The 56,222-nt window shown below is 60.0% G+C and carries 55 protein-coding genes and 1 pseudogene (2 of these 56 cut by a window edge); 27 read left to right on the forward strand and 29 right to left on the reverse strand.

Annotated elements, in window-relative coordinates; translation table 11 throughout:
• The 8 genes from ybgC to AB4Z35_RS11030 all read right to left on the reverse strand — a co-directional run.
• On the reverse strand, positions 1–52 hold the start of the coding sequence (gene ybgC, locus AB4Z35_RS10995) for a tol-pal system-associated acyl-CoA thioesterase (RefSeq protein WP_007990726.1). Its footprint begins 416 nt before the window's first position; the window shows 52 of its 468 coding nt (coding positions 1–52); its start codon is at positions 50–52; its stop codon lies off the left edge, out of view.
• A 127-nt stretch (positions 53–179) separates the two neighbouring features.
• Positions 180–1,241, reverse strand: a complete 1,062-nt coding sequence (ruvB, locus tag AB4Z35_RS11000) for a Holliday junction branch migration DNA helicase RuvB (RefSeq protein ID WP_442097031.1) — start codon at positions 1,239–1,241, stop codon at positions 180–182.
• A complete protein-coding gene (gene ruvA / locus AB4Z35_RS11005) occupies positions 1,242–1,850 on the reverse strand; it encodes a Holliday junction branch migration protein RuvA (protein ID WP_007995640.1) in 609 nt (202 codons plus the stop codon). It abuts the gene before it with no gap.
• 114 nt (positions 1,851–1,964) lie between these two features.
• Positions 1,965–2,489: a crossover junction endodeoxyribonuclease RuvC gene (gene ruvC / locus AB4Z35_RS11010; protein WP_007990733.1), complete on the reverse strand. Its 525-nt coding sequence runs from the start codon at positions 2,487–2,489 to the stop codon at positions 1,965–1,967.
• Between the two features lie 151 nt (positions 2,490–2,640).
• Positions 2,641–3,387, reverse strand: coding sequence for a YebC/PmpR family DNA-binding transcriptional regulator (locus AB4Z35_RS11015; RefSeq protein ID WP_007995641.1), 747 nt, complete (start codon positions 3,385–3,387; stop codon positions 2,641–2,643).
• 135 nt (positions 3,388–3,522) lie between these two features.
• Entirely contained in the window at positions 3,523–5,298 is a 1,776-nt protein-coding gene (aspS, locus tag AB4Z35_RS11020) for an aspartate--tRNA ligase (RefSeq protein ID WP_007995642.1), read from the reverse strand.
• 120 nt (positions 5,299–5,418) lie between these two features.
• The gene (locus AB4Z35_RS11025) at positions 5,419–5,640 is read right to left on the reverse strand and encodes an FmdB family zinc ribbon protein (RefSeq protein WP_032829812.1); all 222 of its coding nucleotides are present in this window, start codon (positions 5,638–5,640) and stop codon (positions 5,419–5,421) included.
• A 136-nt stretch (positions 5,641–5,776) separates the two neighbouring features.
• Positions 5,777–6,112: a ribbon-helix-helix domain-containing protein gene (locus AB4Z35_RS11030; protein ID WP_442097033.1), complete on the reverse strand. Its 336-nt coding sequence runs from the start codon at positions 6,110–6,112 to the stop codon at positions 5,777–5,779.
• Between the two features lie 588 nt (positions 6,113–6,700).
• Between AB4Z35_RS11030 and AB4Z35_RS11035 the strand changes: the two genes are divergently transcribed.
• A complete protein-coding gene (locus AB4Z35_RS11035; RefSeq protein WP_007995644.1) occupies positions 6,701–7,303 on the forward strand; it encodes a cold-shock protein in 603 nt (200 codons plus the stop codon).
• Positions 7,304–7,367: 64 nt separating this feature from the next.
• Here AB4Z35_RS11035 and AB4Z35_RS11040 read toward each other — a convergent pair whose 3' ends face one another.
• Complete coding sequence (locus AB4Z35_RS11040) at positions 7,368–7,574, reverse strand: SlyX family protein (RefSeq protein WP_007977339.1); 207 nt, start codon at positions 7,572–7,574, stop codon at positions 7,368–7,370.
• 3 nt (positions 7,575–7,577) lie between these two features.
• Positions 7,578–8,003 carry an HIT domain-containing protein gene (locus AB4Z35_RS11045; protein WP_007995645.1) on the reverse strand — a complete coding sequence of 142 codons (426 nt, stop codon included), beginning with the start codon at positions 8,001–8,003 and terminating at the stop codon, positions 7,578–7,580.
• A 909-nt stretch (positions 8,004–8,912) separates the two neighbouring features.
• On the opposite strand from AB4Z35_RS11045, the gene AB4Z35_RS11050 reads away from it, so the two are divergent.
• Positions 8,913–10,241, forward strand: coding sequence for an OprD family porin (locus AB4Z35_RS11050; protein WP_442097035.1), 1,329 nt, complete (start codon positions 8,913–8,915; stop codon positions 10,239–10,241).
• A gap of 144 nt (positions 10,242–10,385) precedes the next feature.
• Here AB4Z35_RS11050 and AB4Z35_RS11055 read toward each other — a convergent pair whose 3' ends face one another.
• Positions 10,386–11,228: a mechanosensitive ion channel family protein gene (locus AB4Z35_RS11055; protein ID WP_008000743.1), complete on the reverse strand. Its 843-nt coding sequence runs from the start codon at positions 11,226–11,228 to the stop codon at positions 10,386–10,388.
• A 137-nt stretch (positions 11,229–11,365) separates the two neighbouring features.
• Entirely contained in the window at positions 11,366–11,851 is a 486-nt protein-coding gene (locus tag AB4Z35_RS11060; RefSeq protein WP_007990750.1) for a YajQ family cyclic di-GMP-binding protein, read from the reverse strand.
• 135 nt (positions 11,852–11,986) lie between these two features.
• On the opposite strand from AB4Z35_RS11060, the gene AB4Z35_RS11065 reads away from it, so the two are divergent.
• The 3 genes from AB4Z35_RS11065 to AB4Z35_RS11075 are packed head-to-tail and all read left to right on the forward strand — an operon-like array spanning position 11,987 to position 15,570.
• A complete protein-coding gene (locus tag AB4Z35_RS11065; RefSeq protein WP_008000744.1) occupies positions 11,987–12,904 on the forward strand; it encodes a putative 2-dehydropantoate 2-reductase in 918 nt (305 codons plus the stop codon).
• 45 nt (positions 12,905–12,949) lie between these two features.
• Positions 12,950–14,986 (forward strand): sensor histidine kinase, encoded by a 2,037-nt coding sequence (locus tag AB4Z35_RS11070; RefSeq protein ID WP_442097037.1) that lies wholly within the window; start codon positions 12,950–12,952, stop codon positions 14,984–14,986.
• Between the two features lie 2 nt (positions 14,987–14,988).
• Positions 14,989–15,570, forward strand: a complete 582-nt coding sequence (locus AB4Z35_RS11075; protein ID WP_442097039.1) for a cob(I)yrinic acid a,c-diamide adenosyltransferase — start codon at positions 14,989–14,991, stop codon at positions 15,568–15,570.
• Positions 15,571–15,687: 117 nt separating this feature from the next.
• On the opposite strand, the gene AB4Z35_RS11080 is transcribed toward AB4Z35_RS11075, so the two are convergent.
• The 4 genes from AB4Z35_RS11080 to secA form a co-directional block, all read right to left on the reverse strand.
• Positions 15,688–16,632 carry a Nudix family hydrolase gene (locus AB4Z35_RS11080; protein ID WP_442097041.1) on the reverse strand — a complete coding sequence of 315 codons (945 nt, stop codon included), beginning with the start codon at positions 16,630–16,632 and terminating at the stop codon, positions 15,688–15,690.
• Positions 16,629–17,261: a glutathione S-transferase family protein gene (locus AB4Z35_RS11085; protein WP_442097042.1), complete on the reverse strand. Its 633-nt coding sequence runs from the start codon at positions 17,259–17,261 to the stop codon at positions 16,629–16,631. The genes AB4Z35_RS11080 and AB4Z35_RS11085 overlap by 4 nt, the downstream gene beginning before the upstream one ends.
• 162 nt (positions 17,262–17,423) lie before the next feature.
• The gene (gene argJ, locus AB4Z35_RS11090) at positions 17,424–18,641 is read right to left on the reverse strand and encodes a bifunctional glutamate N-acetyltransferase/amino-acid acetyltransferase ArgJ (protein ID WP_442097043.1); all 1,218 of its coding nucleotides are present in this window, start codon (positions 18,639–18,641) and stop codon (positions 17,424–17,426) included.
• A gap of 121 nt (positions 18,642–18,762) precedes the next feature.
• Positions 18,763–21,498 (reverse strand): preprotein translocase subunit SecA, encoded by a 2,736-nt coding sequence (secA, locus tag AB4Z35_RS11095; protein WP_442097044.1) that lies wholly within the window; start codon positions 21,496–21,498, stop codon positions 18,763–18,765.
• A 307-nt stretch (positions 21,499–21,805) separates the two neighbouring features.
• Here secA and AB4Z35_RS11100 point away from each other — a divergent pair, with 307 nt between their 5' ends.
• Complete coding sequence (locus AB4Z35_RS11100) at positions 21,806–22,261, forward strand: DUF721 domain-containing protein (protein ID WP_007993705.1); 456 nt, start codon at positions 21,806–21,808, stop codon at positions 22,259–22,261.
• Positions 22,262–22,381: 120 nt separating this feature from the next.
• Here AB4Z35_RS11100 and AB4Z35_RS11105 read toward each other — a convergent pair whose 3' ends face one another.
• A complete protein-coding gene (locus tag AB4Z35_RS11105; protein ID WP_442097045.1) occupies positions 22,382–23,860 on the reverse strand; it encodes a helicase HerA-like domain-containing protein in 1,479 nt (492 codons plus the stop codon).
• A gap of 188 nt (positions 23,861–24,048) precedes the next feature.
• Here AB4Z35_RS11105 and AB4Z35_RS11110 point away from each other — a divergent pair.
• The 5 genes and pseudogenes from AB4Z35_RS11110 to AB4Z35_RS11130 form a co-directional block, all read left to right on the forward strand.
• Positions 24,049–25,080: pseudogene (locus AB4Z35_RS11110) on the forward strand (HAMP domain-containing protein); the annotation flags it as partial.
• Between the two features lie 93 nt (positions 25,081–25,173).
• Positions 25,174–25,938 (forward strand): methyl-accepting chemotaxis protein, encoded by a 765-nt coding sequence (locus AB4Z35_RS11115; protein ID WP_442097089.1) that lies wholly within the window; start codon positions 25,174–25,176, stop codon positions 25,936–25,938.
• 211 nt (positions 25,939–26,149) lie between these two features.
• Positions 26,150–27,262 carry a glycosyltransferase family 4 protein gene (locus AB4Z35_RS11120; RefSeq protein WP_442097046.1) on the forward strand — a complete coding sequence of 371 codons (1,113 nt, stop codon included), beginning with the start codon at positions 26,150–26,152 and terminating at the stop codon, positions 27,260–27,262.
• Positions 27,255–28,031, forward strand: coding sequence for a DUF2334 domain-containing protein (locus AB4Z35_RS11125; RefSeq protein ID WP_442097047.1), 777 nt, complete (start codon positions 27,255–27,257; stop codon positions 28,029–28,031). The genes AB4Z35_RS11120 and AB4Z35_RS11125 overlap by 8 nt, the downstream gene beginning before the upstream one ends.
• Positions 28,028–29,023, forward strand: a complete 996-nt coding sequence (locus AB4Z35_RS11130; protein ID WP_442097048.1) for a lysylphosphatidylglycerol synthase transmembrane domain-containing protein — start codon at positions 28,028–28,030, stop codon at positions 29,021–29,023. Before AB4Z35_RS11125 ends, AB4Z35_RS11130 begins: the two co-directional genes overlap by 4 nt.
• Here AB4Z35_RS11130 and AB4Z35_RS11135 read toward each other — a convergent pair.
• Together AB4Z35_RS11135 and purU are read right to left on the reverse strand one after the other, a co-directional pair.
• Positions 29,010–29,186 carry a hypothetical protein gene (locus AB4Z35_RS11135; protein WP_007993693.1) on the reverse strand — a complete coding sequence of 59 codons (177 nt, stop codon included), beginning with the start codon at positions 29,184–29,186 and terminating at the stop codon, positions 29,010–29,012. The genes AB4Z35_RS11130 and AB4Z35_RS11135 overlap by 14 nt on opposite strands.
• A gap of 86 nt (positions 29,187–29,272) precedes the next feature.
• Positions 29,273–30,121 carry a formyltetrahydrofolate deformylase gene (purU, locus tag AB4Z35_RS11140; RefSeq protein WP_007993692.1) on the reverse strand — a complete coding sequence of 283 codons (849 nt, stop codon included), beginning with the start codon at positions 30,119–30,121 and terminating at the stop codon, positions 29,273–29,275.
• Positions 30,122–30,457: 336 nt separating this feature from the next.
• On the opposite strand from purU, the gene mvaT reads away from it, so the two are divergent.
• On the forward strand, positions 30,458–30,835 hold the full coding sequence (gene mvaT, locus AB4Z35_RS11145; RefSeq protein ID WP_007933316.1) for a histone-like nucleoid-structuring protein MvaT: 378 nt from the start codon (positions 30,458–30,460) through the stop codon (positions 30,833–30,835).
• 99 nt (positions 30,836–30,934) lie between these two features.
• Here the strand turns inward: mvaT and sbcB are convergent, their stop codons facing one another.
• Positions 30,935–32,365 carry an exodeoxyribonuclease I gene (gene sbcB / locus AB4Z35_RS11150; protein ID WP_442097050.1) on the reverse strand — a complete coding sequence of 477 codons (1,431 nt, stop codon included), beginning with the start codon at positions 32,363–32,365 and terminating at the stop codon, positions 30,935–30,937.
• 200 nt (positions 32,366–32,565) lie between these two features.
• On the opposite strand from sbcB, the gene AB4Z35_RS11155 reads away from it, so the two are divergent.
• Genes AB4Z35_RS11155 through AB4Z35_RS11180 form a run of 6 tightly spaced genes read left to right on the forward strand, consistent with a single transcriptional unit; the run spans position 32,566 to position 39,267 of the window.
• Positions 32,566–33,291 (forward strand): RDD family protein, encoded by a 726-nt coding sequence (locus tag AB4Z35_RS11155; RefSeq protein WP_442097052.1) that lies wholly within the window; start codon positions 32,566–32,568, stop codon positions 33,289–33,291.
• Positions 33,288–34,265: a stage II sporulation protein M gene (locus AB4Z35_RS11160; RefSeq protein ID WP_442097053.1), complete on the forward strand. Its 978-nt coding sequence runs from the start codon at positions 33,288–33,290 to the stop codon at positions 34,263–34,265. Before AB4Z35_RS11155 ends, AB4Z35_RS11160 begins: the two co-directional genes overlap by 4 nt.
• Positions 34,252–35,784, forward strand: a complete 1,533-nt coding sequence (locus AB4Z35_RS11165; RefSeq protein WP_442097055.1) for a DUF4129 domain-containing protein — start codon at positions 34,252–34,254, stop codon at positions 35,782–35,784. The genes AB4Z35_RS11160 and AB4Z35_RS11165 overlap by 14 nt, the downstream gene beginning before the upstream one ends.
• Positions 35,781–36,944 carry a DUF4350 domain-containing protein gene (locus AB4Z35_RS11170; RefSeq protein ID WP_442097056.1) on the forward strand — a complete coding sequence of 388 codons (1,164 nt, stop codon included), beginning with the start codon at positions 35,781–35,783 and terminating at the stop codon, positions 36,942–36,944. The genes AB4Z35_RS11165 and AB4Z35_RS11170 overlap by 4 nt, the downstream gene beginning before the upstream one ends.
• Entirely contained in the window at positions 36,941–37,942 is a 1,002-nt protein-coding gene (locus AB4Z35_RS11175; RefSeq protein ID WP_442097057.1) for an AAA family ATPase, read from the forward strand. The genes AB4Z35_RS11170 and AB4Z35_RS11175 overlap by 4 nt, the downstream gene beginning before the upstream one ends.
• On the forward strand, positions 37,939–39,267 hold the full coding sequence (locus AB4Z35_RS11180) for a DUF58 domain-containing protein (RefSeq protein ID WP_442097058.1): 1,329 nt from the start codon (positions 37,939–37,941) through the stop codon (positions 39,265–39,267). The genes AB4Z35_RS11175 and AB4Z35_RS11180 overlap by 4 nt, the downstream gene beginning before the upstream one ends.
• A gap of 37 nt (positions 39,268–39,304) precedes the next feature.
• On the opposite strand, the gene AB4Z35_RS11185 is transcribed toward AB4Z35_RS11180, so the two are convergent.
• Both AB4Z35_RS11185 and AB4Z35_RS11190 read right to left on the reverse strand, forming a co-directional pair.
• Positions 39,305–39,664 carry a PilZ domain-containing protein gene (locus AB4Z35_RS11185; RefSeq protein WP_442097059.1) on the reverse strand — a complete coding sequence of 120 codons (360 nt, stop codon included), beginning with the start codon at positions 39,662–39,664 and terminating at the stop codon, positions 39,305–39,307.
• Positions 39,665–39,897: 233 nt separating this feature from the next.
• Complete coding sequence (locus AB4Z35_RS11190; protein ID WP_116262011.1) at positions 39,898–40,281, reverse strand: tetratricopeptide repeat protein; 384 nt, start codon at positions 40,279–40,281, stop codon at positions 39,898–39,900.
• Positions 40,282–40,452: 171 nt separating this feature from the next.
• Between AB4Z35_RS11190 and pyk the strand changes: the two genes are divergently transcribed.
• On the forward strand, positions 40,453–41,904 hold the full coding sequence (gene pyk, locus AB4Z35_RS11195) for a pyruvate kinase (protein WP_442097062.1): 1,452 nt from the start codon (positions 40,453–40,455) through the stop codon (positions 41,902–41,904).
• Positions 41,905–42,093: 189 nt separating this feature from the next.
• On the opposite strand, the gene AB4Z35_RS11200 is transcribed toward pyk, so the two are convergent.
• Genes AB4Z35_RS11200 through AB4Z35_RS11210 form a run of 3 tightly spaced genes read right to left on the reverse strand, consistent with a single transcriptional unit; the run spans position 42,094 to position 44,907 of the window.
• Positions 42,094–42,843: an enoyl-CoA hydratase gene (locus tag AB4Z35_RS11200; RefSeq protein ID WP_442097064.1), complete on the reverse strand. Its 750-nt coding sequence runs from the start codon at positions 42,841–42,843 to the stop codon at positions 42,094–42,096.
• 29 nt (positions 42,844–42,872) lie between these two features.
• Positions 42,873–43,808 (reverse strand): iron-sulfur-binding ferredoxin reductase, encoded by a 936-nt coding sequence (locus AB4Z35_RS11205; RefSeq protein ID WP_442097066.1) that lies wholly within the window; start codon positions 43,806–43,808, stop codon positions 42,873–42,875.
• Positions 43,801–44,907 carry a GGDEF domain-containing protein gene (locus AB4Z35_RS11210; protein ID WP_442097068.1) on the reverse strand — a complete coding sequence of 369 codons (1,107 nt, stop codon included), beginning with the start codon at positions 44,905–44,907 and terminating at the stop codon, positions 43,801–43,803. The genes AB4Z35_RS11205 and AB4Z35_RS11210 overlap by 8 nt, the downstream gene beginning before the upstream one ends.
• A 426-nt stretch (positions 44,908–45,333) precedes the next feature.
• On the opposite strand from AB4Z35_RS11210, the gene AB4Z35_RS11215 reads away from it, so the two are divergent.
• The 6 genes from AB4Z35_RS11215 (at position 45,334) to AB4Z35_RS11240 (ending at position 52,982) form a co-directional block, all read left to right on the forward strand.
• Entirely contained in the window at positions 45,334–46,857 is a 1,524-nt protein-coding gene (locus tag AB4Z35_RS11215; protein ID WP_007986121.1) for a fumarate hydratase, read from the forward strand.
• Positions 46,858–47,021: 164 nt separating this feature from the next.
• Positions 47,022–47,240 (forward strand): hypothetical protein, encoded by a 219-nt coding sequence (locus tag AB4Z35_RS11220; RefSeq protein WP_007993670.1) that lies wholly within the window; start codon positions 47,022–47,024, stop codon positions 47,238–47,240.
• A 481-nt stretch (positions 47,241–47,721) separates the two neighbouring features.
• Positions 47,722–49,488 (forward strand): sensor histidine kinase, encoded by a 1,767-nt coding sequence (locus AB4Z35_RS11225; RefSeq protein WP_442097090.1) that lies wholly within the window; start codon positions 47,722–47,724, stop codon positions 49,486–49,488.
• Positions 49,482–50,816 (forward strand): sigma-54-dependent transcriptional regulator, encoded by a 1,335-nt coding sequence (locus tag AB4Z35_RS11230; RefSeq protein ID WP_007993665.1) that lies wholly within the window; start codon positions 49,482–49,484, stop codon positions 50,814–50,816. Before AB4Z35_RS11225 ends, AB4Z35_RS11230 begins: the two co-directional genes overlap by 7 nt.
• Positions 50,817–51,246: 430 nt before the next feature.
• A complete protein-coding gene (locus tag AB4Z35_RS11235) occupies positions 51,247–52,566 on the forward strand; it encodes an MFS transporter (protein ID WP_007986116.1) in 1,320 nt (439 codons plus the stop codon).
• Between the two features lie 224 nt (positions 52,567–52,790).
• Complete coding sequence (locus tag AB4Z35_RS11240; protein WP_057396279.1) at positions 52,791–52,982, forward strand: hypothetical protein; 192 nt, start codon at positions 52,791–52,793, stop codon at positions 52,980–52,982.
• A 14-nt stretch (positions 52,983–52,996) separates the two neighbouring features.
• On the opposite strand, the gene AB4Z35_RS11245 is transcribed toward AB4Z35_RS11240, so the two are convergent.
• Complete coding sequence (locus tag AB4Z35_RS11245) at positions 52,997–53,152, reverse strand: hypothetical protein (protein WP_442097071.1); 156 nt, start codon at positions 53,150–53,152, stop codon at positions 52,997–52,999.
• A gap of 32 nt (positions 53,153–53,184) precedes the next feature.
• Between AB4Z35_RS11245 and AB4Z35_RS11250 the strand changes: the two genes are divergently transcribed.
• Positions 53,185–53,808 (forward strand): flavin reductase family protein, encoded by a 624-nt coding sequence (locus tag AB4Z35_RS11250; RefSeq protein ID WP_442097072.1) that lies wholly within the window; start codon positions 53,185–53,187, stop codon positions 53,806–53,808.
• 5 nt (positions 53,809–53,813) lie between these two features.
• Here the strand turns inward: AB4Z35_RS11250 and AB4Z35_RS11255 are convergent, their stop codons facing one another.
• Entirely contained in the window at positions 53,814–54,044 is a 231-nt protein-coding gene (locus tag AB4Z35_RS11255) for a hypothetical protein (protein ID WP_007986112.1), read from the reverse strand.
• A gap of 41 nt (positions 54,045–54,085) precedes the next feature.
• Positions 54,086–54,439 (reverse strand): putative quinol monooxygenase, encoded by a 354-nt coding sequence (locus AB4Z35_RS11260; protein WP_007993660.1) that lies wholly within the window; start codon positions 54,437–54,439, stop codon positions 54,086–54,088.
• Positions 54,440–54,778: 339 nt separating this feature from the next.
• Here AB4Z35_RS11260 and AB4Z35_RS11265 point away from each other — a divergent pair, with 339 nt between their 5' ends.
• Positions 54,779–55,708 (forward strand): AraC family transcriptional regulator, encoded by a 930-nt coding sequence (locus tag AB4Z35_RS11265; protein ID WP_007986108.1) that lies wholly within the window; start codon positions 54,779–54,781, stop codon positions 55,706–55,708.
• Positions 55,709–55,861: 153 nt separating this feature from the next.
• Here the strand turns inward: AB4Z35_RS11265 and AB4Z35_RS11270 are convergent, their stop codons facing one another.
• Positions 55,862–56,222, reverse strand: the 3' end of a protein-coding gene (locus tag AB4Z35_RS11270; RefSeq protein ID WP_007993656.1) for an ABC transporter ATP-binding protein. It continues 695 nt past the right edge of the window; only the last 361 of its 1,056 coding nucleotides appear in the window; its start codon lies off the right edge, out of view; the stop codon is at positions 55,862–55,864.

Here is a 56,222-nt window from a genome sequence, read left to right on the forward strand (position 1 = left end):
AATAAACGCGACAACGATGTGCGAAAGGCTCAAGCCCGTTTTGCGCGCGCATACTCTAGTGCTTACTCCTCAGGTTGCCAATCCGGCCAGGCAACTGTTTTTCATTGTTCTGCGGCTTTCTTGCGAAAGTACGGTCCTGGGACCCTACATTGCCCGAAAAAATCAGCACGCAATGTTAATTAATCGTCACTGGCATCGAGGAACTCGTCTACCACGGGCATTTCGCCCAATCGTGACGGGATGTTTAAACCGAAATGCAGGTAGGCATGTCGCGTCACCACTCGCCCCCGTGGCGTGCGCATGATGTAGCCCTGCTGGATCAGATAAGGCTCCAGCACGTCTTCAATGGTGTGACGTTCTTCGCTGATGGCAGCGGCCAGGCTGTCGACCCCGACTGGCCCGCCGTCGAACTTCTCGATCATGGTCAGCAACAGGCGCCGGTCCTGATGATCGAAGCCACGCTCGTCGACGTCCAGCAGGTTCAGCGCCAGGTCGGCAATCGGCTTGGTGATATGCCCCTTGGCGCGAACTTCGGCGAAATCACGCACCCGGCGCAACAGTCGGTTGGCAATTCGTGGCGTGCCACGGGCACGGCGGGCGATTTCAAAGGCGCCTTCCGGATCCAGCGGTAAACCAAGGATGCTCGCCGAACGACCGACGATGGTCGCAAGGTCGGCGTTGTTATAGAACTCAAGACGCTGAACGATGCCGAAACGGTCACGTAACGGGTTGGTCAGCATCCCCGCCCGCGTCGTTGCGCCGACCAGGGTGAACGGCGGCAGATCCAGCTTGATCGAGCGCGCGGCCGGCCCCTCGCCGATCATGATGTCGAGCTGGAAGTCCTCCATGGCCGGGTACAGCACTTCTTCAACGATGGGCGACAGGCGATGGATTTCGTCGATAAACAGCACATCGTGAGGCTCAAGGTTGGTCAACAGCGCCGCGAGGTCACCGGGTCGCTCCAGCACCGGCCCCGAGGTACTTTTGATCGACACCCCCATTTCCTGGGCGATGATGTTGGCGAGGGTGGTCTTGCCCAGGCCGGGCGGCCCGAAGATCAGCGTGTGATCCAGGGACTCGTTACGACCACGGGCAGCCTGAATGAACAATTCCATCTGCTCGCGAACGGTCGGCTGGCCAATGTATTCGGCCAGGCTGACCGGGCGAATCGCCCGGTCCTGGACTTCTTCGCGCTCACGCGGGCTGTGCGTGGCAGCGATCAGACGATCAGCTTCAATCACTTAGATCATTCCCTTCAAGGCGCGGCGGATCATGTCTTCACTGCTCAAACCTTTCTCTTTGATTGCAGACACCGCCTTGCTGGCTTCCTGGGGTTTGTAGCCCAGGGAAATCAGGGCGCTGACGGCGTCATTCTCGGCAGTGTTCACCGGGGCGGGTCCATCCGGCTGGTTCGGCACCAGGGCGAACATGGCCGGTACGGTTTCCCAGGCCTTGAAGCGATCCTTGAGTTCCACCAGCAAGCGTTCGGCGGTTTTCTTGCCGACACCCGGGACCTTGGTCAGCGCCGAAGTATCCTGGGACTGCACGCAACGCACCAGTTCGTCGACTTCAAGGCTCGACATCAAGGCCAGCGCCAGTTTCGGACCGACGCCATTGAGGCGGATCAATTCACGAAAAAAGTCCCGCTCACGCTTGCCGACAAAACCATAGAGTAACTGCGCGTCTTCGCGCACCACCAAATGGGTGTGCAAGGTCAGCGGCTCACCGACCGACGGCAAGCGGTAAAGAGTCGTCATGGGCACTTCAAGTTCATAACCCAGACCGTTTACATCCAGAATCAGATGCGGTGGCTGCTTCTCAGCCAGGGTGCCGCGCAAACGTCCAATCACGTTACAAATCCTTGAGCGTTGGCCAGCTCTGGGCCAGCGACTGACAGAGCGAGGAAGTACCGCCGACGACCCAGGCGAAACGCCCCCACTCCATAAAAATGATTGCTGATGCTATCAGAGACGCAGGCGCCCGCCACGACTACGTGCCGCTCCCAGACCATGGGGCAGCAGGCTGGAACGGGTATGAGCATGGCAGATGGCAATGGCCAGGGCATCCGAAGCATCGATTTGCGGTTTGCTGGTCAGCTTTAACATATGCATGACCATCATCTGCACTTGCTCCTTGTTGGCCGCACCGGTGCCGACTACTGCCTGCTTGACCTGCGTCGCCGTGTACTCGGCGATTTCCAGACTCTCTTCCGCCCCCGCCACGATAGCGGCGCCACGGGCCTGCCCCAGTTTCAGGGCGGAGTCGGCGTTACGGGCCATGAACACTTTTTCGATGCCCATGGTGACCGGGCCATAGGTCTGAATGATCTCCCGCACACCGCGATAGACAATCTGCAGGCGCTCATGCAACTCGCCGGCACCGGTGCGAATACAACCGGAGGCGACGTACTCACAACCACGGCCGGTATCACGAACCACACCGTAACCGGTGATGCGTGAACCGGGGTCGATACCAAGGATTAAAGTCATAACGCCTGCGGATTAAGGATGTGCACTGTATTCAATGAAACAAATGTGGGAGCGGGCTTGCTCGCGAAGACGGTTTAGTATTCAGCAACGACGTTGCCTGCAAGTCCGCATTCGCGAGCAAGCCCGCTCCCACATTGGATCTTAGCCGCCTTTAACCGAGCTGCGCGGCCACCGACTCCGGAATTTCCGCGTTGGAATAGACGTTTTGCACGTCATCCAGGTCTTCGAGCATGTCGATCAGCTTGAGGACTTTCTCGGCGCCCTCCAGATCGAGCTCGGCGCTGGTGGTCGGCAACATGACGATTTCCGCGTCGTCACCTTTGAAACCCGCCGCTTCCAGTGCATTACGCACGGAATAGAAACCGGCAAACGAGGTGAACACATCAATGGAACCGTCTTCGTTGGTCACCACGTCATCGGCGTCGGCTTCCATGGCCGCTTCCATCAACGCGTCTTCATCCACGCCGGCAGCGAAGGAAATCTGCCCCTTGCGCTCGAACAGATAGGCCACCGAACCGTCAGTCCCGAGGTTGCCACCGCACTTGCTGAACGCGTGACGAACAGCGGCTGCAGTGCGATTACGGTTGTCGGTCATGCATTCGACCATCACTGCCACACCGCCTGGACCGTAACCTTCATAGGTCAGCTCGACTACGTCGTCCGTATCGGCAGCGCCGGTACCGCGGGCAACAGCACGATCGATGATGTCACGACTCATGTTCGCACCCAGGGCCTTGTCCAGCGCCAGACGCAGACGCGGGTTGGAGCCCGGATCACCGCCACCCTGACGGGCTGCGACGGTCAGCTCGCGAATCCACTTGGTGAAGATCTTGCCTCTCTTGGCATCCTGACGTTCTTTGCGGTGCTTGATGTTCGCCCACTTGGAATGACCTGCCATAACTCGCTCCGAATTCTCTTTGAAACATTGCCCGCCACGCCATGATGCGCCAGCCGGCAAATAAAAATCCCGACCCGTTTTCGATCTTTACAGATAGAAAAAAGGCGCATCCGAAGATGCGCCTTCAGGTCGACCTTACTCAGCCTTAGGCGTTTCGCGCAGACGAATGTGCAACTCGCGCAATGCCTTGGCATCCACCTGGCCCGGTGCCTGAGTCATGACGTCCGCCGCGCTCTGGGTTTTCGGGAAGGCGATCACTTCACGGATCGACTGGGCGCCGGTCATCAGCATCACCAGACGGTCCAGACCGAAGGCCAGACCACCGTGTGGCGGCGCGCCGTACTTCAGGGCGTCGAGCAGGAAGCCGAATTTCTCTTCCTGTTCAGCTTCATTGATACCCAGCAGACGGAACACCGACTGTTGCATCTCTTTGCGGTGGATACGGATCGAACCGCCACCCAGTTCGGTGCCGTTCAACACCATGTCGTAGGCACGGGACAGAGCGCCAGCCGGGTTGGCTTCCAGCTCTTGCGGGGTGCACTTCGGTGCGGTGAACGGGTGGTGCAATGCGGTGAAGCTGCCGTCGTCGTTTTCTTCGAACATCGGGAAGTCGACGACCCACATTGGCGCCCACTTGCAAGTCAGCAGGTCCAGGTCATGGCCCAGTTTGATTCGCAGCGCGCCCAGGGCCTCGCTGACGATCTTGGCTTTGTCGGCACCGAAGAACACGATATCGCCGTCGACCGCACCGACGCGATCGAGGATCACGTTGAGGTTGTCTTCAGGGATGTTCTTCACGATTGGCGACTGCAGGCCTTCAACACCCTTGGCGCGCTCGTTGACCTTGATGTACGCCAGGCCCTTGGCACCGTAGATGCCGACGAACTTGGTGTAGTCGTCGATCTGCTTGCGCGGCATGCTCGCCCCGCCAGGTACGCGCAAGGCAGCGATACGGCATTTCGGATCATTGGCCGGGCCGCTGAACACCTTGAAATCGACTTCCTTGAGCTGATCAGCCACGTCCACCAGTTCCAGCGGGTTACGCAGGTCTGGCTTGTCGGAACCGTAGCGGCGCATGGCTTCTTCGAAGGTCATGTGCGGGAACTCGCCGAATTCCAGGCCCAGCACTTCCTTGAACAGGTTGCGGATCATTTGCTCGGTCAGGCCCATGATCTCTTTTTCATCGAGGAAGCTGGTCTCGATGTCGATCTGGGTGAATTCCGGCTGACGGTCGGCCCGCAGGTCTTCGTCACGGAAGCACTTGGCGATCTGGTAGTAACGGTCGAAGCCGGCCACCATCAGCAGTTGCTTGAACAGCTGCGGCGATTGCGGCAAGGCGAAGAACGAACCGGCGTGAGTACGGCTCGGCACCAGGTAGTCGCGAGCACCTTCCGGGGTGGCACGGGTCAGGATCGGCGTCTCGACGTCGAGGAAGCCGTTCTCGTCCAGGAAGCGACGGATGCTGGTGGTCATGCGCGAGCGCAGACGCAGCTTCTCGGCCATTTCCGGGCGACGCAGGTCGAGGAAGCGATAGCGCAGGCGGGTTTCTTCGCCGACGTCGGAGAACTCGTTCAGCGGGAACGGCGGGGTTTCCGATTCGTTCAGCACTTCGAGTTCATAGCCGAGGACTTCGATCATGCCCGACGCCATGTTGGCGTTGGTCGCACCGGCCGGACGCAGGCGAACCTTGCCGGTGATCTTCACGACGTACTCGCTGCGCACGCGATCGGCAGCAGCGAAGGTTTCCGCGCGGTCCGGATCGAACACGACCTGGGCCAGACCGTCACGATCACGGATATCGAGGAAAATCACCCCACCGTGGTCACGGCGACGGTGGACCCATCCGCAAAGGGTAATTTCCTGGCCGTCCAGGCTTTCGTTCAGTTGGCCGCAATAATGGCTGCGCATCATGGTCGTGTTTTCACTTCTCGTAATTCGAAATTCGGTGGAGATCCTACAGCAGCCCCGTCTTTAAAAAGTCGTCGGGTGATGCAAGAGCTCACGCGTGTGGTTCAACCCGGGGTCCAGACCTTAGTCAGCTTTGTCGCCGCCGGCCAGGTTCTTCTTGGAACCGGTCTTGAAATCGGTTTCGTACCAACCGGTGCCGCTGAGGCGGAAGCCCGGCATGGACAGCAGTTTTTTAAGCTCTGGCGCCTGACAGGCAGGGCAGTCGACCAGCGGTGCATCGCTGATCTTTTGAATGGCTTCCAACTGATGACCACAGGAAGCACATTGATAATCGTACATCGGCATGGAGGTTGTCTCGGCGATCAGATTGCTACCGCACACGCAGGGTTTTGCGGCAAAGAGCGGGATTATATCCATTAAATGCGGCCTGTGCAGCCGTAAGACAGCACAGACCGACACTCTGCCGCTTTCGCTGTCCAGACTAGGTCGTGACGATGCAACCCCCTTCCCTGAGACTGTGCACGACACAGACAACCCGCACCAACCCACTGAAATTCCTTACCCCGCCGTGACGCAAGTGAACTTCGCGATCCACATGAGATAACAGGCTACTGACCGAGCAACAATTGACCCGGGCCATTTCCCCCAAAATTTCCCAATAAACCTGCTCAAGCCGCAAACAGGTGGCGAAGCCATTCAATCGTACGGAGCGGGACAAGGGCTGGGCCAACCCCATATCGAACTCACGAACGAATGGGTCAACCCTTACATCCCTGTGCGAACCGTATCGCCTCTCTTCTTGCCTTTCATAAACCATAACGCTGACACTCCTTTGCCATCCCGGTTTCCTTAAGAGCAACTGTCTGTCGACTTATAAAAACGCAGATACAAAGGTATATCCAGACGACTTTATGACCCTCGGCGTAGGATAAGCCAACAACTGTTGGCAGACCCTGGAGAACGTCCTACTCCGGACATTTTCCCACGCCGCGAAGTGCCCCCCCCTTCAGAGGCACAGTATTAAATGGCGTAGGAAAAAAGAGCGCGAACAACACTTCAAGGCGTCATCCGCGCACGCGAGCGTTACTGATCCAGCAGAGTGCGAAGCATCCACGCCGTTTTTTTCATGCACCTGCATACGCTGGGCAGTAAGTCAGCCGCCTTACCGCAGCTCCGGAACTTCGGGCAACCTGCGGCAAATCGCCCCAAAAGAGCCGCCGGACGCCCTGATTTGAGTAGCCCGCGGCTTTGCTGTTAAATAGACAGCGTGTCGCCAGTGCCTATTTTTCCGGGTACGGCGCATAGGCTGATACCGGGTACGTGTCCAACGCCTCTTTATTGTTTTGAAGCGAACCGTGCGCCATCAGCTCTTCCTTGTGAGCTGTCTTAACGTGAGTTAATCAAAATGTTGAAAATCGTCCATCTACTGATAGGCGCAGCGGCCTTGCTGCTGTCCTTCATCCCGAGCCTGCGGTCCGAGGCTTTACCTTACCTGCAACAACCCGATGCTCTGTACCTGGCCTTTTTCGGCCTGCTCAACCTCACACTTGCACCTGTCATCCCTTACTGGAACAAAGGCCCGCGCCATCAACTGCAAAACCTGGTCAGCGCCCTGCTGGTTCTGGCTGTGGTCCTGCAAACCCTGACGCTGATCGCACCGATGCCTGTCATCGCCGGTCAACCCGCCGTTCTGTTCAGCCTGATCGCCGCCGTGGTTGCTGTTTTTCTGCACCTGGCCATCAGCTTCTACAAGTCATCACCGGTCGCCGCCTCGCCAAGCTACGACATGAGCAACCGCGATACCGGCACCGTCAAGTGGTTCAACACGTCCAAAGGCTTCGGCTTTATTTCCCGCGACTCCGGCGACGATATTTTCGTGCACTTCCGGGCCATTCGTGGCGAAGGCCACCGCGTCCTGGTCGAAGGCCAGCGCGTGGAGTTCTCCGTCATGAATCGTGACAAGGGCCTGCAAGCCGAAGATGTGATCGCCGCACTGCCGCGCCGCTGATTCAAGGCTAAAAAAAACCGCGCACAGCCGAGCTGTTCGCGGTTTTTTTATGCCTGCGCCTTGCTTAATAGTGCGGTGGTGGCGCTTCCTCCTCGAATGACTCGAACTGGCCGACCATTTCCTCCTGCCGCTTGAGCAGTGCAGCCATTTGCAGCTGCAGACGCTCGACCACCCGCTGTTGCGCCACCAGCACATCATTCAATGCCTGGATGGTGTCATCCTGAAACGCCAGGCGACTTTCAAGATCGGTAACGCGCTCTTCCAGGCTCATGGTTCAGCCCTCCAGAAACGTAAAATCATCGGTCAAAATCAGACGCAAACGTTCGCGAATGGCGGCGATCTGCTCCGAACCGTAGGGTTTTGCCGGATGCTTACCCCAAACCGGCGCTGGCCAGGCTGCATCTTCGCGCTTGCGCACAATCACATGCATGTGCAACTGACTGACAACGTTGCCCAGCGCCGCAACATTCAATTTGTCCGCGTCGAACGAGTCCTTGAGCACTTGCGAAAGCGCCGTCGTCTCCAGCCAAAGCTGCTGCTGGTCTGCGACATCCAACTGAAATATCTCACTGATAGCCTCACGACGAGGTACCAGGATGAACCAGGGATAGTTCGAGTCGTTGGACAACAGCAACCGGCAGAGCGGAAAGTCCCCGATCGGTAACGTGTCTTGTTGAAGTCGTGGATCTAAAGCGAACACTGCGCGCACTCCCGCCGGGGCATCATTTTCAGCTTAGCGCCCATCCCGAGGGACAGCGCACCAAGCGACCGGACGGCAGCATACCTGCGAACGGCGCACGCTTCACGACGAACCTTGCACAGAGCCCACGAGCGCCAGCGAAAGGCTGACAGCCCGCCCCCGGATGAGACATTTTTCGTTGTGGCGCACCATTACAGAACCGACAGGCCAGCAAAAAACGCCGAAGTGACTGATTAACAACAAGGAGTTCGCTTCGAACAAGCGGTCGACCTGGATGAATTCAGTATCAGGCTAAAAATTTTTTGCACCAAAACCACACAGTGGGTCTACGCTGAACGCTTCGACATCCGCCATCTACTCACTGGCGGGGTGAACCGGTAACATTTTTGCTTGTCATTCAGTCGACCAGAACGGTACAACATGATGTCAGGCAAGGCGTCAAGCCCAAACTAAAGGTGCTTGAACCCCCGGTTTTATGAGGTTTTTACAGCGTCAGGCGGTTAATGAGAAAAAAACCGCAGCAAAACCCGGTTTTGTGCACGCTTGTTGCATTCATACCCAATATCGCCTGAGTGACACCCGCTGGAAGCGGAGGTCTTGAGGCAAAAAAAACAGTGGCAAGGTAGCCCGATGGAGATTCAAACGTTTCACCAGGACTCTTTTTACCGACGCCAAGGTTCAGAAAACAGCATTAAAGTTGTCAGCCCGGTTGCGTCGGAGCTGGAAATTTGCGACATCTAGCACGCTGTTTGCGACAGGGTCGTAAAGAAGGCGAAAGGTTAGATACGCAAGTATCGCCAACATTGTCGGCGTGATATAAGTTTGCGCCGACACAAAAAGAAAGAGCCGCCCAGATAATAAAACAGGTGGGACGGCAGTACTCTTCTAAAACCAAAGGAGCAAATCACGATGCGCGTGATGAAGTGGAGCATGATCGCACTGGCAGTTGCAGCAGCAGCCAGTACTCAATTGGCTACGGCCGCCCCTTTCGTAAGTGACCAGGCTGAAGCCAAAGGTTTCGTTGAAGACAGCAAACTCGACTTGCTGGTTCGCAACTACTACTACAACCGTAACAAGAAAAACGGCGCAGTCGATGACAAAGACTGGACCCAGGGCATCCAGGGCATGTACAGCTCGGGCTACACCCAAGGTCTGATCGGTGTTGGCGTTGAAGCTTGGGGCCAACTGGCCATTAAGCTGGACGGTTCCGACAAATATGCAGGTTCCGGCAACATGTCCGTGGACTCTGATGGCGAAGTCAACAACAGCCAGGGCAAAGCCGGTGCTGCCGCCAAGTTCCGCATCTCCAAGACCGAGCTGAAAATCGGCGACATGCAGCCAAGCACCTCTCCGGTGTTCGCTGTAGGTGGTTCCCGTATCCTCCACCAAACTGCCAGCGGTATCCAACTGCAGAGCAGCGAAGTTACTGACCTCGACCTCGAAGCCGGTCACTTCTACTCGGCAACCAGCCAGGACCGCAACGCTCGTGACGGCGAACTGTTCGCTACTTACGCTGGCGTGACAGCCAACTCCATCGACTACTTCGGTGGCAAGTACGGCATTACCCCGGACCTGAGCGTATCGCTTTACGGTGCCAAGCTCGAAGACGTCTGGAACCAGTACTACGCCAACGCGAACTACACCCTCGCACTGGGCGGCGATAACTCGATCAACTTCGACGGTAACATCTACAACACCAAGGACACCGGTAACGCTAAAGCAGGCGACATCAGCAACACCGCCTACTCCCTGGCTGCTGCTTACTCGTTCCTGAAAGCACACACCCTGACCCTGGCCTTCCAGAAGGTCAACGGCGATACCCCGTTCGACTACATCGGTGTGGGTGACAACAACCGTGGTGGCGACTCGATTTTCCTCGCCAACTCCATCCAGTACTCTGACTTCAACGCCCCTGGCGAGAAGTCGGTACAAGCCCGTTACGACCTGAAAATGGCCGAGTACGGCGTACCTGGCCTGAGCTTCATGGTTCGTTACGTAAATGGCTGGAACATCGACGGTACCAACACTCCATCGAACAGCACCTACACCGGTCTGTACGGTGCAGACGGCAAACACCACGAAACCAACGTGGAAGCCAAGTACGTCGTTCAATCCGGCCCGGCCAAAGACCTGTCGTTCCGCATCCGTCAAGCATGGCACACCGCCAATGCTGACGAAGGCGAAGGCGATATCTCTGAGTTCCGCCTGATCACCGACTACCCGCTCAACATTCTGTAATTGCAGAAAGTTAGTTCGCGGTAATCAAAAAAAGGCCCATCTTCGGATGGGCCTTTTTCGTTGGTGTGACAACAGTGTGTTTAAACGATCAGATCCATGCAGAACATGCCTGACCGAATAGTCAGGCATTGACCAGAAAACCAATCACTGCGCAGCAGATTCCTGAACCACGCGAATAACCCGCTGTGGAAATGGAATATCGATGCCTGCCTCTCTCAGACGATCACGTGACAGTTCGTTGAACATGAACATCACATCCCAATAATCCGCAGTATTCACCCAGACACGCAGGGAAACAGTGATAGAACTGTCACCCAATGTCGAAATGACTGCCTGAGGTGCCGGGTCAGTCAATACACGCGGATCCTTGGCCAGTTCCAGCAACACTTCACGGGCTTTCTGCAAGTCCGCTTCGTAATCAACGCCTACATCAAACACGACCTTGCGGGTCGGCTGACGATTGGTGTTGGTGATGATGCCGTTCGACAGATTGCCGTTGGGCAAGATGATGGTCTTGTTGTCACCGGTACGCAGTACGGTATGGAAAATCTGGATGCTGTCGACGGTGCCGGCGACACCCTGAGCCTCGATCCAGTCGCCGATACGAAATGGACGGAACAGCAAAATCAGCACACCGCCGGCGAAGTTCGCCAGGCTACCCTGCAAGGCCAGACCAATGGCCAGACCCGCCGCACCGATCGCCGCCACGAACGAGGTGGTTTCCACACCGATCATCGAAGCCACGCTGACGATCAGCAGGATCTTGAGGATGATGTTCGCCAGGCTGCTGATAAAGCCTTGCAGCGCCAGGTCGGCGTTACGCAATGCAATCAGGCCACCGAGCTTTTTCGTGACTTTGTTTATCAGCCACCAGCCGATGGCCAGGGTGATGACCGCCAGCAGTACACGACTGCCGTATTCCATGATCATCGGGATCCAGGTTTGGGAAACCTTGACCAGGTTGTCTACCTCAGCATTTAAGTCCATCTGCTTGCTCCTTTTTTCCGGCTATCCGGCACGCGTAAAAAAAGCGGCAGAAAGATCGAACCGCGACGGGCTCAATCGTTTCTGCCGATGCCTGGGCCTCCGACGTCGCAAATGCCAAGAGGTTCCCGCTTTCGAGGTCAGTCGCGGAAGTTGTTGAACTGCAGCGGCATACCGAATTCCTTGGCCCGCAGCACGGCAATGGCTTCCTGCAGGTCGTCACGCTTCTTGCCGGTGATGCGCACTTGCTCACCCTGGATGGCGGCCTGGACCTTGAGCTTGGCGTCTTTGACGTGAGCGACGATCTTCTTCGCCAGCTCCTTGTCGATACCTTCTTTGAGGACGGCGTCCTGCTTCATCAGCTTGCCCGACGCAAAAGCATCCTTGACCTCAAGGCACTGTACGTCGATTTTGCGCTTGACCAGCGCCAGCTTGAGGATCTCAATCATTGCTTCGAGCTGGAAATCCGCTTCCGCGGTCAGGTTGACGGTCAGGTCTTTTTCCTTGAACTCGAAGCTGCCTTTGCCTTTCAGGTCATAACGACGATCGAGTTCCTTGACGGCGTTCTCGACCGCGTTGGTGACTTCGTGTTTGTCCAGTTCGGATACCACGTCGAACGACGGCATGTAATCTCTCCAAATATAAAGGCGCACCGATGGAGCACGCCTGGCTTGCGGTTAAAATCCGCGCTGATTATAACGGGTCTTTCCCATCATTCACTGTGAGCTGCCGATGCACGCCTTAAACAGAGCAAAAAGCTGATGTCCACCACCTGGCATGTTCTGGGCGCCGGCAGCCTCGGCACTTTATGGGCGACACGTCTGGCACGGGCCGGAGTGCCAGTCAGGCTGATCCTGCGGGACACCGCGAGGCTGCAAGCCTATGAGGCGGCCGGTGGATTGACACTGGTGGAACACGGCGAGGCGCAACACTATGCCGTGCCCGCCGAGACCGCCGACAGCACGCAGCCGATCAACCGCCTGCTGGTGGCCTGCAAAGCCTACGATACCGAAAGTGCGGTGGCCCGGCTGGCGCCCCGCCTGGCCCCCGGCGCCGAACTGATCCTGCTGCAAAATGGCCTGGGCAGTCAGGACGCGGTGGCGGCACAGGTGCCTCAGGCACGCTGCATCTGTGCGTCGAGCACCGAAGGCGCCTTTCGCGATGGCGACTGGCGCGTGGTGTTTGCCGGGCATGGTTTCACCTGGCTGGGGGATGCCAGCCATCCGGTCGCGCCGATCTGGCTCGATGACTTGAGCGCTGCCGGCATCCCTCACGAGTGGAGCACGGAGATTCTGACCAGGCTGTGGCGCAAGCTCGCCCTCAACTGTGCGATCAATCCGCTGACGGTGTTGCACGATTGCCGCAACGGCGGTTTACAGCAACATCACTGCGAAGTCGCCACCCTGTGCGGTGAACTGGTGGAGTTGCTTGACCGTTGTGGTCAGCCGGCAGCGGCCGAAAACCTGCAACAGGAAGTCGAGCGGGTGATTCACGCCACCGCAGCCAACTACTCCTCGATGCATCAGGACGTCACTAGCCAGCGCCGCACAGAAATCAGCTACCTGCTGGGTTACGCCTGCAAAGTGGCCGGGCGTCATCAACTGAACCTGCCTCACCTCAATCAGCTTGAGTCGAGGTTGATTGCTCGCCTGCAAAGCCTTGGATTGCCCAGCGACTGAGCAGCGGCTACGCTGGCCACTTGTTCCTTTTCAGCGATGAACCCGATGCCATTGCGCCAGCGCCTTGAAAACCTGCCTGTCGGCCAGAAACTGCTGGCCGCCCTGCTGGTCCTGTTGATCACTGTCCTGCTGGTCGCCAACCTGACCTTCATCAGCGCCGCCTATTACATTTCCCAGGAAAGCATGGCGCCACAGGCCCTGCAGACCATCGGCCGACTGGTGTCGAACCCGAGCCTGGTGTCCGAAGCCCTGGAATCGCCGCAAAGCGCCGAGCGCCTGCTCAACGAACTCAACAGTTATTCACCGCTGCGCGCGGCAGTCCTGTATGACGGCAAGGGCGAGCAGTTGGCGCAGCTACAAAGCGGCGACAAACTGGAGCTGCCGAAACGGTTCCGGCATATCGAAGACTGGCAGGTGACCGAGTTTCGCAGCAACCAGGTCATCACCCTGCCCCGCCCCGGAACTTCACCGGGGCATTTGCTGCTGGTGGCCAGCAGTGAACTGCCGGTGGCGTTCTACACCGGGACCCTGACGGCCAGCCTGGGGATTCTGATATTCAGTGTACTGCTCTGGCTGGTCATTGCCCGTCAGATCAAGCGCCTGATTACCCGACCGATCCATCAGCTCGAAGAACTGTCCCGGCAGGTGACCCGCGAAGAGAACTATGCCCTGCGCGCCTCTCGCGGCAACCATGATGAAATCGGCAGCCTCGCCGAAGCGTTCAACACCATGCTTTCGCGGATCGAGGCCCGGGAGCAGCAACTCAAGCGGGCCAGGGACGACTCCCAGGCCGCCTACGACCAGGCCCAGGGGCTGGCCGAAGAAACCCGGCACACCAACCGCAAACTGGAACTCGAAGTCCAGGTGCGCAGCAAGATCGAGAAAAAGCTCACCGGTTTTCAGAACTACCTCAACAGCATCATTGACTCCATGCCGTCGGCGCTGATCGCCCTCGACGAACAGCTCTATGTGACGCAATGGAACCAGGAGGCCAGCGCCCTGTCCGGTACACGCCTCGACGAAGCCCTGAACCAGCCGATCTTCCTTGCCTTTGAACCGCTCAAGCCGTTCTTGCCGCAACTCAAGCAAACGGTCGAGCAACATACGGTGGCCAAAATCGAACGTGTCACCTGGCTCAAGGACGACGACCCTCGCCACTATGCCCTGACCTTCTATCCATTGATGGGCGGTGCCGGGCGTGGCGTGGTGATCCGGATCGACGACATCACCCAGCGCCTGTCCCTGGAAGAGATGATGGTGCAGTCGGAGAAAATGCTTTCGGTTGGTGGACTTGCCGCCGGCATGGCCCACGAGATCAACAACCCGCTGGGTGCGATCCTGCACAACGTGCAAAACATTCGACGACGCCTGTCCCCCGACCTGCCGAAGAACCTTGAACTGGCTGAACACGCCGGAATCGAGCTGACGACGGTCAACCAGTATCTACAAATCCGCGAGGTGCCACAGTTGCTTGACGGCATCCAGCAGGCCGGTGCCCGGGCCGCCAAAATTGTCACCCACATGCTCAGTTTCAGCCGCCGCAGCACCCGTCAGATGGCTCCGTGCGATTTGCCCGCCCTGATCGACCAGGCGGTGGAGATCGCCGGCAACGATTTCGACCTGGCGATCGGCTTCGATTTCAAGGGCCAGGCCATCATTCGTCAGTTCGATCCGGCGCTGGGACCGGTCCCCGGCACCGCCAACGAACTGGAGCAGGTGCTGCTCAACCTGTTGAAAAACGCCGCGCAAGCCATTCACCAGCGCGACGACGACAGCGAGCCGGGGCGGATCATTCTGCGCACCAGGCTCAATCCGCCGTGGGCGGAAATTCAGGTCGAGGACAACGGCATCGGCATGAGCGAAAGCGTGCGCAAACGGACTTTCGAGCCGTTCTTCACGACGAAGGAAATCGGCCAGGGCACCGGCCTTGGGCTATCGGTGTCGTACTTCATTATCACCAACAACCACAAGGGGCAGATGGAAGTGCAATCGACTCTGGGCCAAGGCACTTGCTTCACCTTGCGCCTGCCCCTGGCAAACACGCCACCTGTCTCGCAAGAACTCAATCTGCTATCGAGGTAACCATGGGCTTTCGTTTGTCGAAGATTTACACCCGCACTGGCGACAAAGGCGAGACCGGGCTGGGCGATGGCCGTCGCGTACCCAAGGATCACCCGCGGATCGAGGCCATTGGCGAAGTCGATACGCTGAACAGTCAGGTGGGCGTGTTGCTGGCCGGATTGGCGGCGCAAGCGGGCCAGTTTCCAGGCCTGAACGAAGTGATCGAGGTATTGGCTCCCTGCCAGCATCGGTTGTTTGATCTGGGTGGTGAGCTGGCAATGCCGGTCTATCAGGCGCTCAATGCAGCAGAAGTCGAGCGCCTGGAGGCGGCGATCGATGTGTGGAATGAAGAATTGGGACCACTGGAAAACTTCATCTTGCCCGGTGGCTCGGCGCTGATTGCCCAGGCTCATGTCTGCCGCAGCCTGGCGCGCAGTGCCGAGCGGCGGTGTCAGCAGCTAAATGCGATTGAACCGCTGGCCGGGGTTGGACTGGCGTATATCAATCGGTTGTCGGATTTGTTGTTTGTGGTGGCGCGACTGATTGCCAGGCGTCAGGGCGTGGCGGAGATACTTTGGCAGCCTGCGGCAAAACCTGAAAAATAGTCGGCGGCTGTCAGGCCGCCTTCGCGGGCAAGCCCGCTCCCACAGTGGATTTGTGGCGATCACAAAACCTGTGGGAGCGGGCTTGCTCGCGAAGAGGCCAGCAGGAACGCTACAAAATCAGACTTCAGGCCAAAACGCCCGAATCCCCGCCACCCCTTGCGCGCCCACAGCCCAAGCCTTCTCGACCTCTGCCGGGCCAACACCTCCGAGCAGGAACACCGGCTTGCTGAACCCTTCGATCAAGCTCGAGGCCTGCTCCCAACCCAACGGCTCGGCGCCTGGGTGAGTCAGGGTGGGTTGAACCGGCGACAGGGTCACGAAATCCACGCCCATCTGTTCGGCCAGCGCCAGCTCTTGCGCGTTATGGCACGACGCCGCCAGCCAGCGCGATGCCGGTAGCGGTCGGCCAGCCGCTGCGTACTTGCGCAGCTGCGCCGAAGTAATGTGCCAACCCGCGGACGGGAAGTCTCCGAGCCATTCGAACGGCCCCTTGATCATCAACTGCGCCTTGCCGGCACACAGCCCCACCGCATCGACAGCCAGGTCGCGGTATTTCGGGTCGTAGCCGTTCGGTGCACGCAACTGGATCAGCTTGATGCCTCCCGCGATGGCTTTCTGGATTCCCCGCAGCAAGGCCGGGGTTTCCAGGTCTTCCGGAGTGATCAAGTACTGCTCGGGCAACCGTGCGGCCGCGACGATCGGCTGATTGGCCGCCGGAAACTCGTAACCCGACAAGTCGCGGGGCGCCACCCAGGCCAGCGGTTGGCCTTCGGCGCCGTGAGGCTCGCCGGTAAACGACGATACTTCCCAGACATCCAGCAACACTTGCTTGTCCGGGTAATCGTGCCGGATCTTGATCAGCGGGCGCGCAGCGCCGACCACGATGCCTAGCTCTTCATGAAGTTCGCGGGCCAGTGCGGTTTCGACCGACTCGTCGGCCTCGACCTTACCGCCTGGAAACTCCCACAAGCCGCCCTGGTGCTGTGAGTCGGCACGACGGGCGATCAGGATTTGGCCACTGCCATCGCGGATGACGGCGGCGGCGACATGGACACGTTTCACTTTTCCAACTCCTCCAGTCCGGCCTTCTGCCAGGCCTTGAAAGCCGGCCATTGGTAGAGGGTTTCAACGTAGGCTTCGTCAGTTGCAGACAGCTTTACCTGATAGGTGCGCAAGCGCACGGCAATCGGTGCGAAAAACACGTCAGCCAGGGTTGCACGGCCAAACAGGTACGGCCCGGTTTCGGTCGCGGCAGCACGGCATTCGGCCCACAGCGCCGACATGCGTTCGATGTCGGCCTGAACGTCAGCCGGGACCGGCGACAACGGGGCGTCATGGCTCAGGTCAAACGGCATGTTGCCGCGCATGGCGAAGAATCCGCTGTGCATCTGCGCACACGCCGAGCGCGCCTGGGCACGGGCGGCGATGTCTTTCGGCCAGAGGCCGGCGGCCGGAAACTGTTCTGCCAGGTATTCGGCAATCGCCAGGGAGTCGGCGATGGTGCCGTGTTCGGTTTTCAACAGCGGGACCTTGCCGGTCGGCGAATGCTTGAGCAGACGCTCGCGGGTGTCAGGCTGGTTCAGTTTGATCAGTTCTTCGGTGTAGGCAGCGCCAGTCAGATCGAGAGCCAGGGCGCCGCGCAGGGACCAGGAAGAAAGCAGTTTGTCGCCGATGATCAGGTGCAGGCTCATAGTCGGGACCTTTTGATGGGGGGGACAGGCCAAAATCTCTAGCGTCTGGTCATCCGTCATCGCGGGCAAGCCCGCTCCCACAGTGACCGCGCTGAACACAATGTTTGTGTACGCCACTGAACCTGTGGGAGCGGGCTTGCCCGCGATCGGGTCGACCCGGTCTTAAGTACGGTACTCGGCGTTGATCTTCACGTATTCGTGGGACAGGTCGGTGGTCCAGATGGTTTCGCTGCAATCGCCACGACCCAACTCGATACGGATGGTGATTTCTTCCTGCTGCATCACCGCCGCGCCCTGGGCTTCGGTGTAGGTCGCGGCGCGCGCGCCACGGCTGGCAATGCACACTTCACCAAGGAACACGTCGATCTTGCTCACGTCCAGGTTCGACACACCGGCGCGACCAACAGCGGCCAGGATACGGCCCCAGTTCGGGTCGGAAGCAAACAATGCGGTCTTGATCAGCGGCGAGTGAGCCACGGTGTAACCAACGTCCAGGCATTCCTGGTGATTGCCGCCGCCGTTGACTTCAACGGTCACGAATTTGGTCGCGCCTTCGCCGTCGCGAACGATGGCCTGGGCCACGTCCATGCACACTTCAAACACCGCTTGCTTCAACTTGGCGAACAACTCGCCCTCGGCGCGGGTGATTTCCGGCAGCGCAGCCTGACCGGTGGCGATCAGCATGCAGCAGTCGTTGGTCGACGTGTCACCATCGATGGTGATGCGGTTGAACGACTTGTTGGCGCCATCGAGCATCAGATTTTGCAGAACGTCGCGGGAAACCTTGGCGTCGGTGGCAATGTAGCCGAGCATGGTCGCCATGTTCGGGCGAATCATGCCGGCGCCTTTGCTGATGCCGGTAACGGTGATGGTCACACCGTCGTGCTGGAACTGACGGCTGGCACCTTTTGGCAGGGTGTCGGTGGTCATGATGCCGGTGGCGGCAGCTTCCCAGTTGTGGATCGACAGATCATCGAGGGCAGCCTGCAGCGCGCCTTCGATTTTCTCGACCGGCAGTGGCTCGCCAATCACACCGGTGGAGTACGGCAACACCTGGCTGGCATCGACACCGGTCAGTTCCGCCAACCTGGCGCAGGTGCGCTCGGCGGCGGCCAGGCCAGGTTCGCCGGTGCCGGCGTTGGCATTGCCGGTGTTGGTCAGCAGGTAACGCACAGGGCCTTGCACGCGTTGCCTGGCCAGGATCACCGGAGCAGCGCAAAACGCGTTCAGGGTGAACACGCCGGCAACCGTGGAGCCTTCAACACAGCGCATGACCACAACATCCTTGCGCCCTGGGCGCTTGATGCCGGCCGAGGCGATACCGAGTTCAAAACCGGCAACCGGGTGCAACGTTGGCAAAGGACCAAGACCAACAGCCATGAATGCGCTCCTTTATAGATGATGTCAGCACCGCTTCAGGAAAAACGGTGGTTCGAATGGTAAAACGCCGCGACGGCAGAAGCCGGTCGCGGCGCGGGTATTTCAGCGTTTGAAACGGGGTTTACTGAATCTGCCCGTGGCAATGCTTGAACTTCTTGCCCGAACCGCAATAGCACAGCTCGTTACGACCCAGCTTCTGCTCGTTGCGAACCGGCGCAGCAGCGAGGGCAACATCGACCTCTTCACCCAACACTTCCGGATGCTCCAGGCCTGGGGCTTCTTCATGCAGGAACTGCATGCGAGCGGCCAATGCCTCGGCTTCCTGACGCAGGCGCTGCTCTTCTTCGATCGGGTCTTCGCGGCGAACCTGAACGTGGGACAGCACACGGATCGAGTCGCGCTTGATCGAATCCAGCAACTCGGAGAACAGGGTGAACGACTCGCGTTTGTACTCCTGCTTCGGGTTCTTCTGGGCATAACCACGCAAGTGGATGCCGTGGCGCAGGTGATCCATGGTCGACAGGTGGTCTTTCCACAGGTCGTCCAGTACGCGCAGAACGATTTGTTTCTCGAAGGTGCGCAGCGCTTCGGCGCCCGCCTGGTCTTCTTTCTCGTTGTACGCCGCGATCAGTTCCTGCATCAGTTTCTCGCGCAGGGTTTCTTCGTACAGGTGATCGTCTTCGTCGAGCCACTGCTGGATCGGCAGCGCCACACCGAAATCGCTCTGCAACGCAGCTTCCAGACCGGCCACGTCCCACTGCTCAGGCAGCGATTGCGGAGGAATGTGTGCGCTGACCGTGGCACTGAGCACGTCCTGACGGAAGTCGGCGATGGTCTCACCGATGTTGTCGGCGGCCAGCAACGTGTTACGCATGTGATAGATCACTTTACGCTGTTCGTTGTTGACGTCGTCGAACTCGAGCAGTTGTTTGCGAATGTCGAAGTTGCGGCCTTCAACCTTGCGCTGGGCCTTTTCGATGGCGTTGGTCACCATGCGGTGCTCGATCGCTTCGCCGGGCTGCATGCCCAGGGCCTTCATGAAGTTCTTCACCCGGTCAGAGGCGAAGATGCGCATCAGGCTGTCTTCCAGCGACAGATAGAAGCGGCTGGAACCGGCGTCGCCCTGACGACCGGCACGACCACGCAGCTGGTTGTCGATACGGCGCGATTCGTGACGCTCGGACGCAATCACCTGCAAACCGCCCGACTCGAGCACTTGCTGGTGACGCTTCTGCCAGTCGGCCTTGATCTGGGCAATCTGCTCAGGGGTCGGGTTTTCCAGCGAGGCCACTTCCACTTCCCAGTTACCGCCCAACAGGATGTCGGTACCACGACCGGCCATGTTGGTGGCGATGGTCAGTGCGCCCGGGCGACCGGCCTGGGCAATGATCTCGGCTTCCTTTTCGTGGAACTTGGCGTTCAGAACCTTGTGTTCGATGCCTTCCTTCACGAGCAGGCCGGACATGTGCTCGGAGGTTTCGATGGTGGCAGTACCGACCAGAACCGGACGGCCTGCGGCCATGCTTTCCTTGATGTCGGCCACGATTGCCGCGTATTTCTCGTCGGCGGTCAGGAACACCAGGTCGTTGTAGTCTTTACGGGCCAGCGGCTTGTTCGGTGGAATCACCATCACCTGCAGGCCATAGATCTGGTGGAACTCGAACGCTTCGGTGTCGGCCGTACCGGTCATGCCGGACAGCTTGTTGTACAGACGGAAGTAGTTCTGGAAGGTGGTCGACGCCAGGGTCTGGCTTTCGGCCTGGATGTTCAGGTTTTCCTTGGCTTCGATGGCCTGGTGCAGGCCTTCGGACAAGCGGCGGCCCGGCATGGTACGGCCGGTGTGCTCGTCGACCAGTACGACCTGACCGTCCTGCACGATGTATTCGACGTTGCGATTGAACAGCTTGTGCGCGCGCAGGCCGGCGTAAACGTGAGTCAGCAGGCTCAGGTTGTGGGCCGAGTACAGGCTCTCGCCTTCAGCCAGCAGGCCGAGGGAGGTTAGCGACTCTTCAACGAATTGATGACCTGCTTCGTTGAGCTCGACCTGACGGGTCTTCTCGTCGACGGTGTAATGGCCGGCCTTGGTGACTTCGCCTTCAACCTCTTCGATATGCAATTCAAGCCGCGGGATCAGTTTGTTGATCTCGATGTACAGCTTGGAGCTGTCCTCGGCCTGACCGGAAATGATCAGCGGCGTACGGGCTTCGTCGATGAGGATGGAGTCGACTTCGTCGATCACGGCAAAATTGAGTTCGCGCTGGAATTTTTCTTCCATGCTGAACGCCATGTTGTCGCGCAGGTAATCGAAACCGAATTCGTTGTTGGTGCCGTAGGTGATGTCGGCGGCGTAGGCAGCGCGCTTCTCTTCCGGCGGCTGGAACGGCGTGACAACGCCGACCGTCAGGCCGAGGAATTCATACAGCGGGCGCATCCAGTTGGCGTCACGGCGGGCCAGGTAGTCGTTCACCGTCACAACGTGCACGCCGTTGCCGGACAGCGCGTTGAGGTAAACGCCCAGTGTTGCCACCAGGGTCTTGCCTTCACCGGTACGCATTTCCGCGATCATGCCTTCATGCAAGGTCATGCCGCCGATCAGCTGGACATCGAAGTGGCGCATGCCCATGACACGCTTGCCGGCTTCGCGGGCGACCGCAAAGGCTTCTGGCAGCAGTTTGTCGAGGGATTCCCCTTTGGCGATGCGGGCCTTGAACTCGCTGGTCTTGGCACGCAATTGATCGTCCGAAAGGGCCACCATTTGCTCTTCGAAGGCATTGACGAGTTGCACCGTCTTGAGCATGCGTTTGACTTCACGCTCGTTCTTGCTTCCAAAAAGTTTCTTTAACAAAGGCGCAAACATATCGGCAGGATCTTCCACACTAAAGGGATGGAGGGCGGCCCCGTGAGTCGCCCGTGCAGCCCTCATGGCCGCATGCGAACGAGCATTCTACCCGGAAACGATGGAGAGGAAAGTGGCGATATTCCACGATGCTGGCACAGCGCTTTGACGGGGCTCACTTAAAATAAGGGCGTTTTGCTCAACTTCAAGCCGTTCAAGGCAGAAGTTAGTTGTTGATTTAATGGGTAAAGCGACCACAAAAGCAATGGGCGGGTGCATTCGGTGCTTTCTGCTACTATGGCGCCTCTGTTACTTCAGGTGTCTGATCATGGCATTTCGCCCACTTACGGCCAAAGTACCTGCCGTTCTACTACGCGAAGCCAAGCCGCTGAAAGCCATTCTCGGCCACGCACAACGCCTGGGTCATCTGCAACGATTGCTCGAAAGCCAATTGCAACCCGCCGCTCGCGAGCATTGCCACGTGGCTTCCTGGCGCGAAGGAAGTTTGTTGCTGATTGTCACCGACGGTCATTGGGCCACCCGCCTGCGCTACCAGCAGAAGCGCCTGCAACGGCAACTGCAACTGTTCGACGAGTTTGCCAGCCTGACGCGAATCCTGTTCAAGGTGCAGCCGCCTACCGTCCAGCGGGGCGCGGCCGGGCACACCATGGATCTGTCGGATGATGCGGCCGCGACCATCCAGGCCACGGCCGACGGAATCAGCGACCCGAATCTGCGGGCAGCGCTGGAGCGACTGGCGGCGCACGCCAAGACCAAATCCTGACACAGGACTAATGTGGGAGCGGGCTTGCTCGCGATGACGGTGTAACAGTCAGCATAAAAGTTGAATGTCAGACCGCTATCGCGAGCAGGCTCGCTCCTACACTGACTGTGTTCGCTCAAGCTAGCGGCGTTTGCTGCCACCCAGCAATGAGCCCATCAACCCGCGCACCAACTGTCGGCCAATCTGGTTCGCCGCCTGTTGCATCGCCGATTTCAGTGCCTTCCCTGCCGCTGTGCCGAGGAACTCTCCCGCCTGTTCGGTGAAACTCGGTTCCTCCTTGCCCTGCTCCGCCTCGGGCTCAGGTGCCAGTCCCTTGCGTCCCATCAGCACTTCATAGGCTGATTCACGGTCAATCGGCTTGTCATAACGCCCCTGCAACGGCGAACCGGCAATCAGCGCCGTGCGCTCGGCAGCGGTCAACGGCCCGATCCGCGATTGCGGCGGTGCTACCAGCACCCGCTGGACCATTTCCGGCGTGCCCTTTTCCTGCAGGGTGCCGACCAGCGCCTCGCCGATCCCGAGCTCGGTCAACACCGACAACGTATCGAACGCCGGATTCGGCCGGAAACCTTCGGCCACTGCGCGCAGGGACTTTTGCTCCTTGGCGGTGAACGCACGCAAGCCATGCTGGATGCGCAAGCCCAACTGCGCCAGTACATCATCCGGCAGGTCACCGGGCGACTGGGTGACGAAATACACGCCCACACCTTTCGAACGAATCAGCCTCACGACTTGTTCCAGACGGTCACGCAATGCCTGGGGCGTACCATTGAACAGCAAGTGGGCCTCGTCGAAGAACAGCGCCAGCAACGGTTTTTCGGCATCGCCACGCTCTGGCAACTGCTCGAACAGCTCGGCCAGCAGCCACAGCAGGAACGTCGCGTAGACTTTCGGCGCTTCATGCACAAGACGACTGGCATCCAGCAAATGAATGCGCCCGCGGCCATCGGCAGTGGGTTGGAGGATATCTTCGAGTTGCAGCGCCGGCTCGCCGAACAGGGCCTCGGCGCCCTGTTGCTCCAGGGTCGCCAGACGCCGCAGCAATGCCTGACTGGAACCGGTGGTCATCAATGCCGCATCGTCGCCCAGCAACAGGGGGTTGTCCCGCAGGTGATTGAGCAACGCTTTCAGATCCTTCAGATCCAGCAACAACAGGCCTTCGCGGTCCGCTACCTTGAACGCGGCGTACAACGCCGACTGCTGACTGTCGGTCAATTCCAGCAGACTGCCCAGCAGCAACGGCCCCATTTCACTCAAAGTCGTGCGCAACGGATGACCGGACTGACCCTGTACGTCCCACAACGTCACCGGATAAGCCTGAGGCTTGTGGTTGAGCCAGGGCATCCCGGCAATCCGCTCGGCGATCTTGCCCTGAGGGTTGCCCGCAGCGCCGAGGCCGCACAGGTCACCCTTGATGTCAGCGGCGAACACCGCCACGCCGGCATCGCTGAAGGCTTCGGCCATTCGTTGCAAAGTGACGGTCTTGCCGGTGCCGGTCGCGCCCGCGATCAAACCGTGGCGGTTCGCCAGGCGCATGGCCTGGGCAACCGGCAGCCCTTCGAGATCGGCGCCGATAACGAGTTGCAATGAGTCAGGCATTTTGTCACCCATGATTAATCTTTGGTCCTACACGGCCGATAGAGATAACGACAAAGCAGTCAGACACGATCTGGCCAGAAATTTCCCTAAGGAGAGTCGGAAAATTCACTTGCTTTCAACCTTGCCCGTTGTGCGCCCCTTTATAAAAGCACGCGCTGGACATTAAGACCTTAGCGGAACCCCAAGCCATGAACAAAAATCTGCGTTTCAGCCATAAAATCCTGCTTGCCGCCGCCCTCATTGTTATTGCCGCCTTCGCCTCATTCACGCTGTACAACGACTATTTGCAGCGCAACGCCATTCGCGAAGACCTGGAAAATTATCTTCAGGAAATGGGCGCAGTGACCGCCAACAATATCCAGACCTGGTTGAACGGGCGCAGCCTGCTGATTGAAAACCTGTCACAAACTGTCGCGCTCAATCCCGATGCTGACAACGTTTCCAGGCTGCTTGTACAAAAAGCCGTGACCTCGACCTTCATGGGCGCCTACCTCGGCAGCAAGGATGGCACTTTCATCATTCGCCCGGACAGCAAGATGCCCGATGGCTATGACCCGCGTGCACGCCCTTGGTACAAGAGCGCACAAGGCAGCAGCGGTTCGGCTTTAACCGAGCCTTATATCGATCTGGCCTCCGGCCAGCTGGTGATTTCCATTGTCGACAGCGTTATCAAGGACGGCCAGAACATCGGCGTGGTCGGTGGCGACCTGAGTTTGCAGGTGATCGCTGACAGCCTTGGCACACTGGATTTCGACGGCAAGGGTTATGCCTTCCTGGTCAGTTCCGACGGCAAGATCCTGGTACATCCCGACAAAGCGCTGGCGATGAAGACGCTCAAGGATGTCTACCCGCAAGACACGCCGGCCATCAGCAGCGCACTGAGCGAAATCCAGGTCGACGGCAAAACCCGCATCGTGACCTTCACCCCGATCAAAGGCTTGTCGTCGGTCAACTGGTACATAGGTCTGTCGGTCGACAAAGAAAAAGCCTACTCGATGCTCAGCGAATTCCGCACCTCCGCGGTAATTGCGACGATCATTGCCGTGGCCATCATCATCGCCCTGCTCGGCATGTTGATCCGCCTCCTGATCCAGCCTTTGCACGTCATGACCCGTGCCATGGCTGACATCGCCGACGGCGAAGGCGACCTGACCAAGCGCCTGACCATCCAGAACAACGACGAATTCGGATCCCTCGGCACCGCGTTCAACCGCTTCGTCGAGCGCATTCACGGCTCGATCCGCGAAGTATCCTCGGCGACCGGGCAAGTCAACGAAGTGGCGTTGCGCGTGGTGGCCGCTTCCAACTCGTCGATGTTCAACTCCGACCAGCAAGCCTCGCGCACCAGCAGCGTTGCGGCCGCGATCAATCAGCTCGGCGCCGCCGCCCAGGAAATCGCCCGCAATGCGGCGCAGGCTTCGAGCCAGGCCAGCGATGCCCGCAGCCTGGCCGAAGACGGCCAGCAAGTGGTGGATCGCAGCATCGTGGCGATGAATCAACTGTCGAGCATGCTGAGCGCATCGAGTTCCAATATCGAATCGCTGAACAGCAAAACCGTGAACATCGGGCAGATTCTCGAAGTGATCACCAGCATTTCCCAGCAAACCAACCTGCTGGCGCTCAACGCCGCGATTGAAGCCGCCCGCGCCGGTGAGGCCGGTCGCGGTTTTGCCGTGGTGGCGGACGAGGTGCGCAACCTGGCACACCGCACGCAGGAGTCGGCGCAACAGGTGCAAACCATGATCGAGGAGCTGCAAATCGGTGCCCGGGAATCGGTCAGCACCATGAGCGACAGCCAGCGCCACAGCCAGGACAGCGTGGAAATCGCCAACCTCGCGGGCGAACGCCTGAACAGCGTGACGCTGCGTATCGGTGAAATCGACGGCATGAACCAGTCGGTGGCCACTGCGACCGAGGAACAGACTGCGGTGGTGGAGTCGATCAACGTCGACATCACCGAGATCAATACGCTGAACCAGGAAGGTGTGGAAAACCTGCAATCCACGTTGCGCGCGTGCTCGGACCTTGAGCAGCAGGCGGCGCGGTTGAAGCAGTTGGTGGGTAGTTTCAGGATCTGAGGCAACCTCACCAGCCTCATCGCGAGCAAGCTCGCTCCCACAGTAGATCTCCAGTGCGACAAAGATTCCTGTGGGAGCGAGCTTGCTCGCGATAGCGGCCTGTCAAACGCAATAAAACCCCGCTGACACCCCCACCCGCACAACCCCGACCGAACATCTATCCTTCATATAGGTCAACCAAGGGAGTACCGGGACCGGAGGATTGTTCATCGTGCATATCGCTGATATCACCATGTTCTACGCCCCTGCCAGCGGTGGCGTGCGCACTTACCTGGATGCCAAACACCGCCGTTTGGGGATCAAACCGGGCATTCGCCACAGTTTGTTGATTCCCGGATCATCTTTTAGCGAGCAGGATGGCATCTACACGGTTCCGGCACCCGCCCTGCCCTTCGGCAAGGGCTATCGCTTTCCTCTGCGCCTCGCGCCCTGGCGCAATGTCCTGCAAGACTTGCAACCCGATCTGATCGAAGTCGGCGACCCCTATCTCACCGCATGGGCAGCGCTGGATGCACGGCGCCAACTCGATGTACCGGTCATCGGCTTCTATCACTCGGACCTGCCGCTGCTGGTCCGCAACCGCATGGGCAATTGGGTGACCAACAATGTCGAGGCTTATGTCAGCAAGCTCTACGGCAACTTCGACCGGGTCCTGGCGCCCAGTCGGGTCATGGCTGACAAGCTCACCGGGCTTGGGGTCAGGAATGTGTTTGTGCAACCGCTCGGCGTCGACCTGCAAACCTTCAATCCCGATGCCAGAGATCCCGGGCTGCGAGCCGAGCTGGGCCTGGATGAAAACACCCACCTATTGATCTTCGCCGGGCGCGGTTCCAAGGAAAAGAACCTGCCGGTGCTGCTCGACTGCATGAATCGCCTGGGCCGACGCTATCACCTGTTGCTGGTTGGCTCGTCGATGCCCACGGCCGTGCCGTCCAACGTGACGGTGATCGACGAGTTCTGCCCGGCTGCACAAGTTGCCCGCCTGATGGCCAGTGCCGATGCACTGTTGCACGCCGGCGATCAGGAAACCTTCGGCCTGGTGTTACTCGAAGCCATGGCCAGCGGCATTCCGGTGGTGGCTGTGGCCGCCGGGGCCTTCGAGGAAATCGTCACCGATGACTGCGGTGTGCTCTGCGCACCGAACAACCCCGCCGCAATGGCCACCGCCGTTCGAGAACTGTTCGGGTCGGGCAGCGCAGCGTTGGGCCAACAAGCGCGATTGCATGTCGAACGGCATTACGCCTGGGATACGGTGGTCAACAGCTTGTTGCGCCACTACCACGCCGTGCTCGGCAGCCAATGGCCGCTGACAGCCAATGGTTGAGCCCATGAACAGCCCCGCTTTACTGCTGGTACTGCACGACGTGGCACCGCCAACCTGGGCCGATTACCAGCCGTTCGTCAAAGCCGTCGACGCCTTGGGTGGCGTACCGATCACCTGGCTGGTGGTACCGGATTTCCACAAACACAACAACCTGGACGCCCATCCGCAATTTCGCCGCCAGCTCAGTACCAGGCTCGCCCGGGGCGACGAACTGGCGCTGCATGGTTACTTCCACTGCGATGACGGGCCGATGACCGGCAATCCCCGAGACTGGTTCATGCGTCGGGTCTATACCCACGAAGGCGAGTTTTACCGTTTGTCGCGAGAAGACGCCCTCGCCCGCCTGCGTTCGGGCATCGAGATGTTCCAGCGTCATGACTGGCCGCTGGAAGGGTTCGTCGCCCCGGCCTGGCTGATGAGCCCGGGCACTCGCCAGGCATTGCGCCAATTGCCGCTGAGTTACACCAGCGACTCGCAGCATTTATACCGTTTGCCGGATTTCACCGCGATCGAGGCGCCGGGACTGGTATGGAGCGCGCGCAGTGCCTGGCGCCGGGGCGTATCGAAGCTCGTCAGCGACCGCCGTGAGCAACGCTGGCAGCACGCCCCGGTGATTCGCCTGGGCCTGCACCCGGAGGACATGCGCCATGAGTTCTCGCGTCGATACTGGCTACAAACCCTCGAGCGCCTGCTCGACAACGGCCGCGTTCCGATGACCAAGGCCCACTGGCTGGTGCTGCAAAACGACCTTGTGGGTCGTGCGGCATGAGTCGCGGACTGCTGTTGCTCGTCGGCCTGCTCGCGGCGGTGCTGATTCCATCACTGTTGGGCGGCAGCGAAACCTGGTCTCGGCTGACCGGTTTTCCGCTGCCGTGGTTGCTGATCATGTTCGGTATGATCCTGCTGTGCTGGGCAGTGAACACCCTGCGTTTGCGCCTGCTGCTGGGGGATCAATGCGACAAGGTCAACCGGCTCAGGAGCCTCGGCGTGGTGATGGCCGCCGAATTTGCCTACTGCGCCACGCCCGGCGGCAGCGGCGGGCCGCTGACGATCATGGCGTTGTTGGCGCGTCACGGCGTGCGTCCGGCCAGGGGTAGTGCAGTGTTTGCCATGGACCAACTGAGCGATTTGCTGTTTTTCCTCTGCGCCCTGAGCGGGATTCTGATTTACGCACTGTTCCAGCACCTCAGCCAGCGCATGGAATGGATGCTGATGCTCAGCGCCGTCTCGCTGCTCGCCGGCCTGATCGTTTGCGTCATGGTGGCCCGGTATCACCGTTTATTGATTCGCCTGAGCGGCCGATGGCTCGCCCGAGTCAATGTCAAAGCGGCCACTCGAATGCGCTGGGCGCGCAAGCTCCTGCAGTTTCTGGCGGCGTTTACCGACACGTTGAAGTTGCCCGTGCAGACCTTGATCAAGGTATTCGCCCTGACCTGTGTGCATTGGGTCCTGCGCTACAGCGTGCTGTACCTGGCGTTGCACGGGCTTGGCGCGGATTTGCAGTGGGCCTGGTGTTTTCTAGTCCAGATGCTGGCGCTGAGCGCCGGACAATTCAGCCTTCTGCCCGGTGGAGCCGGAGCGGCTGAACTGACGTCCGCTGCGCTGCTGGCGCCCATGGTCGGAAAATCCACGGCGGCAGCGGCAATTCTGATTTGGCGGGCAGTGACGTATTACTTCTACTTGCTGGTCGGTGGCCCGGTGTTCCTGCTGATGCTGGGTCGATCGCTGCTGATGAAGCTGATGAAACTCAGACAGGCTTAGGTTTGTCGTCGGGCGCCTGCTGCAACTGCTCCCACAATTGCGCGGCATCCGGAAACTCCGTACCCGTTTCAGGCCCCATGTCATCCGGGTCGTAGCGGCTCAGGCAGCCCTCGCCCAGCGTAGCGGGAGCCTTGGAAGTGGCTTTGTCCAGTGGATCGGCCATGGTCATGTCCTCAGTGCAGAAACGGCGAAGGGCCTGAAACGATTGAACGCCCAGGCCCTTCGAATTTCAACTGCGCCGTACGTCTGTCAGAAAACGACGGTTTTGTTGCCGTGGACCAGCACCCGGTCTTCCAGGTGATAACGCAGGCCACGGGCCAGCACCATCTTCTCGACATCACGGCCGAAACGCACCATGTCTTCGATGCTGTCGCTGTGGCTGACACGCACCACGTCCTGCTCGATGATCGGGCCGGCATCCAGCTCTTCGGTCACATAGTGACAGGTCGCGCCGATCAGCTTCACGCCACGCAGGGACGCCTGGTGATACGGCTTGGCACCGACGAACGACGGCAGGAAGCTGTGGTGAATGTTGATGACCTTGTGCGCGTATTCACTGCACAACTCGGGCGGCAGGATTTGCATGTAACGGGCAAGCACCACCACTTCGGCATCGTGCTGTTTGACCAGGCGCGAAACCTCGGCGAAGGCTGGTTGCTTGTCCTGCGGATTGACCGGGACGTGGTAGTACGGAATACCGTGCCACTCCACCATGCTGCGCAAGTCATCATGGTTGGAAATCACACAGGAAATTTCGCAGTCCAGTTCATCGCTGTGCCAGCGGTGCAGCAAGTCGGCCAGGCAGTGCGACTCACGACTGGCCATCAGGACCACGCGTTTCTTTTGTTCGGTATCGGTGATGCGCCAGTCCATCGAGAACTCTTCGGCGATCGGGGCAAAGGCTTCGCGAAACGCTTCGATACCAAATGGCAGGGAGTCGGCACGGATTTCGTGACGCATGAAGAACCAGCCACTGAGATTGTCCGAGTGATGGCTCGCTTCAGTGATCCAGCCGTTGTGTGATGCCAGAAAGTTACTGACTTTGGCAACGATGCCAACACGGTCCGGGCAAGAAATCACCAGACGAAAAGTGCGCATGAGGGGGAAACTCCAGAACTTCGCAAAGGCCACCATTCTAGCGATTACGCAGCAAAACTGCAGTATTGTTGACGTTTCGCCCTGCCGGAAGGTTGGTGCGGCAGGGCGGACAGCACCGGTGCCAGTTCGCCCGGATGCTCTAGCGGTGTCAGTCATTTGTTAAAATATGTATATCTGACAGACCCGGACCACACTAATAAATTCATTACCAATGTGCGCCAAAGACCCCGCATCTAAATTAAATAAACTTGGCTTAAATGTTTACTTGATGAAACACCGTGACTATTATTGCCGCATTGTCACCTGCCATCCAGCGCACAACATAAGGTAGTCCACATGTCCTTGATCAACGAATACCGCGCCACCGAAGAAGCTATCAAAGAGCTGCAAGCCCGTTTGAAGAACCTGTCCCAAGACGACAAACTGCAAACCGAGCTGGAATTCGAAGGCAAACTGCGCACCCTGATGGGTGAATACTCCAAGTCCCTGCGTGACATCATCGCGCTGCTGGATCCAGAATCCAAAACCAAGGCACCACGCGGCGGCGCAGTGAAAACTACCGGCACCAAGCGTGCTCGCAAAGTTAAACAATACAAAAACCCGCACAACGGTGAAGTCATCGAAACCAAAGGTGGCAACCACAAGACTCTGAAAGAGTGGAAAGCCAAGTGGGGCGGTGACGTGGTGGAAGGCTGGGCTACCCTGCTGGGCTAAGCCTCAGAGCTTGTCGCAGACGGAACCGTGACAAAAAATAACGCCAGCAAATGCTGGCGTTATTTTTTACGGGGTATTTAAGCCCTGGCATGTTCGATTTCAAAGACACAAACGCTGACGCAGTCCCTGGACATAATCCTGCCACTCACTGAGTACCCCCTGCTGAAACGGAGTAGCACTAACGCTCAACTGGGCCGCGGCTTCTACAAAACTTTCAAGGGTATTTGGCGCCCCCCACCCGGGTTCTGACAAACGTTTCTGACAGAATATTCGCCAGCGTTCCTGCTCTTCGGGATTCAACGTCTCGGGAAAGTTGCGTGCGCGATATCGAAACAGCAATTCAGGCAAACGTTCATCATCGAAAGGCCACTGCTCTTGTGCCAATTGCATCGGGTCAACGGTTCTGACTTGTTCACACAATCGCCGATCCCGATCACCGATAAATCCATCATATAACTGCTGCTCCGGGTCCTGGCTCGGGGAAAAATCTTCGCGGGCATAAATCGCCAGGATTTTATCCAGCCAAACTTTCTGCGCGTCATTTAGCCGCAACACCCGCTGCTGATACAGCGCCATATCCAGCCCCAGACGCTGCTGATCTTCTTGACGAAGTACGGACAACGGTGCCACTACCGGACACTTGTTGATGTGAATCAGCTTCAACGGCACCGGCAACTCCCCCTCGGCCATTTCGTCGCGGCGGGTATACAAGCGCTGACGCAAGCTTTCGGCATCCAGGTCGAGCAGGCCCTGGGGATCGAGGTGCAGGTCACAGACAATCAGGGCGTTCTTGTTGCGCGGGTGCCAGGCCAGCGGCAACACCACACCCACATAGCTGCGCGCGGCCGAAAAACGCCCGGATACATGCACCAGCGGTTGCAGCAGGCGTATCTGGTCCATGACTTTTTGCTTGCTGCGCAACTGAAACAGCCAATCGTACAGCTTTGGCTGTTTTTCCCGTATCAGGCGTGCCAGGGCGATCGTCGCGCGAACGTCCGACAGCGCTTCGTGGGCATTGCCATGATCGATGCCATTGGCAGCGGTCAGGCGTTCGAGCTTGAGCGTGACCCGCCCCTCGTCATCGGTCGGCCAGACCATGCCATCGGGGCGCAAGGCATACGCGGCGCGCACCACATCGATCAAGTCCCAACGGCTGTTGCCGCCCTGCCACTCCCGCGCATAAGGGTCGAAAAAATTGCGGTACAGGCTGTAGCGGGTCATCTCGTCGTCGAAACGCAAGGTGTTATACCCCGCGCCACAGGTGCCCGGCGCCGCGAGCTGGGCATGCACCCGGGTCATGAAATCGGCTTCGCTCAAACCTTGCGCTTGCAGTTGCCCGGGGGTGATTCCCGTGATCGCGCAGGCGGCCGGATGCGGCAGGATGTCGTCACTGGGTTGGCAATAAAGATTGACCGGCTCGTCGATTTCATTGAGATCGAAGTCGGTGCGCAGGCCGGCCATTTGCAACGGACGGTCGCAACGGGGATTGATGCCAGTGGTTTCGTAGTCGTACCAGAAGATGGAGGTCACGGGCGATTCCTGAACTGAAGATCGGCAAAGTCTAGGCGTTCAGCTCCCGCCCCGGCCAGTAGTCTTGTCATTCAAGCACCTTGCGCGACTCACCAGGCAATACATAGTTATGTCGTTTCCCCCCGCCCCCGCCCCTCGAATAGGCTGCTAGCATCGAATGGACACACAATCCCGATCCAGGCCACATCATCAGGTTGCCCATGCTCGAGACCACAGCACAGCCAGGGAATGCGCCGCTGTCACCGCCACTGGATACGCGGTATCACGTCGAAACGCCGGAGGGCGTCGACCTGCCGCTGCGCCCGGCCGGGTTGATGGTCCGTGCGCTGGCGTTCGCCATCGATCTTGGTTTGCGCGGCCTGGTCCTCGGTGTGCTGTTCATTGCGCTGGCGATGCTCGGCAAATTGGGTGCCGGGCTCGGGTCGATCCTGCTGTTCGGGGTGAGCTGGTGGTACATGGTGCTGTTCGAGGTGCTCTACCAAGGTCGTTCGCCGGGCAAGCTATGGATGGGGCTACGAGTGGTGCACGACGATGGCACCCCGGTCGGCTGGTCCGCTTCGCTGCTACGCAACCTGCTGCGCGTTGTCGACCTGCTGCCCTTCGGTTACTGCCTCGGAGCCATCAGTTGCCTGCAACACCCTCAATTCAAGCGCCTTGGCGATATCGCCGCCGGGACCCTGGTGATCTACCGCGAACGCTCGCACACCCGCCCCGAACTCCCCGAAGCCCAGCCCCGCCGCCCGGTCTTTGCCCTGACACTCACCGAGCAGCGGGCCATTCTCGGGTTTGCCGAGCGCCAGGGCGAACTCTCCCAGGCGCGGGTCGATGAACTCGCTGCGATCCTCGCCCAACCGTTGCAAGTCACGGCCCCTCAGGCGGTGACCGAGCTCAACGGCATCGCTCGCGGCTTGTTGGGGCCGCCATGAAACAAAGCCTTTTTGAAACCCGGCACAAGGCCGAATGGGAACAGTTCGCTCGCCTGCTCGAGCAATTGGAGCACGACAGGAAAGCCACCGGGGCCGGCAATTTCCCGAGGGACTACCGCCGTCTCTGCCAACACCTGGCACTGGCCAGGGAGCGTGGCTACAGCAGTTTTCTGATCGACTCCCTGCAGCAACAGGTGCTGCGCGGGCACCAACAGCTTTACCGTCATCGCAGCCGTCTGGGGGCCAATGTGCTGGCATTCATCCTGGCCGACTTCCCGCGGCTGGTGCGCGAACAGTGGCGTTTCGTACTCGTCGCCAGCCTGATGTTTTTTGGCAGCCTGGCCGGCTTCGCGTTGCTGGTGTACCTGTACCCGGACCTGGTCTACAACCTGATCCCCGCCAAGCAGGTCAGTGAAATGCAAAGCATGTACGACCCCGTTGCCGGTCACCTCGGGCGCACGGCGGAAAGAGCCGCCAGCGAGGACTGGGCGATGTTCGGCTACTACATCATGCACAACATCGGCATCGCCTTTCAGACCTTTGCCAGCGGTTTGCTGCTTGGTTTGGGCAGTGTGTTTTTCCTGATCTTCAACGGTCTGATGATCGGTGCAGTGGCCGGCCACCTGACTTACATCGGCTACGGGCAAACCTTTTGGTCATTCGTGATCGGCCACGGCGCTTTCGAACTCAGCGCCATCGCCCTGGCCGGTGCCGCCGGCCTGAAGCTGGGCTGGGCGTTGATCGCCCCGGGCCGCCTGCCACGCGCCGAGGCCTTGCGCCTGGCAGCGCGCAAGAGTGTGCTACTGATCTGCGGAGTCATGCTGTTTCTGTTGATCGCGGCGTTTATCGAAGCCTACTGGTCGTCAATGACTCACCCGTCGCACCAGACCAAGTACCTGGTCGGCGCAGCGCTCTGGTTGCTGGTGGGGGTTTATCTCGTGTTTGCCGGACGTCACCGCCATGCGCCTGAGTGACGCCACGGTGGTGATTCGCCCACGCCCGACCTGGGAAGCCATGGACCTCGGGGTGCTCCTGAGCCAGCGCCACCGACGCCTGTTGATGACCAGTTGGGCCATGGTCACCTTGCCGGTTTTCGCGCTGCTCAGTTGGGGATTCCGGGATTCGCCCTCTCTCGCCGTGTTCATTTTCTGGTGGCTGAAGCCGGCGTTCGAACGCCTGCCCTTGTACATCCTGTCCAAAACCATGTTCGGTGAAACGCCGACGCTCAAGCAGGCCCTCTATCAATGGCCACGGTTGCTCAAGCCACAACTGCTGGCCAGCCTGACCTGGCGCCGCCTGAGCCTGCACCGCAGCTTCCTGATGCCGGTGATGCAACTGGAAGGCCTGGACGGGCGCGCGCGACAGCAGCGTTTGCACGTATTGCTGCAGCGAAACGCTGGCGCGGCGCGATGGCTGACGATCATCGGTGCGCATCTCGAAGGTGCGTTGTGGATCGGCTTGATGGTGCTGTTCTATCTGCTCCTGCCACAACAGGTCGCGCTCGACTGGAGGTGGCAGTCGCTGATTTCTGCGGCCACCCAGGACTGGCGCTGGCTGGAACACCTGACCAACGCGTTTTATGCCTTGGTACTGGTGGTCTGGGAACCGGTCTATGTCGCCTGCGGTTTCAGCCTTTACCTGAACCGGCGCACCGTTCTGGAGGCCTGGGATATTGAACTGGTGTTCCGCCGGATGCGCCAGCGTCTCGTCAGTGCAGGTGCTGCCCTGTTGATCGCCATGATTGTGCTGATGCCGGCCACACACAGCACGTGGGCCGCCGAACCCGCCATTTCGCCCGACAGCCAGCGCCTGCTGGGCCAGCCCCTGAACAGCCAGGCCTCCAGGGACAACATCAAGGCAATCCTCGAACAGCCGCCCTTCAAGAACCGGGAAACGGTGACACGCTACCGTTTGGGCGAAGACAAACCGGGCGCCGGAGCCCCGACACCGCAATGGCTGAAGGCCCTGTTGAAGCTGTTTGAGGGGCAACACTTCGGGGCCTTGGCGACACTGATTGAAATCGTACTGTGGGGCACGGTCGTCGCAGCCATCGGCCTGTTGATCTGGCGCTATCGCGACTGGTTGCAGGCGTTCGTCAGCCGACGACCGGCACTCAATGTCAAAACCACGCGGCCGTTACCGCAGCAGGCATTCGGCCTGGACCTCAAACCCGAGTCCCTGCCTGCGGACATTGCCTCCAACGCAGAAAGCCTCTGGCAGACCCACCCGCGCGAAGCGCTCGGCTTGCTCTATCGCGCCCTGCTCAGCCGCCTGGTGCACGACTTCAACATCGCGCTCAAAGCCGCCGACACCGAAGGTCAGGTTCTTCGGCGTGTCGAACTGTTACAGCAACCGGCCTTGCTGGCCTACAGCACAAACCTGACCGGGCACTGGCAAAACATGGCTTACGGTCATCGCCTGCCGCCCGATCATGTGCAACAGCAATTGTGTAACGGCTGGCGTGTATTGTTCGGTCCCGGGGCCGCCCGTTGAGTCGGCGCTGGGGGACGATAGCCGTGGCGTTGATCGCCGTATCGGTGGTTACGCTGAGCGTTTATCTGTACCTCAAGGTTATCCCTTACCAGACCATAATCGACCACGGTCCCTCCCCCGAAGCCAGGGGCAACCCTTATCTGGCGGCGGAGCTCTTTCTGCGCAAGCAAGGCCTGAGCGTCGAGCACGCCAATAACCTCGACATCCTGCCCAGTCTCGACCCGCGTCGACGCAGCCTGCTGTTGCTCGGGGACCACAACGACATGACCCCACGACAGATCGACCAGGTAATGAACTGGTCCCGGGCCGGTGGGCGGCTTCTGTTCGTCGCCGAGTCGCTGTGGGATGAAAAACTCGGTCATAGCAATGACCTGCTGCTCGATCGGGTGCAACTGCACCAGTCCCTGAGCAAAGACCTCAAGGAACCGCCGCCCAATGTCGGCGACGATCCTTTCCCGCTACTGACCAAGCTCTATCTGGAAAACGAAGACGCCCCGGCCTATGCCGGTTTCAATACCGCGTTCCATCTCGAAGACCCGAAAAACCTCGCCCAGGCCTGGGCCAACAGCGCCAAGGCCACGCACATGATGCAGCTCAGCCACGGGCGCGGCTCGATCACCGTGGTCACCGATGCCGACTTGTGGAAAACCCCGGCCATTGGCCAGTTCGACAATGCCTGGCTGCTCTGGTACCTGACTGCCGATACCCGCGTGACGCTGATTTTCAATGCCGATCACGACAACCTGCCGACCTTGCTGCTGCGCAATTTTCCCCAGGCGCTGGTCGCGTTGCTCGCTTTGATCGGCCTTGGTTTCTGGCACGTTGGCGTGCGTCAGGGGCCGTTGCTGGAGCCGGCACCGAAAGCACGCCGGCAATTGCAGGAGCACCTGCGCGCCAGTGCCGACTTCCTGTTGCGCCGCAACGGTCAGGCCGGTCTGCTGCAAGCCTTGCAGCAAGACATCCTTCGGCGGGTGCGGCGTCGCCATCCCGGTTTTGAACAACTCGGCGTTGCCGAACAATGGCTGGTACTCGCGCGCCTGACCGGCCAACCCACACGCGCCATCAGCCAGGCCATGAGCCCGCGACCGAAGCAACGGCTTTCCAGCGTTGAATTCAGCCGTCAGGTCGCCCACCTGCAATCCTTGAGGAACGCCCTATGAGTCAACCCATCGAGCCCGACGCAGCAAGCCATGCCGCTCAACAACGTCAGCGTGCCAGCCACCTGGCCCAGGCCGTACGCCTTGAATTGCAAAAAGCATTGATCGGTCAGGACAGTGTGATCGATGACGTCCTGACGGCGCTGATCGCGGGCGGCCATGTATTGCTGGAAGGGGTACCGGGCCTGGGCAAGACCCTGCTGGTACGCGCCCTCGCCCGCTGTTTCGGCGGCGAATTCGCGCGCATCCAGTTCACCCCGGACCTGATGCCCAGCGACGTTACCGGGCATGCGGTGTATGACTTGCAGACCGAGCAATTCAAACTGCGCAAAGGCCCGTTGTTCACCAATCTGTTGCTGGCCGACGAGATCAACCGTGCCCCGGCGAAAACCCAGGCGGCGCTGCTCGAAGCCATGCAGGAGCGGCAAGTCACCCTCGAAGGCCGCCCATTGCCCATTGCGCAACCGTTCATGGTGCTCGCCACGCAAAACCCGATCGAACAGGAAGGCACTTACCCGCTGCCGGAAGCCGAGCTGGATCGCTTCATGCTCAAGGTGCGCATGGATTATCCCGACGCCGGGCAAGAGCTGAACATGGTGCGTCAGGTCAGCCGCTCGACCCGGGCCGACATGCTTGATGTACAACCGCTGCGTGCGCTGTTGCAGGCCAAGGACGTGCTGGCCTTGCAACGCATCGCCAGCGACTTGCCACTGGACGATCAAGTGCTCGATTACGCCGTGCGCCTGGCCCGCACAACACGCAGCTGGCCGGGCCTGACCCTCGGTGCCGGACCGCGTGCCTCCATCGCGCTGGTGCGTTGCGGCCGGGCCCGGGCGCTGCTGCGCGGTGGCGGGTTCGTGATTCCGGATGACATCAAGGGTTGCGCCCTGGCCGTGCTGCGCCATCGTGTACGCATCGCACCGGAGCTGGACATCGAGGGCCTGGATGTCGATCAGGTGCTCCAGCAGTTGCTCGACCAAGTGCCGGCGCCGCGCCTGTGAAACCCTCGCGCCTGATGCTCGCCTGGCTGTTGATCCTGCTGGCCTGCGGCATTGTATCGGGCACTTTGCGGGCATTGGAGTTCGCGGTTCCGGCGAATCTCCTGGCGATCAACTGGGGGTTGCTCCTGGCGCTGCTGGCCCTGGCCCTGCTGGACGCTGCTCGCGTGAAGCGCCTGCCTTCGCCCCGGCTGAAACGCCAAGTGCCCAGCAGCCTGGCGCTGGGTCGATGGAGCGAAGTGCAACTGACTGTCGAACACGATTTTACACAAGCGCTGAACATACAAGTCTTCGACCACGTACCGCCGGGCCTGAGCTTCGAAAACCTGCCGCTGACGGTCGAACTGCAACCCGGTCAGCACAGCCGGATCGACTATCGGCTACGCCCGCTCAAACGCGGTCACTTGCGCTTCGAACACTGCGAAATCAGCCTGCCCAGCCCCATGGGGTTGTGGTCCGACAAGCGCTTGCTCGACCTTCCCGACACCACCCGCGTCTACCCCGATTTCGCCCGCCTCTATGAAGGGCAGTTGCTGGCTGTGGACAACTGGCTCAGCCAGCTCGGTGTACGCCAGAAGCAACGACGGGGCCTGGGCCTGGAATTCCATCAATTGCGCGAATTTCGTGAGGGCGACAGCCTGCGCCAGATCGACTGGAAAGCCACCGCCCGTCAACGCACGCCGATTGCCCGGGAGTATCAGGACGAGCGCGACCAGCAGATCATCTTCATGCTTGATTGCGGCCGACACATGCGCAGCCAGGACGATGAGCTGTCGCACTTCGACCATGCGCTCAATGCCTGTTTGCTGCTCAGCTACGTCGCCTTACGTCAGGGCGACGCGGTGGGCCTGAGTACCTTCGCCAACGAACAGCCGCGCTATCTTGCGCCGGTAAAAGGCACCAGCCATCTCAACACCTTGCTCAACAGCGTTTATGACTTGAACAGCAGCCAACGCAGCGCCGACTATCAGGCCGCCGCAACGCAACTGCTGGCACGGCAAAAACGCCGGGCACTGGTGGTGCTGGTGACCAACCTGCGCGAAGAGGACGACGATGAGCTGCTCTCGGCGGTCAAGCGCCTGAGCCAGCAGCACCAAGTGCTGGTCGCAAGCCTGCGCGAAGACGTGCTCGACACTTTACGCCAGACACCGGTACAGACCTTGCCCGAGGCACTGGCCTATTGCGGGACCGTGGATTACCTGAATGCACGCGCTGAACTCCATGAACGCTTGAACGCCCATGGAGTGCCGGTGATGGATGCGCGGCCCGGTGAGCTGGGGGCCAGGTTGGTGACTCGGTACCTGGACTGGAAAAGAACTGGACTCTGAGCCTGAGCAATCACTCACAGCCGGTTTTGCAGTGATCTCATGCCGAAGCCGGCAACGTCTGAAAACTGAAATACTGCTTCAGCGCCCCCACCAACTGCTTATATTCCGGAGGAGCCCGTTGCAGGCTGAAGCCGGCGTCATAGTGATGAGGGGTTGCGTCTTCGTGACACCACAGGCAACAGGCCTGCAGGTCGATGATCCGCTGGCCACCTTCGCTGGCGGGAATTTTCAGGCGCAGGTTGAAGTCCGCGCCGATCATCATCGGCAGCTGGCTGATCAGCATCAGCCCGTCTTCGGAGACATTGCCCAGATAGCCTATGGGTTTGCCGGTGATGCTGTTGAACACTTTCAGGAAGGACGGCAGTTGATGCCGCTCGATTCGGCGGTCGGTAAACATGTGCAATTTCGCTATGCAAGGCTCTTAAGCAGAGCCGCACTACTGCTTCGGAACGGGTACGCATCAAGTCTTTGCCCGCTCTCCCCGCTCCCGGTGCGCCAGTCCTGACAGCGCTGAGTCCTGCTTGTGCCGGTCACAGGTGTTGCCCCGGTTCAGAGGCAAGGCTCTAAAACCGGTTCCCTGGACTATAGCTCACCACCGCCGGTGATCCAGCGATCAGAAGGTTACTGCCATCAGAACTGCGTCGGTTTAACGGCCGCTGCACTGCGCGTCGGATAGTGGCCCAGGCTCTGCAGGGTTTCAATGCGGGCATGGGCGCGGTAGGCGTACTCGCTCTGTGGATAGGACGCCATGATGAACTGATAGGTCTGGGCCGCGTCGATAAACATCTTCTGTCGCTCCAGGCACAGGCCGCGCATCATCGACACTTCCGGCCACACGTAAGGCCGCGCGCGGCTGTCGCGTTCGACCTTGGACAGTTCAAGCATCACCTGCTCGCAATTGCCCCGGTCATAGGCGCTGTAGGCATTGTTCAAATGATGGTTCATCGACCAACGGGTGCAGCCCGTGACGCTGAGGGCGCTGATGGCTAGGGCGGCAATGAGCACGAATCGCATGGGGGGATCTCCTGTCTTGAACCCTGTATCGACCCGTGGTCGGAAATCTTCAGGCTGCGGATGCAAAGTTGTGAGGTTCAATAAAGAAAGCGATAAGTAGTGCATTCGAACAATGACTACAACTTCGGAGCATAGTAGCCTCACTCAGCGCTTGAACTCAGGAGTCTTTGCATGTCCGTCCGTCGTACCAAAATCGTCGCCACCCTTGGCCCGGCCAGTAACTCGCCGGAAGTTCTCGAACAGCTGATTCTGGCTGGCCTGGACGTCGCCCGCCTGAACTTCTCCCACGGCACCCCCGACGAGCACAAGGCTCGCGCGAAGCTGGTGCGTGACCTTGCCGCCAAGCACGGCCGCTTCGTCGCCCTGCTGGGTGACCTGCAAGGCCCGAAAATCCGTATCGCCAAATTCACCAACAAGAAGATCGAGCTGAAGATCGGTGATCAATTCACCTTCTCCACCAGCCATCCTCTGACCGAAGGCAACCAGCAAGTGGTCGGCATCGACTACCCGGACCTGGTCAAGGACTGCGGCGTGGGCGACGAGCTGCTGCTCGACGACGGTCGCGTAGTGATGCGCGTCGATACCGCCACTGCCACCGAACTGAACTGCACCGTGACCATCGGCGGCCCGCTGTCCGACCATAAAGGCATCAACCGTCGCGGTGGCGGCCTGACTGCTCCGGCCCTGACTGAAAAAGACAAGGCTGACATCAAGCTCGCTGCGGAAATGGAAGTCGACTACCTCGCGGTATCCTTCCCGCGTGACGCCGCCGACATGGAATACGCCCGTCAACTGCGCGACGAAGCCGGCGGCACTGCCTGGCTGGTGGCGAAGATCGAACGCGCCGAAGCCGTGGCCGATGACGAAACCCTCGACGGCCTGATCAAGGCGTCCGACGCTGTGATGGTTGCCCGTGGTGACCTGGGTGTGGAAATCGGCGACGCCGAACTGGTGGGCATCCAGAAGAAGATCATTCTTCACGCACGCCGCCACAACAAGGCGGTGATCGTCGCGACCCAGATGATGGAGTCGATGATCCAGAACCCGATGCCAACCCGCGCCGAAGTGTCCGACGTAGCCAACGCCGTGCTCGACTACACCGACGCCGTGATGCTCTCGGCCGAAAGTGCTGCCGGCCTGTACCCGCTGGAAGCCGTTCAGGCCATGGCGCGTATCTGCGTCGGTGCCGAAAAGCACCCGACCAGCAAGACCTCCAGCCACCGCATTGGCAAAGAGTTCGAGCGCTGCGACGAAAGCATCGCACTGGCGACCATGTACACCGCCAACCACTTCCCGGGCGTGAAGGCGATCATCGCCCTGACCGAAAGTGGCTACACCCCGCTGATCATGTCGCGTATCCGTTCCTCGGTGCCGATCTACGCGTTCACCCCACACCGCGAAGCCCAGGCACGCGCGGCGATGTTCCGTGGCGTGTACACCATCCCGTTCGATCCAGCCTCGCTGGCGCCGAACGAAGTCAGCCAGAAGGCGATCGACGAGCTGGTCAAGCGCGGCGTAGTCGAGAAAGGCGACTGGGTCATCCTGACCAAGGGCGACAGCTACCACACCACCGGCGGCACCAACGGCATGAAGATCCTGCACGTTGGCGATCCGATGGTCTGAGTGACCGCTCGCTGAAAAACAAAAGCCCCGCCATGTGAATGGCGGGGCTTTTTGCATTCTGATCCATTTTTTGTTTTGCCTGATCCGGCCCCTTCGCGAGCAAGCTCGCTCCCACAGTTTTTGCGGTGAATCCCAATCCCTGTGGGAGCGAGCTTGCTCGCGAAGGGGCCGGCCCAGTCAGCGAAAGATTCAATGCCGCTTGATGAACCCGGTCAACGCCGCCAACGCTTCCGGTGACCGCAACCGCTGTGTGAACAACGCCCCCTCCTCTTCTATTACCTTGCGCAACAGCTCCCGGTCCGGCGCTTTCATCAATTGCTTGCTGATCCGCACCGCTTCCGGTGGCAACGACTCAAAACGCAGCGCCATCTCCCGCCCCTTGGCCAGGGCCTCTTCGCCACTGCCCAAGGCTTCATTGGCAATGCCCCACGCAGCCGCCTGTTCACCGCTGAAACTTTCACCCAGCAGCAACAACTCCGCCGCTTTGGCCTGCCCGAGCAAGCGCGGCAGGATCAGGCTGGAACCGAACTCAGGGCACAAACCAAGGTTGACGAACGGCATGCGCAAGCGCGCATCACGGCTGACATAGACCAGATCGCAATGCAGCAACATCGTCGTGCCAATGCCCACCGCCGCCCCGGCCACGGTGGCGATCACCGGTTTGCGACATTCGAGCAGGCCCCGCATGAACTGGAACACCGGGCTGTCGAGGCTGGTCGGTGGTTGCTGGATGAAGTCGGCGATGTCGTTGCCGGCGGTGAAGCACTCGGCAGAGCCGCTGATCAGTACGGCATTGATCTCGGGGTCGCTGTCGGCCTGTTTCAGCGCCTCGGCCAAGCGGCTGTACATGGCGCGGGTCAGGGCATTTTTCTTGTCCGGGCGATTCAGGCGCAGGGTCAACAGGCCGCGTTCGCGTTCAACTTGGATGGCATCGGTCATGGCAGGTCTCGCGTCTGAAAAGTCAGCGCTCAACCACGGGGCAGGAACACATCGGCCAGCAGTTGATTGCGCGGCAATCCCATCAGGTACAGGCGGCGGGCGAAGGCGTCGACACTGTCGGGGGCTCCGCAGAGTAAGGCCAGGGTTTGCCGGGAAACAAGCCGCAGTTGCGCCAAATCCGCTGGCAACCCGGCCGGGGTCCACAGCTCGACACTCAGGTTCGGACGGCTGGCGGCCATGGCCTGCAGTGGTTTGGCCAGGTAGTGTTCATCGGCATCATGGGCCAGGTGAATGACGCGAATGGCACCCTGGTGATCCTGACGCAGCGCTTCGCGCAGCACACCAAACAATGGCCCCAGCCCGGTACCGGCCGCCATCAGCCACAACGGCCGGGCGTGCCAGTCCGGATCGTAATGCAAGGCACCGCCGCGCAGTTCACCGAGACGGATCGGATCGCCGATGCGCAATTGCCTGGCCGCATCGCTGAATTCCCCGGGCTTGCGGCAATCGAGATGGAACTCCAAAAAACGGTCTTCCTGCGGCAGGCTGGCGAGGGAATACGGCCGCGCCACTTTGCCTGCCCACAACACCAGGTGCTGGCCAGCGCTATAGCGCAATGAGCGCTGCGGGACCACCCGCAAGCGCAGCACCGTGGTGCTCAGCCAATCGACGGCAGCCACTTCGGCCGGTCGGCCATCGGTTTGCGGGTCGAAGGCGTGCACCTGCAAGTCCTCGACCACCTGGCACTGGCACGCCAGGCGCCAGCCCTGTTCACGCTGCTGTGCGCTCAGGGCATCGGGGCGGCTGTCGCTCGGCAGGCCCCGCACACATTGCACCAGGCACGCATGGCAACTGCCGGCGCGGCAACTGTATGGCACCGCAACGCCGTTCTGATTCAACGCGTCGAGCAGATTGCTGCCCGTCGCCACCGACCAGTGCCGCTCGCCAACCCGCAGCTCAGGCATCGATGTTCTCCCACGCCGCCGCGCATCGGTTGCGACCGTCACGCTTGGCGCGATAGAGCGCCTGATCGGCCTGTTGCAGGGCGTCATCGAGGTCGTCGCCCAGTTCCAGCAGGGTCATGCCGGCGGACAGGCTGAGGTTGCGCACATTCAGACCGATCAACTCGACATCGGTGAACGCGATGCGCAGCCGCTCGCAGCACGAAGTCAAACTGTCGGCATCGCAATCGGGCAGCAGCACCACGAACTCTTCGCCGCCGTAGCGGGCCAGAACATCACCGTCGCGCAGGCACGCGTTGGCAACGCCGGCAAAGGCTTGCAGGACCTGATCACCTGCGGCATGACCGTGCAGGTCGTTGATACGCTTGAAATGGTCGAGGTCGATCAGCGCCAGGCCATGCACGACACCAGCCTCCATGGCCTTCAGCTCGCGGGAAGCCAGGCGCAGAAAATGCCGGCGATTGAACAGGCCTGTGAGCTCGTCGGTGGCCACCAGGCCTTCAAGCTGGCGCATCATTCCCCGCAGAGTGTCCTGGTGCGCCTGCAATGCAAAACGCCGCTGGCGCATACGCTTTCGCGAGGCCTGGACATGGCGGGCATACAGCACCAGCCACACCAGCACGATGAACAGCACGCAGACCTGCAACACCGCCATGGCCGGGTCGGGCAGCTGGAAGTGATAGCCCTCCCACAGCGTGATCGCACTGAAACTGAGAAACACCAGCAACGCGCAACGCACAAAGGATCGGCGCGACAGATGGAACAGGCCAAACAGCAGGATCAGGACGTAAAACACCAGAAACGCACCCCGGGCTTCGTCCAGATGGGCGATCAGCCAGGTTTGCCAGCCCAGCCCCAGCAACACTTGTGCCTCGGTCAGGCTGGGGTCGGCGAAACGCAGGTTGCAGCCGCTGTAAAACACCGCGAACAGGGTGGCCTGGCTGATCACCACCAGCGCACTGCCGATGGCGACACTGGAAAGCGGCGCGTCGTAGTGACCAGTGAAAAATGCCAGCCAAAGCAACAGCAAGGCCAGGGCATAGGTGCCGGCCGCAAGGGCGAAACGTTTGAGCAACAGGCGCTGGATGGCGTTTTGGGTCAATCGTTGACTCACCAAATGAAAGGAGACTGACAGAGCGTCCTACTCTACAGACCGTATGTCACTTTAGTGGCGTGGCCGATAAATGACCATTCAATTTTCGGGGGTGGATAAGTGACCTCAATCGCATGAATCATCCCCCCTGCAGGAGCTGGCTTGCCAGCGATGGCGTACTCGCAGGCGGTGCGGTCGTTGCCTGATCCACCGCTTTCGCTGGCAGGCCAGCTCCTACAGGGTTTTATGCATCTTATAAGACCAACGATTGACTACCGGCGCGTGTGCCCTTGGGCGAGGCGCGCTATACTGCCGCGCCTTTTTAGCGTCGCGCCAGCATGCCCGGCGTGCCTTGAAAGGTGCTTGCAACCGACCGATGCACCCAAGCTGCAAGCACCTTATTGAATGTTCCCGTCTTTTAGAGGAGCGCGACTCATGACCGTGATCAAGCAAGACGACCTGATTCAGAGCGTTGCCGACGCCCTGCAATTCATTTCCTACTACCACCCCGTGGATTTCATCCAGGCGATGCACGAGGCCTACCTGCGCGAAGAATCGCCAGCGGCCCGTGACTCCATGGCGCAAATCCTGATCAACTCGCGCATGTGCGCCACCGGCCACCGTCCGATCTGCCAGGACACCGGCATCGTCACCGTGTTTGTCCGCGTGGGCATGGACGTGCGCTGGGATGGCGCCACCATGGGCCTGGACGACATGATCAACGAGGGCGTACGTCGCGCCTACAACCTGCCGGAAAACGTCCTGCGTGCTTCGATCCTCGCCGACCCGGCGGGCGCTCGCAAGAACACCAAGGACAACACCCCGGCCGTTATCCACTACTCCATCGTTCCGGGTAACACCGTGGAAGTGGACGTGGCAGCCAAGGGCGGCGGCTCCGAGAACAAGTCGAAGATGGCCATGCTCAACCCGTCCGACTCGATCGTCGACTGGGTTCTGAAGACCGTGCCAACCATGGGCGCCGGCTGGTGCCCACCGGGCATGCTCGGCATCGGCATCGGCGGCACTGCCGAGAAAGCCGCTGTCATGGCCAAGGAAGTGTTGATGGAATCCATCGACATTCACGAGCTCAAAGCGCGTGGTCCGCAGAACCGCATTGAAGAAATGCGCCTGGAGCTGTTCGAGAAGGTCAACCAACTGGGCATCGGCGCCCAGGGCCTCGGTGGCCTGACCACCGTGCTCGACGTGAAGATCATGGACTACCCGACCCACGCCGCCTCCCTGCCGGTGTGCATGATCCCGAACTGCGCCGCCACCCGTCACGCGCACTTCGTGCTCGACGGTTCCGGCCCGGCCTCGCTGGAAGCGCCACCGCTGGACGCCTACCCGGAAATCGTCTGGGAAGCCGGCCCGTCGGCCCGTCGCGTCAACCTCGACACCCTGACCCCGGAAGACGTGCAGAGCTGGAAGCCAGGCGAAACCGTCCTGCTCAACGGCAAGATGCTCACCGGTCGCGACGCGGCGCACAAGCGCATGGTCGAGATGCTGAACAAGGGCGAAACCCTGCCGGTGGACCTCAAGGGTCGCTTCATCTACTACGTCGGCCCGGTCGATCCGGTCGGTGACGAAGTGGTTGGCCCGGCTGGCCCTACCACCGCGACGCGGATGGACAAGTTCACCCGCCAGATCCTCGAGCAGACTGGCTTGCTGGGCATGATCGGCAAGTCCGAGCGCGGCCCGACCGCGATCGAAGCGATCAAGGACAGCAAGGCCGTGTACCTGATGGCCGTCGGCGGCGCCGCATACCTGGTCGCCCAGGCGATCAAGAAGTCCAAGGTGCTGGCGTTCGCCGAACTGGGCATGGAAGCGATCTACGAGTTCGAGGTCAAGGACATGCCGGTGACCGTTGCGGTCGACAGCAAGGGCGAGTCCGTACACATCACCGGTCCTGCCATCTGGCAGAAAAAGATCAGTGAAAGTCTGGCGGTGGAAGTGCAATAAGCGCTTAACCGCTTATTAAAAAAGAGCCGCGCTGTTTGTACGACAGCGCGGCTTTTTTGTACCTGCTGGTCAACAACCCCCGGGGACTGACCTACCATCACTTTTAGTGAGCGGTTTTACGCACACGCAGCCCCTGTCATACCTCGCCAAAGGCCTAGTTTTGAATGTCCGTGACCTACCTGCCGCTGGAAGCCTGGAATAAACACTGGACACTCGACGGCTCGCTGGTGCGCTGTCGGCTGTGTGGGAGCGTTCAGGACCTCACGGACGCCGGCGCTTTTCGGCATGCACTCGGCTGTAAAGCCTGGGGACTGCAGGCCCAATACCCCAGCGGGGAACTAGCTGCGCTGCTGCAGCAGAAAATCCAAGCGGGGTTGTTTTGATGAGCGCCATGCTCGAGGACGGCGCCGTGCGTGAGGTGCTGGTCATTCGAAGCGTTTCACAGTGAAACGCTTGGGAATGTTCTCGGGGGTAACGCCGCACAAGGCGACTCATCAGCGTCCATTTACTCGTCGAGTTTCCCCCTGAGCATGGGAAACGTTTCTCCGTGAAACACTCATGCGTTTTCACCAGTTCGCCCTCTACCGAACCCGTGGAGCCCATCAGGATCCCGACGACAGCCCGTCTGAACAGACCGGGTTAGCCAACAGAATGCATGAAGCACACTTGAACAATGATGATCTGAGTAACTCCGGGAGCTCGGTAGTTTCGTTGGGGAAACTGACAGATGAACTGGAACAGATGAGACGAAACATGAGTCGTTGAAAGCTCAAGGTATCCACTCGGGCGCAGTGAGATGAGATCTGGCGCAAGATAGTCCGCATGCTATCTTGCGCCTCCTATCTTTTGTCCGATTTCCGTTCGATGCTCCCGACCTCCAGATCCCTGCGCCTGGCGCTCTACACCTTGTTGATCATCGCCGGTGCCGCCATCGCCGCCGCCCTGGCCATGCGCCACGCCGTGCGCCAGTCAATGGTCGAAGATGCCGCCCGCGCCAATCAGCAACTGGCGCTGTATGCCACGTCCCTGCATACCCTGATCGAACGATACCGTGCCCTGCCCGCCGTGCTGGCGCTGGATCCGGAGCTGCGCTTGGCGCTCAAGGGGACGGTGAATCCCGAGCAGCAGGATGCGTTGAACCGCAAACTGGAAAAGATCAACGGCGCCGCCAACTCCTCGACCCTGGAATTGCTCGATCGCACCGGCCTCGCCGTGGCGGCGAGCAACTGGCGTTTGCCCAGCAGTTATGTCGGCCACAACTACGGTTTCCGGCCCTATTTCAACCAGACCCGCACCCAGGGCACCGGGCGCTTCTACGCCGTGGGGGTGACCAGCGGAATTCCCGGTTACTTCCTCTCCAGCGCGGTCAGCGATGACGACGGCCAATTCCTCGGCGCCATGGTGGTGAAACTGGAGTTTCCCGAACTGGAACGCGAGTGGCGTCAGGGCAGCGACACGCTGCTGGTCAGCGATGCACGCGGGATCATCTTCATCGCCAACCAGCCGGGCTGGCGCTATCGCCTGCTCAAGCCGCTGAGCGACAGCGATCACACTGAACTCAAGGCCACCCGCCAGTACGACAAGCAGCCGCTGACGCCGCTTGAGTTTCAATCGTTGCGGCGTTTCGACGACAACAGCGACCTGGCCCGGGTCGATGGCCCGGACGGCAAGGCGGATTACCTGTGGGAATCCCTGCCGCTGAGCACCGAGGGCTGGACCCTGCACCTGCTGCGTCGCCCGCAGGTCGCCTTCGAAGACAGCCGCAACGCCGCGCTTGCCGCGGCCGGTTTGTGGCTGACCCTGGTGTTCCTGTTGCTGTTTCTCAACCAGCGCTGGCGCTTGGCCAAACTGCGTCAGCGCAGTCGCGAAGAACTCGAACGACTGGTAGAAGAACGCACCCGCGACCTGCGCACCGCCCAGGAAGGCCTGGTGCAATCGGCCAAACTCGCGGCGCTGGGGCAGATGTCCGCCGCCCTGGCCCATGAGATCAACCAGCCGCTCACCGCCCAGCGCATGCAGTTGGCGACCTTGCGCCTGCTGCTCGACCACGGGCGGGTCGATGACGCCTACAAGGCGCTCAAACCGGTGGATGAAATGCTCACGCGCATGGCCGCCCTCACCGGCCACCTGAAAACCTTCGCCCGCAAAAGCCCCAGCGGCTTGCGCGAACGCCTGGACCTGGCGGCGGTGGTCGACCAGTCGCTGCAACTGCTCGACACCCGGCTGCGCGACGAACAGGTCAGCACGGTGCTGCACCTGACGCGCCCTGCCTGGGTGCGTGGCGATGCGATTCGTCTGGAACAGGTGCTGATCAACCTGCTGCGCAACGCCCTCGATGCGATGCAGGATAAACCCTGCAAACGCCTGGAAATCCGCCTCGAGGCCGACGAACAATTGTGGCGCCTGAGCGTCATCGACAACGGTGCTGGCATTGCCGAGGAAAATCTGTCCAAAGTCTTCGATCCGTTCTTCACCACCAAACCGGTGGGCGAAGGACTGGGGATCGGGCTGGCCGTGTCCTTTGCCATCGTTCACGAATCCGGCGGGCGCCTGAGTGCCGGCAATCATGACAAAGGTGCCGTATTTACCCTGACCTTGCCCATCGACCAGGAGGTGCATGAACCATGCTGAACTCAGTGATGGTGGTCGACGACGAAAGCAGCATCCGCAGTGCCGTCGAGCAATGGTTGAGCCTGTCGGGGTTCGAGGTGCAGCTGTTCAGCCGCGCCGACGAGTGCCTGGCGCAGTTGCCGAAGCATTTTGCCGGGGTGATTCTCAGCGATGTGCGCATGCCCGGCATGACCGGGCTGGAACTGCTGGCCGAGGTGCAACGACGGGATGCCGATTTGCCGGTGATCCTGCTGACCGGACACGGCGATGTACCTATGGCCGTCGAGGCCATGCGCGACGGGGCCTACGATTTCCTCGAAAAACCCTTCAGCCCGGAAACCCTGCTCGGCAGCCTGCGCCGCGCCCTCGACAAGCGCCGGCTGGTCCTGGAAAACCGCGCGCTGCACGAGCAGGCGGACAACCGCGCAAAACTGGATGCCACGCTGCTCGGCGTGTCCCGTGGCCTGCAGACCCTGCGTCGGCAGGTGCTGGACCTGGCAGCCCTGCCGGTCAACGTGTTGATTCGCGGGGAAACCGGTAGTGGCAAGGAGCTGGTTGCGCGTTGCCTGCACGACTTCGGGCCACGGGCCGACCAACCCTTTGTCGCGCTCAATTGCGCGGCCATCCCCGAGCAACTGTTCGAGGCCGAGCTGTTCGGCCACGAAAGCGGCGCGTTCACCGGGGCGTCCGGCAAGCGCATTGGCAAACTGGAATACGCCGACGGCGGCACGCTGTTTCTCGATGAAATCGAAAGCATGCCCTTGGCCCAGCAGGTGAAATTGCTACGGGTGTTGCAAGAGCAAAAGCTTGAACGACTGGGTTCGAACCAGAGCATCCGCGTGGATTTGCGCATCATCGCCGCGACCAAACCAGACCTGCTCGACGAGGCTCGGGCCGGGCGTTTTCGTGAGGACCTGGCCTATCGTCTGAACGTCGCCGAGTTGCGTTTGCCGCCGTTGCGCGACCGGCGCGAGGACATCCCGTTGCTCTACGAGTCGTTTGCCCGCCACGCTGCCGAACGCCTGGGCCGGACCTTGCCGCCGTTGAGCGGTCCGCAGTTGAGCCATCTATTGAGCCACGACTGGCCGGGCAATGTGCGCGAACTGGCGAACGTCGCCGAGCGTCAGGTATTGGGACTCGGTGAGCCGGAGCCCTTGGGCATAGAGCCCGGCCAGTCACTGGCGGCGCAGCAGGAAGCGTTCGAAGCGCAATGCCTGCGCGCCGCGTTGACCCGGCATAAGGGCGATGTGAAAGCGGTGCTCGAAGAACTGCAACTGCCGCGCCGGACCTTCAATGAAAAGATGCAGCGGCATGGGTTGAGCCGGGAGATGTTCCTGCAAGAGAACTGAGTTTTTGCGGTGGCTGTTCTGGCCCCATCGCGAGCAAGCCCGCTCCCACAGTGGGTCTGTGTACGCCGAACATTGTGGGAGATGCAGCGGCATGGGTTGAGCCGGGAGATGTTCCTGCAAGAGAACTGAGTTTTTTGCGGTGCCTGTTCTGGCCCCTTCGCGAGCAAGCCCGCTCCCACAGTGGGTCTGTGTACACCGAACATTGTAGGAGCGAGCCTGCTCGCGATGAGGCCGGCAAAGGCAATACAAATACACCGCCGGATGAGCAACTTTCCGCTCACCACCACCCGCAGATAAGCGGATTTCCGCTCAACAAAACACCCTGCCCCCTCTAAACCGGCCCTCTCCCCCTTGGCACAGCTCCTGCTATAGCCCCTGCAGGCTGCGTTTAAACGCGCTCCACAAAAACAATTAAACGAAGGATCCTTCAATGGATAACTCCAACTCCCTGCCGCTTGGGTCGGCTGCCGTGCCGGCCAAAGAAAGAACCACGTCCAGCCGCATCAAATCGATCTTCAGCGGCTCCGTTGGCAACATGGTCGAGTGGTACGACTGGTACGTCTACGCCGCTTTCTCCCTGTACTTCGCCAAGACCTTCTTCCCCAAAGGCGACACCACCGCCCAACTGCTCAACACCGCCGCGATCTTCGCCGTGGGCTTCCTGATGCGTCCGATCGGTGGCTGGCTGATGGGTCTGTATGCCGACAAGGTCGGGCGCAAAAAGGCCCTGATGGCCTCGGTGTACCTGATGTGCTTCGGCTCGCTGCTGATCGCCCTGAGCCCAAGCTATGAAGTCATCGGCATCGGCGCGCCGATCCTGCTGGTGTTCGCGCGCTTGCTGCAAGGCTTGTCGGTCGGTGGCGAATACGGCACCTCGGCCACGTACCTCAGCGAGATGGCGACCAAGGAACGTCGCGGCTTCTACTCCAGCTTCCAGTACGTGACGTTGATCTCCGGCCAGCTCATCGCCCTGGCGGTGCTGATCGTGCTGCAACAATTGCTGACCACCGAAGAGCTCTACGCCTGGGGCTGGCGCATCCCGTTCGCCATTGGCGCGTTGTGTGCCGTGGTTGCGTTGTACCTGCGTCGCGGCATGGAAGAGACCGAGTCCTTCACCAAGAAAGAAAAAGCCAAGGAAAGCGCGATGCGCACCTTGATGCGTCACCCCAAGGAACTGATGACCGTGGTCGGCCTGACCATGGGCGGCACCCTGGCGTTCTACACCTACACCACCTACATGCAGAAATACCTGGTGAACACCGTCGGCATGAGCATTTCCGACTCCACCACCATTTCTGCCGCCACGCTGTTCCTGTTCATGTGCCTGCAACCGGTCATCGGCGGGCTGTCGGACAAAATCGGTCGCCGGCCGATCCTGATTGCCTTCGGCATTCTGGGTACGCTGTTCACCGTGCCGATCCTCACCACCCTGCACACCATCCAGACCTGGTGGGGCGCGTTCTTCCTGATCATGGCGGCGCTGATCATCGTCAGCGGCTACACCTCGATCAACGCAGTGGTGAAAGCCGAACTGTTCCCGACCGAAATCCGTGCCCTGGGCGTTGGCCTGCCGTACGCACTGACCGTATCGATTTTCGGCGGCACCGCTGAATACATTGCGCTGTGGTTCAAGAGCATCGGCATGGAGACGGGTTACTACTGGTACGTCACGGCGTGCATTGCCGTGTCGTTGTTGGTGTACGTCACCATGAAAGACACCCGCAAGCATTCGCGGATTGTCACCGACTGATCGCCAATCGACGCTCACTGCAACGGTGAACGCCAAGGCCCTTCGCGAGCGACCTCGCGAAGGGCACCATTCATCTCCCCCTCCAGCAAGATAATCATCGGTTAATTCACTGGCCGCACCCTGCAGCCGAGTGCATCCAAATCGACAGGACGCACGTATATCCGTTACAGGCCTCGAAAAAGCGTCTGAACGTAACCATTGCGAACGTACCTGGAGTACCCGTCATGAAAACCCGACTGATCCTTGCCCTGACCCTTTCCGTGCTGGCTGCCAATGCCTTTGCAGCTGACGGCTACGACAAAACCGGCTCGGCCTCCTACGGCGCCGGTACCAGCGCTGCCATCGAACACGCCCATTCGGGCACCTATGCCTCCGATGGCTTCGATAAAACAGGCAGCGCAGAAGCTATCGGCTGAATGTGGAGGGAAGTTCACAGCTCGGCTTCAAAACCTGTAGGAGCGAGCTTGCTCGCGAAAGCATTCTTGCAGACCACACAGCGCTTGAATGTGAAACCGCTATCGCGAGCAAGCTCGCTCCTACAATGATCTTCATCCGACTGGAAATCTGCGCCGCGTGCTTGCACCATGAGCGTCTCCCGCAAGTTCCGGAACTCACCCCATGCCCGACGACATCCACTTCTACGAACCCGCCAACGGCCACGGCCTGCCCCACGATCCGTTCAATGCCATCGTCGGCCCGCGTCCGATTGGCTGGATCTCTTCACAGGATGCCGGGGGCCGCTTGAACCTGGCGCCCTACAGTTTCTTCAATGCCTTCAACTACATTCCGCCGATCATTGGCTTTTCCAGCATCGGTCGCAAAGACAGCCTGAACAACATCGAACAGACGGGCGAGTTCGCCTGGAACCTGGCCACTCGGCCGTTGGCTGAACAGATGAACCAGAGCTGCGCCAATGTCGGACCGGATATCAATGAATTCGAATTGAGCGGACTGACCACCGTTGCTTCAAAAATTATCCAGGTGCCACGCGTTGCCGAAAGCCCGGTGTCCTTCGAGTGCAAGGTCACGCAGATCATTCAGTTGCAACGGGCGGACGGCAATGTGGTGCCGACATGGCTGATTCTCGGCGAGGTGGTCGCCGTGCATATTGCCAAATGGCTGTTGAAGGATGGGATATACGACACCGCCGCGGCAGAACCGATTCTGCGCGGCGGCGGGCCGGCGGATTATTTCCAGCTGGGGCCTGAGGCCTTGTTCAAGATGTACCGCCCAGGGCGGTGAAGTCATTACCAGAGCAGGTCGGTGTCTTCTTTGACGTCCTTGAGATGGAGCAGCTCTTTGGCGGCAGCCAGATCGGCATCATGGGCGGTTTTAAAGACCTGGCCTTCCAGCACTTTGTGAAAACGCGGGGCGCCGGAACCATCCAGCGCTTTGACAGCGATAGCGGCGTGGTAACCACCCTCGCCCGGTACTACAGCGGAAACAGCTTCGAAGTGATCAAAGGCTTTACGTGCCATGTCGCGAATCCTGGCTGGTTGAGAATGCTGTCATTAAACCCTCAACCGGCCAGTTTGTGTACCTCTGCCCCGGACTGACCGAGGGCCTGCGCCGCCGACACATCCTTGAAGGTGTGAAAATCCAGGCTGTTGACCACCAGATCCTGCACCAGCTCGGCAAAAACCTCCATCGCCGGCGTGCTGAAGTACGCGGTCATGGCCTGTTGATTGCTCCAGAAACCGGACACCAGCCACAGCTGCGGATCGCACTGCGAATGCTGCAAGGCAAAGCTCAGGCAGCCTGGCGCTGCGCGGGACGGTTCGATCAGGGCGCTGAGGCGTACACCGAGTTCCGCCGAACGACCGGCGCGCGCTCGAACGAAGGCCATATGACTGACGGGGATCTGCTTGGACATGTTCAACCCTCCCGGGGAGTCGCGTGGCAGCCGGGGGACGGGCTGCGACAGGATCCAAGGTTAAGGGCCGCGACGCCTGTCTCGTTAGTCGATTCCTGCCGGCGTGTTGCACAATCCTGCGAAACTGCATGGACAGCCTGTAACAAGCGGTAAAACTCTGTCACGGTTCTGTCATACGAGTTTCAAGCAAGTTTTTCAGGCACAAGGCTCTAGTGGCAACGCCACCGGTCGACCCCAGGCAGAATCAGGCAAGCATCTGGCAGGATGTGTCTACCGCTGCCACTTGCACAAACTTATGCTCTGCTCCATTCCCTCCATGCCTTGCCGAGGATGCCGCGCATGTCGTCGCTCGATCACTTTCAAGCCCCGCTGGACACCGACATGGAAAAACAGCGCGCGGAACTGGCGGCGATCATCCGCCGTAACACCGCCGAAGATGGCAGTTATGCCACCGCCATCGGCTCGCTATTCATGTCGCGTCACAGCCAGTCCCACGAGTTCGCCCCCGGGCTGGCGCAACCGGCGCTGTGCATCATGGCCCAGGGGCGCAAGGAAGTTCGGCTGGCCGATGAATACTTCAATTACGACCCGTTGAACTACCTGGTGGTCTCGGTCTCGATGCCGCTGAGTGGACGGGTGGTGGATGTCTCGGCCGAGGAACCGATCCTGGCCTTGCGCCTGGACATCGACCCGGCGGAAATCACCGCACTGATCGCCGACGCCGGCCCCCTCGGCGTGCCCACCCGGCCGACCGGGCGCGGGCTGTATGTCGAGCGGCTCGACACCGCCATGCTCGACGCCGTGCTGCGCCTGGCACGCTTGCTGGACACGCCGAAAGACATCGCCATGCTGGCGCCGCTGATTCGCCGGGAGATCCTCTATCGATTGTTGCGCAGCAAGCAAGGGCATCGGCTGTACGAAATCGCCATCACCAACAGTCAGAGCCATCGCATCAGCCAGGCGATCAAATGGCTCAACGGCAATTTTGAACAGCCGTTGCGCATCGATGATTTGGCCAAAGAGGTGAACCTGAGCGTGTCGACGCTGCATCACCGCTTCAAGGCGATGACGGCGATGAGTCCGTTGCAGTATCAGAAGCAGTTGCGTCTGCAAGAAGCGCGGCGGTTGATGCTGGCCGAAGGGTTGGAGGCTTCGGCGGCGGGGTATCGCGTCGGGTATGAAAGTCCGTCGCAGTTCAGCCGTGAATACAGCCGGTTGTTCGGGGCGCCGCCGTTGCGGGATCTGGCGCGGTTGCGCTTGTCAGTCTGATCCAGAATTTGTGTTGATTGTGCCGGCCTCATCGCGAGCAGGCTCACTCCCACAAAGGATCTCCAGTGAACACAACATTTGTGAACACCTCAGATCCATTGTAGGAGCGAGCCTGCTCGCGATGAAGCCAGTGAGGCCAGCATCAAACCTGGATCAAGCCCCGAGTACCCGGCAAGCCTCCACCGGCAAGGTCACCGACACCGGATGCCCAACGCTCAGGCCAAAGCCCTGACACGGCGTACTCAGTGCGGTAAACGACACTCCGGAACATTCGACCGTGGTCTCGATGGTCGCACCGATATCGCGCACGAACGTCACCTTGCCCAGCAAGCGGTTGCCCGCGGTCGCCTGAGGTGCGGACAGTTGCAGGTCTTCCGGACGAATCAGCATCTTCACCTTTTCCCCTGCCGCAATGCTCGTGCAGATTGGCACTTGCAGCGCATCGCCGCCCGGCAGGCTGACCTTGCCATTACCCAGCGCCGTGGCCGGGAAGATGTTGCCCGAGCCGATGAAG

The organism is Pseudomonas sp. KB_15, from assembly GCF_052114525.1.
Classification (GTDB): Bacteria; Pseudomonadota; Gammaproteobacteria; order Pseudomonadales; family Pseudomonadaceae; genus Aquipseudomonas.

Coding starts and splice junctions, on each gene's coding strand:
- AB4Z35_RS11220 (WP_007993670.1), top strand. CDS start 47,022: ATGTCCGTGACCTACCTGCCGCTGGAAGCCTGGAATAAACACTGGACA.
- AB4Z35_RS11245 (WP_442097071.1), bottom strand. CDS start 53,152: ATGGTGCAAGCACGCGGCGCAGATTTCCAGTCGGATGAAGATCATTGT.
- AB4Z35_RS11260 (WP_007993660.1), bottom strand. CDS start 54,439: ATGTCCAAGCAGATCCCCGTCAGTCATATGGCCTTCGTTCGAGCGCGC.
- AB4Z35_RS11165 (WP_442097055.1), top strand. CDS start 34,252: ATGCGCCTGAGTGACGCCACGGTGGTGATTCGCCCACGCCCGACCTGG.
- argJ (WP_442097043.1), bottom strand. CDS start 18,641: ATGGCTGTTGGTCTTGGTCCTTTGCCAACGTTGCACCCGGTTGCCGGT.
- AB4Z35_RS11035 (WP_007995644.1), top strand. CDS start 6,701: ATGTTGAAAATCGTCCATCTACTGATAGGCGCAGCGGCCTTGCTGCTG.
- AB4Z35_RS11185 (WP_442097059.1), bottom strand. CDS start 39,664: ATGTTTACCGACCGCCGAATCGAGCGGCATCAACTGCCGTCCTTCCTG.
- secA (WP_442097044.1), bottom strand. CDS start 21,498: ATGTTTGCGCCTTTGTTAAAGAAACTTTTTGGAAGCAAGAACGAGCGT.
- AB4Z35_RS11175 (WP_442097057.1), top strand. CDS start 36,941: ATGAGTCAACCCATCGAGCCCGACGCAGCAAGCCATGCCGCTCAACAA.
- AB4Z35_RS11015 (WP_007995641.1), bottom strand. CDS start 3,387: ATGGCAGGTCATTCCAAGTGGGCGAACATCAAGCACCGCAAAGAACGT.
- AB4Z35_RS11055 (WP_008000743.1), bottom strand. CDS start 11,228: ATGGACTTAAATGCTGAGGTAGACAACCTGGTCAAGGTTTCCCAAACC.
- AB4Z35_RS11225 (WP_442097090.1), top strand. CDS start 47,722: ATGCTCCCGACCTCCAGATCCCTGCGCCTGGCGCTCTACACCTTGTTG.
- AB4Z35_RS11025 (WP_032829812.1), bottom strand. CDS start 5,640: ATGCCGATGTACGATTATCAATGTGCTTCCTGTGGTCATCAGTTGGAA.
- aspS (WP_007995642.1), bottom strand. CDS start 5,298: ATGATGCGCAGCCATTATTGCGGCCAACTGAACGAAAGCCTGGACGGC.
- AB4Z35_RS11190 (WP_116262011.1), bottom strand. CDS start 40,281: ATGCGATTCGTGCTCATTGCCGCCCTAGCCATCAGCGCCCTCAGCGTC.
- AB4Z35_RS11060 (WP_007990750.1), bottom strand. CDS start 11,851: ATGCCGTCGTTCGACGTGGTATCCGAACTGGACAAACACGAAGTCACC.
- AB4Z35_RS11200 (WP_442097064.1), bottom strand. CDS start 42,843: ATGACCGATGCCATCCAAGTTGAACGCGAACGCGGCCTGTTGACCCTG.
- AB4Z35_RS11050 (WP_442097035.1), top strand. CDS start 8,913: ATGCGCGTGATGAAGTGGAGCATGATCGCACTGGCAGTTGCAGCAGCA.
- AB4Z35_RS11040 (WP_007977339.1), bottom strand. CDS start 7,574: ATGAGCCTGGAAGAGCGCGTTACCGATCTTGAAAGTCGCCTGGCGTTT.
- AB4Z35_RS11105 (WP_442097045.1), bottom strand. CDS start 23,860: ATGCCTGACTCATTGCAACTCGTTATCGGCGCCGATCTCGAAGGGCTG.
- AB4Z35_RS11235 (WP_007986116.1), top strand. CDS start 51,247: ATGGATAACTCCAACTCCCTGCCGCTTGGGTCGGCTGCCGTGCCGGCC.
- AB4Z35_RS11070 (WP_442097037.1), top strand. CDS start 12,950: ATGCCATTGCGCCAGCGCCTTGAAAACCTGCCTGTCGGCCAGAAACTG.
- AB4Z35_RS11250 (WP_442097072.1), top strand. CDS start 53,185: ATGCCCGACGACATCCACTTCTACGAACCCGCCAACGGCCACGGCCTG.
- AB4Z35_RS11240 (WP_057396279.1), top strand. CDS start 52,791: ATGAAAACCCGACTGATCCTTGCCCTGACCCTTTCCGTGCTGGCTGCC.
- purU (WP_007993692.1), bottom strand. CDS start 30,121: ATGCGCACTTTTCGTCTGGTGATTTCTTGCCCGGACCGTGTTGGCATC.
- AB4Z35_RS11230 (WP_007993665.1), top strand. CDS start 49,482: ATGCTGAACTCAGTGATGGTGGTCGACGACGAAAGCAGCATCCGCAGT.
- mvaT (WP_007933316.1), top strand. CDS start 30,458: ATGTCCTTGATCAACGAATACCGCGCCACCGAAGAAGCTATCAAAGAG.
- AB4Z35_RS11030 (WP_442097033.1), bottom strand. CDS start 6,112: ATGGTTTATGAAAGGCAAGAAGAGAGGCGATACGGTTCGCACAGGGAT.
- AB4Z35_RS11130 (WP_442097048.1), top strand. CDS start 28,028: ATGAGTCGCGGACTGCTGTTGCTCGTCGGCCTGCTCGCGGCGGTGCTG.
- AB4Z35_RS11065 (WP_008000744.1), top strand. CDS start 11,987: ATGTCCACCACCTGGCATGTTCTGGGCGCCGGCAGCCTCGGCACTTTA.
- AB4Z35_RS11085 (WP_442097042.1), bottom strand. CDS start 17,261: ATGAGCCTGCACCTGATCATCGGCGACAAACTGCTTTCTTCCTGGTCC.
- AB4Z35_RS11125 (WP_442097047.1), top strand. CDS start 27,255: ATGGTTGAGCCCATGAACAGCCCCGCTTTACTGCTGGTACTGCACGAC.
- AB4Z35_RS11205 (WP_442097066.1), bottom strand. CDS start 43,808: ATGCCTGAGCTGCGGGTTGGCGAGCGGCACTGGTCGGTGGCGACGGGC.
- AB4Z35_RS11255 (WP_007986112.1), bottom strand. CDS start 54,044: ATGGCACGTAAAGCCTTTGATCACTTCGAAGCTGTTTCCGCTGTAGTA.
- AB4Z35_RS11100 (WP_007993705.1), top strand. CDS start 21,806: ATGGCATTTCGCCCACTTACGGCCAAAGTACCTGCCGTTCTACTACGC.
- AB4Z35_RS11115 (WP_442097089.1), top strand. CDS start 25,174: ATGTTCAACTCCGACCAGCAAGCCTCGCGCACCAGCAGCGTTGCGGCC.
- AB4Z35_RS11265 (WP_007986108.1), top strand. CDS start 54,779: ATGTCGTCGCTCGATCACTTTCAAGCCCCGCTGGACACCGACATGGAA.
- AB4Z35_RS11135 (WP_007993693.1), bottom strand. CDS start 29,186: ATGGCCGATCCACTGGACAAAGCCACTTCCAAGGCTCCCGCTACGCTG.
- ruvC (WP_007990733.1), bottom strand. CDS start 2,489: ATGACTTTAATCCTTGGTATCGACCCCGGTTCACGCATCACCGGTTAC.
- AB4Z35_RS11155 (WP_442097052.1), top strand. CDS start 32,566: ATGCTCGAGACCACAGCACAGCCAGGGAATGCGCCGCTGTCACCGCCA.
- AB4Z35_RS11075 (WP_442097039.1), top strand. CDS start 14,989: ATGGGCTTTCGTTTGTCGAAGATTTACACCCGCACTGGCGACAAAGGC.
- pyk (WP_442097062.1), top strand. CDS start 40,453: ATGTCCGTCCGTCGTACCAAAATCGTCGCCACCCTTGGCCCGGCCAGT.
- AB4Z35_RS11160 (WP_442097053.1), top strand. CDS start 33,288: ATGAAACAAAGCCTTTTTGAAACCCGGCACAAGGCCGAATGGGAACAG.
- AB4Z35_RS11215 (WP_007986121.1), top strand. CDS start 45,334: ATGACCGTGATCAAGCAAGACGACCTGATTCAGAGCGTTGCCGACGCC.